45 protein-coding genes and 1 pseudogene (2 of these 46 only partly in view) are annotated in these 57671 nt (G+C 72.6%); 20 read left to right on the top strand and 26 right to left on the bottom strand.

The window, feature by feature from the left end; all coding sequences use genetic code 11:
* The 4 genes from dnaG to ABZX67_RS07330 form a co-directional block, all read right to left on the bottom strand.
* On the bottom strand, positions 1 to 1778 hold the 5' portion of the coding sequence (dnaG, locus tag ABZX67_RS07315) for a DNA primase (protein ID WP_355355794.1). 145 nt of this gene lie to the left of the window's left edge; the window shows 1778 of its 1923 coding nt (coding positions 1–1778); the start codon lies at positions 1776 to 1778; its stop codon lies off the left edge, out of view.
* A 17-nt stretch (positions 1779 to 1795) separates the two neighbouring features.
* Positions 1796 to 3064, bottom strand: coding sequence for an FAD-dependent oxidoreductase (locus tag ABZX67_RS07320; protein ID WP_355355796.1), 1269 nt, complete (start codon positions 3062 to 3064; stop codon positions 1796 to 1798).
* A gap of 104 nt (positions 3065 to 3168) precedes the next feature.
* Complete coding sequence (locus tag ABZX67_RS07325; RefSeq protein ID WP_355355798.1) at positions 3169 to 4518, bottom strand: deoxyguanosinetriphosphate triphosphohydrolase; 1350 nt, start codon at positions 4516 to 4518, stop codon at positions 3169 to 3171.
* A gap of 37 nt (positions 4519 to 4555) precedes the next feature.
* Positions 4556 to 5473, bottom strand: a complete 918-nt coding sequence (locus ABZX67_RS07330; RefSeq protein WP_355355800.1) for a sirohydrochlorin chelatase — start codon at positions 5471 to 5473, stop codon at positions 4556 to 4558.
* 149 nt (positions 5474 to 5622) lie between these two features.
* On the opposite strand from ABZX67_RS07330, the gene ABZX67_RS07335 reads away from it, so the two are divergent.
* From ABZX67_RS07335 to ABZX67_RS07350, 4 genes are read left to right on the top strand one after another with little or no spacing between them, the layout of a single operon-like run.
* Positions 5623 to 6537 (top strand): DUF4132 domain-containing protein, encoded by a 915-nt coding sequence (locus ABZX67_RS07335; protein ID WP_355355802.1) that lies wholly within the window; start codon positions 5623 to 5625, stop codon positions 6535 to 6537.
* Complete coding sequence (locus tag ABZX67_RS07340; RefSeq protein WP_355355804.1) at positions 6534 to 11873, top strand: hypothetical protein; 5340 nt, start codon at positions 6534 to 6536, stop codon at positions 11871 to 11873. Before ABZX67_RS07335 ends, ABZX67_RS07340 begins: the two co-directional genes overlap by 4 nt.
* Positions 11870 to 13063 (top strand): AAA family ATPase, encoded by a 1194-nt coding sequence (locus ABZX67_RS07345; protein WP_355355806.1) that lies wholly within the window; start codon positions 11870 to 11872, stop codon positions 13061 to 13063. Before ABZX67_RS07340 ends, ABZX67_RS07345 begins: the two co-directional genes overlap by 4 nt.
* Positions 13050 to 16694 carry a DUF5682 family protein gene (locus tag ABZX67_RS07350; protein ID WP_355355808.1) on the top strand — a complete coding sequence of 1215 codons (3645 nt, stop codon included), beginning with the start codon at positions 13050 to 13052 and terminating at the stop codon, positions 16692 to 16694. Before ABZX67_RS07345 ends, ABZX67_RS07350 begins: the two co-directional genes overlap by 14 nt.
* 1732 nt (positions 16695 to 18426) lie before the next feature.
* On the opposite strand, the gene ABZX67_RS07355 is transcribed toward ABZX67_RS07350, so the two are convergent.
* Positions 18427 to 19257 (bottom strand): hypothetical protein, encoded by an 831-nt coding sequence (locus ABZX67_RS07355; protein ID WP_355355810.1) that lies wholly within the window; start codon positions 19255 to 19257, stop codon positions 18427 to 18429.
* A 100-nt stretch (positions 19258 to 19357) separates the two neighbouring features.
* Here ABZX67_RS07355 and ABZX67_RS07360 point away from each other — a divergent pair, with 100 nt between their 5' ends.
* From ABZX67_RS07360 to ABZX67_RS07370, 3 genes are all read left to right on the top strand, one after another.
* Complete coding sequence (locus ABZX67_RS07360; protein WP_355355812.1) at positions 19358 to 20068, top strand: aquaporin; 711 nt, start codon at positions 19358 to 19360, stop codon at positions 20066 to 20068.
* Positions 20069 to 20208: 140 nt separating this feature from the next.
* On the top strand, positions 20209 to 20886 hold the full coding sequence (locus tag ABZX67_RS07365) for an ElyC/SanA/YdcF family protein (RefSeq protein ID WP_355355814.1): 678 nt from the start codon (positions 20209 to 20211) through the stop codon (positions 20884 to 20886).
* 174 nt (positions 20887 to 21060) lie between these two features.
* Complete coding sequence (locus ABZX67_RS07370; RefSeq protein WP_355355816.1) at positions 21061 to 23292, top strand: molybdopterin oxidoreductase family protein; 2232 nt, start codon at positions 21061 to 21063, stop codon at positions 23290 to 23292.
* Between the two features lie 10 nt (positions 23293 to 23302).
* Here the strand turns inward: ABZX67_RS07370 and ABZX67_RS07375 are convergent.
* The 5 genes and pseudogenes from ABZX67_RS07375 to ABZX67_RS07395 all read right to left on the bottom strand — a co-directional run.
* A pseudogene (locus ABZX67_RS07375) lies at positions 23303 to 23734 on the bottom strand (gamma-glutamylcyclotransferase family protein); the annotation flags it as partial.
* On the bottom strand, positions 23704 to 24027 hold the full coding sequence (gene cutA / locus ABZX67_RS07380; protein WP_355355818.1) for a divalent-cation tolerance protein CutA: 324 nt from the start codon (positions 24025 to 24027) through the stop codon (positions 23704 to 23706). The gene cutA and the pseudogene ABZX67_RS07375, both read right to left, overlap by 31 nt.
* 32 nt (positions 24028 to 24059) lie before the next feature.
* Positions 24060 to 25943: an ABC transporter ATP-binding protein gene (locus tag ABZX67_RS07385; protein ID WP_355356005.1), complete on the bottom strand. Its 1884-nt coding sequence runs from the start codon at positions 25941 to 25943 to the stop codon at positions 24060 to 24062.
* 161 nt (positions 25944 to 26104) lie between these two features.
* Positions 26105 to 27838 carry an ABC transporter ATP-binding protein gene (locus ABZX67_RS07390; protein WP_355356007.1) on the bottom strand — a complete coding sequence of 578 codons (1734 nt, stop codon included), beginning with the start codon at positions 27836 to 27838 and terminating at the stop codon, positions 26105 to 26107.
* A 16-nt stretch (positions 27839 to 27854) separates the two neighbouring features.
* The gene (locus tag ABZX67_RS07395; protein ID WP_355355820.1) at positions 27855 to 28481 is read right to left on the bottom strand and encodes an NAD(P)H-dependent oxidoreductase; all 627 of its coding nucleotides are present in this window, start codon (positions 28479 to 28481) and stop codon (positions 27855 to 27857) included.
* A gap of 249 nt (positions 28482 to 28730) precedes the next feature.
* Here ABZX67_RS07395 and ABZX67_RS07400 point away from each other — a divergent pair, with 249 nt between their 5' ends.
* The gene (locus tag ABZX67_RS07400) at positions 28731 to 29381 is read left to right on the top strand and encodes a hypothetical protein (protein ID WP_355355822.1); all 651 of its coding nucleotides are present in this window, start codon (positions 28731 to 28733) and stop codon (positions 29379 to 29381) included.
* Between the two features lie 88 nt (positions 29382 to 29469).
* The gene (locus tag ABZX67_RS07405) at positions 29470 to 30150 is read left to right on the top strand and encodes a class F sortase (RefSeq protein WP_355355824.1); all 681 of its coding nucleotides are present in this window, start codon (positions 29470 to 29472) and stop codon (positions 30148 to 30150) included.
* On the opposite strand, the gene ABZX67_RS07410 is transcribed toward ABZX67_RS07405, so the two are convergent.
* From ABZX67_RS07410 to ABZX67_RS07425, 4 genes are all read right to left on the bottom strand, one after another.
* The gene (locus ABZX67_RS07410) at positions 30134 to 30721 is read right to left on the bottom strand and encodes a dihydrofolate reductase family protein (protein ID WP_355355826.1); all 588 of its coding nucleotides are present in this window, start codon (positions 30719 to 30721) and stop codon (positions 30134 to 30136) included. The two genes, ABZX67_RS07405 and ABZX67_RS07410, sit on opposite strands and share 17 nt — an antisense overlap.
* 105 nt (positions 30722 to 30826) lie before the next feature.
* A complete protein-coding gene (locus tag ABZX67_RS07415) occupies positions 30827 to 31321 on the bottom strand; it encodes a DUF1772 domain-containing protein (protein ID WP_355355828.1) in 495 nt (164 codons plus the stop codon).
* On the bottom strand, positions 31318 to 31764 hold the full coding sequence (locus tag ABZX67_RS07420) for a VOC family protein (RefSeq protein WP_355355830.1): 447 nt from the start codon (positions 31762 to 31764) through the stop codon (positions 31318 to 31320). The genes ABZX67_RS07415 and ABZX67_RS07420 overlap by 4 nt, the downstream gene beginning before the upstream one ends.
* Before the next feature lie 163 nt (positions 31765 to 31927).
* Positions 31928 to 32710 (bottom strand): TSUP family transporter, encoded by a 783-nt coding sequence (locus ABZX67_RS07425; protein ID WP_355355832.1) that lies wholly within the window; start codon positions 32708 to 32710, stop codon positions 31928 to 31930.
* A gap of 259 nt (positions 32711 to 32969) precedes the next feature.
* Here ABZX67_RS07425 and ABZX67_RS07430 point away from each other — a divergent pair, with 259 nt between their 5' ends.
* The 5 genes from ABZX67_RS07430 (at position 32970) to ABZX67_RS07450 (ending at position 38526) form a co-directional block, all read left to right on the top strand.
* Positions 32970 to 34151, top strand: coding sequence for an FAD-dependent oxidoreductase (locus ABZX67_RS07430; RefSeq protein WP_355355834.1), 1182 nt, complete (start codon positions 32970 to 32972; stop codon positions 34149 to 34151).
* 19 nt (positions 34152 to 34170) lie between these two features.
* Positions 34171 to 36708, top strand: coding sequence for a nitrite reductase large subunit NirB (gene nirB / locus ABZX67_RS07435; RefSeq protein ID WP_355356009.1), 2538 nt, complete (start codon positions 34171 to 34173; stop codon positions 36706 to 36708).
* Entirely contained in the window at positions 36708 to 37046 is a 339-nt protein-coding gene (nirD, locus tag ABZX67_RS07440) for a nitrite reductase small subunit NirD (RefSeq protein WP_355356011.1), read from the top strand. Before nirB ends, nirD begins: the two co-directional genes overlap by 1 nt.
* A 33-nt stretch (positions 37047 to 37079) precedes the next feature.
* Positions 37080 to 37664 carry a helix-turn-helix domain-containing protein gene (locus tag ABZX67_RS07445; RefSeq protein WP_355355836.1) on the top strand — a complete coding sequence of 195 codons (585 nt, stop codon included), beginning with the start codon at positions 37080 to 37082 and terminating at the stop codon, positions 37662 to 37664.
* 97 nt (positions 37665 to 37761) lie between these two features.
* Positions 37762 to 38526: an SDR family oxidoreductase gene (locus ABZX67_RS07450; RefSeq protein ID WP_355355839.1), complete on the top strand. Its 765-nt coding sequence runs from the start codon at positions 37762 to 37764 to the stop codon at positions 38524 to 38526.
* Between the two features lie 20 nt (positions 38527 to 38546).
* On the opposite strand, the gene ABZX67_RS07455 is transcribed toward ABZX67_RS07450, so the two are convergent.
* On the bottom strand, positions 38547 to 38951 hold the full coding sequence (locus ABZX67_RS07455; protein WP_355355841.1) for a VOC family protein: 405 nt from the start codon (positions 38949 to 38951) through the stop codon (positions 38547 to 38549).
* A gap of 355 nt (positions 38952 to 39306) precedes the next feature.
* On the opposite strand from ABZX67_RS07455, the gene ABZX67_RS07460 reads away from it, so the two are divergent.
* Complete coding sequence (locus ABZX67_RS07460; RefSeq protein WP_355355843.1) at positions 39307 to 40467, top strand: alkaline phosphatase PhoX; 1161 nt, start codon at positions 39307 to 39309, stop codon at positions 40465 to 40467.
* Here the strand turns inward: ABZX67_RS07460 and ABZX67_RS07465 are convergent.
* The 6 genes from ABZX67_RS07465 to ABZX67_RS07490 all read right to left on the bottom strand — a co-directional run bounded on the left by ABZX67_RS07465 (position 40437) and on the right by ABZX67_RS07490 (position 50511).
* The gene (locus ABZX67_RS07465; RefSeq protein ID WP_355355845.1) at positions 40437 to 41498 is read right to left on the bottom strand and encodes a winged helix-turn-helix domain-containing protein; all 1062 of its coding nucleotides are present in this window, start codon (positions 41496 to 41498) and stop codon (positions 40437 to 40439) included. The genes ABZX67_RS07460 and ABZX67_RS07465 overlap by 31 nt on opposite strands.
* Positions 41499 to 42079: 581 nt before the next feature.
* On the bottom strand, positions 42080 to 44791 hold the full coding sequence (gene ppdK / locus ABZX67_RS07470; protein ID WP_355355847.1) for a pyruvate, phosphate dikinase: 2712 nt from the start codon (positions 44789 to 44791) through the stop codon (positions 42080 to 42082).
* Between the two features lie 407 nt (positions 44792 to 45198).
* Positions 45199 to 46338 (bottom strand): tRNA dihydrouridine synthase DusB, encoded by a 1140-nt coding sequence (gene dusB, locus ABZX67_RS07475; protein WP_355355849.1) that lies wholly within the window; start codon positions 46336 to 46338, stop codon positions 45199 to 45201.
* A gap of 184 nt (positions 46339 to 46522) precedes the next feature.
* Entirely contained in the window at positions 46523 to 46702 is a 180-nt protein-coding gene (locus tag ABZX67_RS07480; protein ID WP_355355851.1) for a DUF6243 family protein, read from the bottom strand.
* 114 nt (positions 46703 to 46816) lie between these two features.
* Complete coding sequence (gene mrdA / locus ABZX67_RS07485) at positions 46817 to 48961, bottom strand: penicillin-binding protein 2 (protein WP_355355853.1); 2145 nt, start codon at positions 48959 to 48961, stop codon at positions 46817 to 46819.
* A 167-nt stretch (positions 48962 to 49128) separates the two neighbouring features.
* On the bottom strand, positions 49129 to 50511 hold the full coding sequence (locus ABZX67_RS07490) for a glycine--tRNA ligase (RefSeq protein WP_355355856.1): 1383 nt from the start codon (positions 50509 to 50511) through the stop codon (positions 49129 to 49131).
* A gap of 143 nt (positions 50512 to 50654) precedes the next feature.
* On the opposite strand from ABZX67_RS07490, the gene ABZX67_RS07495 reads away from it, so the two are divergent.
* The 4 genes from ABZX67_RS07495 (at position 50655) to ABZX67_RS07510 (ending at position 53881) form a co-directional block, all read left to right on the top strand.
* Positions 50655 to 51650 (top strand): metal ABC transporter substrate-binding protein, encoded by a 996-nt coding sequence (locus ABZX67_RS07495; protein WP_355355858.1) that lies wholly within the window; start codon positions 50655 to 50657, stop codon positions 51648 to 51650.
* A 38-nt stretch (positions 51651 to 51688) separates the two neighbouring features.
* The gene (locus ABZX67_RS07500; RefSeq protein ID WP_355355860.1) at positions 51689 to 52465 is read left to right on the top strand and encodes a metal ABC transporter ATP-binding protein; all 777 of its coding nucleotides are present in this window, start codon (positions 51689 to 51691) and stop codon (positions 52463 to 52465) included.
* Positions 52462 to 53361 (top strand): metal ABC transporter permease, encoded by a 900-nt coding sequence (locus tag ABZX67_RS07505; protein WP_355356012.1) that lies wholly within the window; start codon positions 52462 to 52464, stop codon positions 53359 to 53361. The genes ABZX67_RS07500 and ABZX67_RS07505 overlap by 4 nt, the downstream gene beginning before the upstream one ends.
* 91 nt (positions 53362 to 53452) lie before the next feature.
* Entirely contained in the window at positions 53453 to 53881 is a 429-nt protein-coding gene (locus ABZX67_RS07510) for a transcriptional repressor (RefSeq protein ID WP_355355862.1), read from the top strand.
* 68 nt (positions 53882 to 53949) lie between these two features.
* Here the strand turns inward: ABZX67_RS07510 and ABZX67_RS07515 are convergent, their stop codons facing one another.
* The 4 genes from ABZX67_RS07515 to ABZX67_RS07530 all read right to left on the bottom strand — a co-directional run bounded on the left by ABZX67_RS07515 (position 53950) and on the right by ABZX67_RS07530 (position 56208).
* Positions 53950 to 54288: a hypothetical protein gene (locus tag ABZX67_RS07515; RefSeq protein WP_355355864.1), complete on the bottom strand. Its 339-nt coding sequence runs from the start codon at positions 54286 to 54288 to the stop codon at positions 53950 to 53952.
* Complete coding sequence (locus ABZX67_RS07520) at positions 54285 to 55145, bottom strand: isoprenyl transferase (protein ID WP_355355866.1); 861 nt, start codon at positions 55143 to 55145, stop codon at positions 54285 to 54287. Before ABZX67_RS07520 ends, ABZX67_RS07515 begins: the two co-directional genes overlap by 4 nt.
* A 26-nt stretch (positions 55146 to 55171) precedes the next feature.
* Entirely contained in the window at positions 55172 to 55918 is a 747-nt protein-coding gene (recO, locus tag ABZX67_RS07525; RefSeq protein ID WP_355355868.1) for a DNA repair protein RecO, read from the bottom strand.
* A 74-nt stretch (positions 55919 to 55992) separates the two neighbouring features.
* Entirely contained in the window at positions 55993 to 56208 is a 216-nt protein-coding gene (locus ABZX67_RS07530; RefSeq protein WP_355355870.1) for a hypothetical protein, read from the bottom strand.
* Positions 56209 to 56546: 338 nt separating this feature from the next.
* On the opposite strand from ABZX67_RS07530, the gene ABZX67_RS07535 reads away from it, so the two are divergent.
* The gene (locus ABZX67_RS07535) at positions 56547 to 57461 is read left to right on the top strand and encodes a DUF2199 domain-containing protein (RefSeq protein WP_355355872.1); all 915 of its coding nucleotides are present in this window, start codon (positions 56547 to 56549) and stop codon (positions 57459 to 57461) included.
* A gap of 59 nt (positions 57462 to 57520) precedes the next feature.
* On the opposite strand, the gene map is transcribed toward ABZX67_RS07535, so the two are convergent.
* Positions 57521 to 57671 carry the 3' portion of a type I methionyl aminopeptidase gene (gene map / locus ABZX67_RS07540; RefSeq protein ID WP_355355874.1) on the bottom strand. The gene runs 617 nt beyond the window's last position, so the window shows 151 of its 768 coding nt (coding positions 618–768); its start codon lies off the right edge, out of view; it ends in the stop codon at positions 57521 to 57523.

Below are 57671 nucleotides of genomic sequence, written 5' to 3' on the forward strand. Positions count from 1 at the left end.
TCCACGGCACGGAGGCGGACGGCGACGAGCTGCATGCCTGCGTACGTCTCGTCGACCACGCGCCCGTGGATCGCCTCCACGGCGAGCTCCGTGACCAGGGCGCGCACCGTGTCGTTGGGCGCGGCGTCCCGCACCCGGGTCAGGTAGTCGGTGGTCCCTTCGATGCCCTGCTCGGCGCCGCCCGCGTCGGCGATGGTCTGGCGCACGGCGGCGTACGGCGGGGCGGTGAACTCGTCGACGCCGTACGCGTCGAAGGCCGGCGAGACCAGAGCGGGGTACTGGAGGGCGAGCTTCAGCAGCTCGCGCTCGGTCTGGTGGACGGGGTTGCGCAGGTTGAGCGCGGGACCGGCAGGGCCGGAGGGGGCGTGGGCATGAGCCTGGGCATGGGCCTGGGGTGAGGTCCCGGGGCGGGGCGTCGCGGGCGCCGGACCTCGGCCGCCGCGGTCCCGGGCCCAGCGGGCGAGCTGGGCGACACGCCGGACGACGAATTGCGTGTCGAGGATGCCGAGCATGCCTGCGAGTTGCACGGCGACCTCGTGCTGCGAGGAGACGTTCTTGATGCGGGCGACGATCGGCGCGGCCTCGTCGAGCGCGGCGGCGCGGCCGGCCGGGGTCTCCAGGTCGTACCGGCCGACGATCTGGCGGAGCGCGAACTCGAAGAGCGGGGTGCGCGGCTCGACGAGCTCCTGGACGGCCTCGTCTCCCTTGGCGAGGCGCAGCTCGCAGGGGTCCATGCCGTCGGGGGCGATGGCGATGTACGTCTCGGCGGCGAACTTCTGGTCGTCCTCGAAGGCGCGCAGAGCGGCCTTCTGGCCGGCGGCGTCGCCGTCGAAGGTGAAGATGACGCGGGCCGAGCCGTTGTCCATGAGCAGCCGGCGCAAGATCTTGATGTGGTCGCCGCCGAAGGCGGTGCCACAAGTGGCGATGGCGGTGGTGACCCCGGCGAGATGGCATGCCATCACGTCGGTGTACCCCTCGACGACCACGGCGCGGCTGGACTTGGCGATGTCCTTCTTGGCCAGGTCGATGCCGTACAGCACCTGGGACTTCTTGTAGATCGGGGTCTCGGGGGTGTTGAGGTACTTGGGTCCGTTGTCGTCGTCGCGGAGCTTGCGCGCGCCGAAGCCGACGACGTCGCCGCCGACGTCCCGGATGGGCCACATCAGGCGGCCGCGGAAGCGGTCGATGGGCCCGCGGCGGCCGTCCTGCGAGAGGCCGGAGAGGATGAGCTCCTTGTCGGAGAAGCCCTTGCCGCGCAGATAGCGGGTGAGGTGGTCCCAGCCGGCGGGGCTGTAGCCGACGGAGAAGTGCTGGGCGGCGGCCTGGTCGAACCCGCGCTCGGCGAGGAACTTCCGCCCTATCTCGGCCTCGGCGCTGTCGAGCTGCTCGACGTAGAACTGGGCGGCGGCCTGGTGTGCCTCGATCAGGCGGATGCGCTCGCCGCGCTGGTGGCCCGGGGTGTAGCCGCCCTCTTCGTACCGCAGGGTGATGCCCGCCTTCGCGGCGAGGCGCTCGACCGTCTCCGAGAAGGAGAGGTGGTCGATCTTCATCACGAAGGCGATGGTGTCGCCGCCCTCCTGGCAGCCGAAGCAGTGGAAGAGACCCTTGCTGGGGCTGACCTGGAAGGAGGGGGACTTCTCGTCGTGGAAGGGGCACAGGCCCTTGAGGTTGCCACCGCCGGCGTTGCGCAGCTGGAGGTACTCGGACACGACGGCGTCGATCGGGACCGCGTCCCGTACCGCCTTCACGTCGTCATCGTTGATCCTGCCGCCTGCCACGCACGAATTCTACGGTTCTACGGGCCGGGCACGACGGTGGTGAGCGGCGTCGCGGGGTCGGCGAGCGCCTCGGGGTCCACGGGGGCGCCGGAACGTACGAGCTGCTGGACGGCATCTGTGACGTCCCACACATTGACGTTCATCCCGGCCAGCACGCGGCGCTCCTTCAGCCAGAAGGCGATGAACTGCCGCTTGCCCGCGTCGCCACGCAGCACCACCTGGTCGTACGAGCCGGGCGGCGCCCAGCCCGAGTACTCCATGCCCAGGTCGTACTGGTCGGAGTAGAAGTACGGGATCCGGTCGTAGGCGACGTCCTGGCCGAGCATGGCGCGGGCGGCCGCCGGGCCGCCGTTGAGGGCGTTGGCCCAGTGCTCGACGCGCAGCCGGAAGCCGAACAGGGGGTGGAGCGCACTCGCCACGTCGCCGACGGCGTGGATGTCGGGGTCGGAGGTGCGCAGGGTGGCGTCGACGGCGATGCCCCCGCCCTCGGCGCGGTCCGCCAGGTCGAGCCCGGCGGCCTCGGCGAGGGCGGTGTTCGGGGCGGCACCGATGGCGATGAGCACCGCGTGCGCCGGGTGCTCGTCGCCGTCGTCGGTGCGGGCGGCCAGCACCATGCCGTCCTGGCCGGTGATCTCGGTCAGGCGGGTGCCGAAGCGGAAGCGGACGCCCCGGTCGGCGTGCAGTTCCATGAAGAACTGGCCGAGCTCGGGGCCGATGACCCGGTGGAGCGGCGTCGGTTCCGGTTCGACGACGGTGACCTCGGCGCCGTACCCGCGGGCCGCTGCGGCGACCTCCAGGCCGATCCAGCCTGCCCCGGCGATCACGAGATGGCCGTTGTCCCGGCCGAGGGAGGCGAGGGTGGAGCGGAGCCGGTCGGCGTCGACGAGGCGGCGCAGCTGGTGCACGCCTCCCAGGCCCGTGCCGGGGATGTCGAGGCGGCGCGGTTCCGCACCGGTGGCGAGGAGCAGCTTGTCGTACCGGATGGTGGTGCCGTCGCTGAGGTGCACGGCCTTCTGGGCGCGGTCGATCGCGGTGACGGGCTGCCCGAGGTGGAGCTCGATGCCGGCGTCGGTGTACCAGCTCGGCTCGTGGACGAAGGCGCTGTCGCGCTCCTCCTTGCCGGTGAGGTAGCCCTTGGAGAGCGGCGGGCGTTCATAGGGGTGGTCGTGTTCGTCACCGACGAGGATGACGCGGCCGGTGAACCCCTCGGAGCGGAGGGTCTCCGCTGCCTTGGCGCCGGCCAGTCCCCCGCCGACGATGACGAAGGTGCGAGGTGCGTCGACCACTGGTTGCCTCCTTGCGGTTCAGGGCGTTCTCCACGCTACGCCGCGGCGGTGCTCCGCTCGGCTAGGGCCGGTCGGCCATGCCGGCTCCGCCTCGGCCCGGCCGTTCAGCGATGCGTCGCCAGGCGGGCGTGCAGGGTGCGGGCCGATGCGTCGGTGAGCGAGGCGATCTGGTCGACGATGACCCGCTTGCGGGCGCGGTCGTCCGGAGCCGCGTCGAACAGCGCGCGGAACTGCGGGTCCAGGCCCTCCGGCGCCCGTACGGTCAGCGCCTCGGCGAGCTCGGCGAGCACGATGCGCTGATCGGCCCGCAGCGCCTCCTGCTCGGCCCGCTGCATGACGTAACGGTCGGCGACGGCCTTGAGCACCGCGCACTCGTTGCGGGTCTCCCGGGGTACGACGAGTGCGGCGCCGTACCGCGTGAGGCGGCCCGAACCGTACGCCTGGCGCGTGGCGCCCTCGGCGGCCAGGCAGAAGCGGCCGATCAGCTGGCTGGTGGCGTCCTTGAGCCGGGCCTGGGCGACGGACGTCCCGTCGTAGCCGTGCGGCCACCACTCCTGCTCGATGAGCCGGTCGAGGGCGTCGGCGAGCTCCTGCGGATCGGTGTCGTCCGGTACGTACCTGCCGATGGCCACCCGCCAGATGTCGGCACGCTCGGGCTCGGCGAGCAGCATGTTGGGGTCGATGTGGCCGGCGTGCAGGCCGTCCTCGAAGTCGTGCACCGAGTACGCGACGTCGTCGGACCAGTCCATGACCTGGGCCTCGAAGCACTTGCGGTGGCGCGGCGCGCCCTGCCGTACCCATTCGAAGACGGGCAGGTCGTCCTCGTAGACCCCGAATTTGGGGGACCCCGGTTCGGTGGGGTGGGCGCCGCGCGGCCACGGGTACTTGGTGGCGGCGTCCAGGGTGGCGCGCGTGAGGTTGAGACCGACGCTGACGAGGTCCCCGGTCGCCTCGCTGGGCACGAACCGCTTGGGTTCGATGCGGGTGAGCAGGCGCAGCGACTGGGCGTTGCCCTCGAATCCGCCGCAGTCCTTGGCGAAGTCGTTGAGCGCCTGTTCGCCGTTGTGCCCGAAGGGTGGGTGCCCCATGTCGTGGGCAAGGCAGGCGGCCTCGACGAGGTCGGGATCGCAGCCGAGTGCGGCGCCCAGCTCTCGGCCGACCTGGGCACACTCCAGGGAGTGGGTCAGCCGGGTGCGGGGGCTGGCGTCCCAGACCGGGCTGCGGGTGCCGGGGGTGACGACCTGCGTCTTGCCGGCCAGGCGGCGTAGCGCCGCGGAGTGCAGCACACGGGCGCGGTCGCGTTGGAAGGCGGTGCGGCCGGGCCGTTTGTCGGGCTCGGTGGCCCAGCGCTCGGTCGCCGCGGGGTCGTAGTACCTCGCCGCGTTGTCGTCGTACGTCGTGTGGTGCGTCGTGGTGTACGCCGTCTCGTCAGCCGTCTCCTCAGGACCTTCCATGCACTGAAGGTAACCGCAGGCACTGACAGCGAACCCGTCAAGCGGAAGCGAGTTCCAGTGGGAGCGGGGTTCCGGTGGAACCGCAGATAATCTCGGCCTGCTCTACAGCCCGGTCGTAACGGTGCAGGACGAGGCGGGCCATGGCCGGATGCGGGCCGAGCGGGGCGGAGGCGATCCACGGCGCGGCGTCGGCGGCACGCGTCGCGAACAGGCCCGGAGCGGTGAAGCAGGACGCGACGGCTATGCGGTGGCGGCCGCGGGCGGCGAGCGCGCGGATCGCCTGCGGGACGGTCGGCGAGGCGGCGGAGGCGTACGCGGGGACGACGGGCACTCCGCCGAGGCGTTCGCTGAGCAGCCGAGCCGTGCGGCGGGTGTCGGCAGCCGATTCGCGGTCGCGCGAGCCCGCGGCGGCGAGCACCACGCCGGTGCTGCGGCTCGTGCCGTGGTCGGAGCGCCAGCCCGCCTCGGCGAGCCGGTCGTAGAGCGCCTCGACGAGCAGCGGGTGCGGGCCGAGCGGGGCGGCGACGCCTACGCGCAGGCCCGGTTCGGCGGCGGCTGCCGCGCCGGGCAGGTCGTGCTTGACGTGATAGCCCCGGCTGAGGAGCAGCGGTACGAGGACGGCGTCGCCGCCGCCCAGGTCGCGCAGGGTGTCGGTGAGGAGTGGCGCGTTCAGCTCGATGTGCCCGAGGCGGACGCGCAGGCCGGGCCGCAGCTCGCGCACCCGGTCGAGCAGCGCCGACACGGCCGGCAGGGCTCGCGGGTCGCGGCTGCCGTGCGCGACGGCGACGAGGGTGGGGCGGTCGGGTGTGGTCATGGGCCTGCGCGTTCCGTTGCGGTGGAGGTGGTGCCGCAGCCGGGGTTGGTTCAGCTGCGTACCCAGCTGCTCGGTGATGCGGCCGAGGAGTTGGGCGGTGGAGTCGAAGGTGCATTCGCGAGGATCTGCCGGCTCCGTCATGAACCGATGGTCACGGGCGGACGTTGCGGGGCCGTTGCGCGGGCGTGACGGAAGTTTTCCACAGGCTCACGGGCTCGCGGGGGCACTGTCAGACCCGTCACCTACTGTGATCGTCATCGGAACCGGAAGGTCGGGGAGGCGGTCGCGCCATGGGGTGGATCGATACGAAGAGTGGCGGGTACGCCGTCACGCTGGACGGCACGCGGGTGGTGTGCCGCAACGCCGCGGGGCGCACGCTGAAGCAGGTGCCGGCGAAGCTGCGGGACGACGCCGAGGTGGTGCGACTGCGGCAGCTGGCGGAGTGGCTGGAGCGGCACGAGCGGGAGTGCCGCGAGCAGGTGGATGGCTGGCTGGTGCGTTCGCTGCCGGTTCCGGTGCCGCTGCTGGCCCGGGTGTGGCAGGACGCGGCGTGGCAGGGGGTGCTGCGGGACCTGGTGGTGGCGCCGATGGGCGCGGACGGGTCGGCCGAGGTGGAGCGGGCCGGGTTCCTACGGGACGCGGATCCGGATCCGGTGCGTGGACTGGGCATCGTCGACCTGGACGGCGACTCGGTGCGGCTGGGCGCGGAGCAGGGTGTCGAGGCGGTGCTGATACCCCACCCGGTCCTGCTGGAGGACCTGGAGGAGTTGCGGGAGTTCGCGGTCGAGCTCGGGGTCGAGCAGGGTGCCGAGCAGCTGTTCCGCGAGGTGTGGCGGCGGCCGGATGAGATCGCGGATGAGGGCGCGGGCGCGGGCCCGAGGACGTCCTGGGACGCGTACGCGCGGGGGCGCTTCGCGGAGCTGCGGCACGCTACGGCGCGAGCAGCCTCCCTGGGGTATCGGGCGCGCGGTGGGTACGCGGTGTGCCCGCTGGTCGAGGCGGGCCGGCCGCTGGAGGCGGCGTACTGGCTCGGCGACGAGTACCCGGAAGCGGAGACGGAGACCGGCGCGCTGGAGTGGCGCGACCGGGCCGGGCGGCGGCTGCCGCTCGCGGAGGTCGGGCCGGTCGCCTGGTCGGAGGGCGAGCGGATGGCCGCGCTGGTGTACGCGGGGCGTGTGGTGGACGAGGAGGGGGAAGCGCGATGAGCGGGGTGCTGAACGGGGTGTCCGAGGAGGCGTCTGACGGCGTGTCGGCCGCGGCTCCTGACGGGGAGGTGCGGGAAGGGCTCTTGGCCGACCTGTCGGACGCGTTGCTGGACCGGCTGTTGGACGGCTTGCTGGACGCCGGCGCGGTGCTGCCGCTGGCCGGCGGCAGGGGCGGTGAGGGCGACGGCGTTGCCACCGGCGGTGGCGCGATCAGCGGTACTGCGGCCGGCGGTGCCGTCGGCGTTGGCGCGGCGCCGGGTACGGAGGCCGACCGGGGGCCGGCGGCCGCGGACGGGCCCAGCGCGGACGCGGAGCGGGCAGGCGTCGCGGCCCCGGAGGGCGCGGGCGCGGACCGTACGGGGACCGGCCAGGCAGGCGCAGGCGCAGGTGCGGGCCGAGTCGGCGCCGGGGCCGTGGACGTGGATGTGGACGTGCTGACCGCGCGGGCGTACGCGCACCCGGCCCTGGAAGGGCGCACGGTCGTACGGCTGGTACCGCAGGCGATCGGGCCTGCCGAGGATCTGTCGCTGGAGTACCTGGGGTTCACCGGTGAGCAGGACCCCGAGCCGGTGGGGCGCGTGCGGCGGAAGGCGCTCGGCTTCCCGGCCTGGGCGCTGGTGCACGACCCGGACAACGGCCATCACGCCCTGGCGGTCGTCAAGGAGATGGAGCGGCTGTCCCGGCTCGTCGCCACCAAGCCCGGCCTGGGCAAGGAGGGCTTCGAGGGCATCGGGGAACGGCTCGACCGGTCCGTACCGCACTTCCTTCCCACCTACTACGAGCAGGTGGCGCGGCTCTTCCTGGCCGCTGAGTCGCGGTCGTACGCGTCCCTCTTCTTCGGCAAGGCGCGGGCGGCGGAGCAGCGGCACGCGCTCGCCGTGGACGAGGAACGGCTGCGCGAGGTGTTCCTGGAGTTCGCGGGGGCGGGCGCGCTGAGCGGCAAGGCGCTGCGCGAGCACGCCAAGGGCCTCGCGGCCCGGCTGCCCGCGCCGACGGCGTACGAGCAGTTCAGGATGGTGTCGCTGGAGCGGTGCGCGGCGGGTCTCGCGCCGTACGCGGGCATGCTGGAGGACTTGAGGCGCCTGGCGAAGGCGGCGCGGCTCGACGTGGCCGCCGAGGAGCGGTCGCTGCTGGCGGAGATCATCCACACCGGGGCGGTGAGCCGGGCCGCGGCGGGCTTCTGGAAAACGGCGCTTCCCGCGCTGGCGGCGGTCGCGGCCGAGGACCGCGCGGTGCGGGAGCGGCTGCTGAACCTGATGCCGACGGTGAGCGGCGACCACCGGGCGGAGTTCGAGACGTCGTGGCTGGCGCTGCTGGACGACTGCGGCGCGACGGACCTGCTGCTGGACGGGACGGTACCGGCCGCCGGGTGGCTGTCGGCCTGGGCGGCGTACCGTCGGCGCGGGTACGGACGGGCGACGCGCCTGGCGGCCGAGCTTGCCCTGGTGGAACGGCTCGCGGACCGGCTCGTACAGGACGGTGTGCCGGTGCGGCTGATCGGGGGCGGCGGCTGGCGCATGGGCGCCGACCTGGATCTGCTGGACCTGTGCCTGACGCTGGGTGTTCCGGTGGAGCCGCCCGCGGAGAGCACCACCAGCCATCTGGACCTGGCGGGCTGGTTGCGCGACGAGGCGGAGGGGCGCCGGGATCTGGTGGCACTGGCCGCCGACGAACGGTTCACGGGGATGCTGCGGCGTTCCGTGGAGCAGCTGGCCGGTGACGGTGAGGCCCCGGCCCGGCTGCGCCGGGTGGTGGAGCACCCCGCGCTGCGCACCGTGCTGGCGGGCTGGATCGCGGACCGCGCCGACGACCTGTCGCAGGCGTTCGGGTTTCCGGAGCTGCGCGAGCAGTTGGCCCGTCTGTCGAAGTTCTCGACCCCGTCGGTACTGGCCGCGGCGCCCGCCGCGATGGAGCGGATCGCCGCCGTCACGCCGACCGCCGCGCTGGCGCGGACCTTGCGGGCGGGTGTGCTGGACGAGCTGGGCTGGCCCTCCCTGGAGGAGACGCTGCCGAAGCTCGGCAAGGTCCACCCGACGGCGGCGGGGCAGCGGCACGCGTTCCTCGCCGAGCAGTGGTACCGGCTGGCGGACGCCTGGCCCGCGCTGATCGTGCGCAACGGCAACGAGGCGGCCGTGGTGGGCCCGGACGAGGCTGTGGACGTCCGCACGCTGACGCTCCCCGCGGCGAAGACGCGCGGCTGGGACCAGCCCACCGTGCGGTACGTGGACGGCCAGTGGCTGGTGGCGAACGGCCACGGCCCCGACCGGCGCGCCGTGTGGTCCGGGCGGCCCGCCGACGTCTTCGTCCCGGCCGGCCGGCTGGACGACCACTGGCTGACGGCGCACATGGCGTCGCTGCCGCTGCCCGGCGGAGGTCGCTGCTACGGCGGGCGGCCGGTGCACGCCGGTGACACGTCGTTCGCCGAGGAGCGGCGGAAGGTGGCCTCCGACGGTGTCTCGGTGTGGGTGCTGCACGACGACGGCTGGTGGGAGTACGACCCGGCGACCGCGCGGCGCGGCCGTGCTGCGGGCCCCGCGTTCTTCGACGGGGCCCTGGCCGGTGCGGCCGGCGGGGAGCGGTTGCTGGAGGGGTACTGCCGCCTCATGCCCGTGCAGCCCGGCCTGGAGTCGTCGCCGTTCGGCAGCAAGGACGGGCTGCTGGGCTGGTGGGTGCTGTACGACCCGAAGACGCGGACGATGACGGCCTGTTCGGTGGACGGCAGTCGCAGCCCGGCGGTCCCGGCGCTGCCGGGGGCGTACGGGGAGCAAATCGCAGGTGGCGTTCCGCTGCCGCCGCTGCGCCTGCCGGGCGGGGCGGCACTGCATCCGCGCGAGACCCAGCGCTTCGACACCGTCGTCGACCTGTACGACGCGGAGGGCGTGCGGATCGCCCAGGTCCAGTTGTGCGACCGGGGCGGCAGGTACGCGGCCGGTACGCCGCTGGTGCCGCCTCTGGCGTACTGGCACGCGCTGCGGCCGCGCGACGAGCGCGGCTCGGCCCGCCTGCGTGCAGTGACGGACGCGGACGCCGCCGCGCTGCTGGAGGCCGTGGCCGGGGGCGCGGCTCCCGCCGAGGCGGTGGCGCGGGTCCTGCCCGAGCTGACGCACCCGGGGCTGGTCGCCGGTGTCGCGGGGCTCGTGGAGGAGGCGGCCCGGTGCGGCAAGCGGCTGACGGAGCTCGCGGAGAAGGCGGAGCGGGGGCTGCGGACGCCTGTGGAGGCGGAGCCGTCGGTGCGGTTCGCGCAGGACGAGGCGCTGGCCGGGGCGATGGTCGGTCTGGGTCCCGGGGCGAACGCGTATGGCTACTGGGGCCGCGGCCCCGGTACGCACACGGCCGTCGACCAGCTGCGTCAGGTGGCGGCCGTTCTCGGCGCGCCGGCGGACGGAGTGCCGGAGAAGGTGAAGCTGCCCGCGTCGGGGGTGCCGTGGCTGTCGTTCGCGGGGCACGGTCTCGCGGCGCTCGCGGTGCGGGCCGCGTCGCCGGTGACCGAGGAGGCGCACCGGGCCGCGCTGCTGGAGTTCCTGGAGCTGGCGGGTGCCGTGATGGTGGACGGCGAGCCGGTGCTGGTGGACCCGCGTGGGCGACTGCGTCTCGTGAAGCTGAAGGTCGCCCGGCCGGGCGGCACGCAGCGGTTGGGCGAGGTGCACCGGTCGGAGGCGCGGCGCATGGTGCTGTTCGCCATGGTGCGTCAGGACGAACAGCACTGCTTCTACACCGGAGTCGAGTACGACCCGTCGGGCGCGTTCGGGGCGTGGGACGGCTTCGCCCTGGTCGACTCCACGGTGCTCGGAAAGCGGGACGACGCACCGCTGGCCGCATCTGTGCGGCGGACGGTGGAGCTGGTGCGGGAGCGGGGCCCGCTGCCGTACCGGCCGGAGCAGGCGCTCCACTTCGCGGACCGGGTCGGAGTCAGCGCTCCCACAGCGGCGCTGGTGCTGCTCGGGATGCCCGGCGTGGACGACTGGGACCGGCAGAGCCTGCTGCCGGCCGACGTGCTGGCTCCGCTGGGGGCCAAGACCGCGCAGGCGGAGGCGGCCAGGACGGCCCTCAGGACGCTGCCGAACACGGAACGGCAGCGCTATACCGCCCTGTTGCTGCCCGGTGACGCCGATGCCGTCGCCGGACTGTGGGAGTCCGGCGTCGATCTGGAGCCGTTGACCGACGCCTGGGTACGGGCGCGGGGCAGGCGGCGCGTGCTACCGCCCGATCTGGTCGCCCGCGCCGTCACCGAGACCCGGCAGAACGGCATGCTCGACGCCGTACTCAACCCCGAGGCACAGCCGGAGCTGACGGGCCGTACCGAACAGCGCGTCGACCCGGAGCACGGCCGCCTCACCGCCGCCGAGCCGGAGAAACTGCTCACCGGGCACCGCATCACGGCCTACGTGGCGATGCTGCGCTGGCTGGCGTACCGGCTGCCGTTCGGCGACCCGCTGCGCGCGGTGCTGCCCGTCACGCTGCGGATGCTGCGCGAGCGGCTGGCGGATCCGGGGCTGCTGCTGGACCTGGGCGTCGGCTGGGACGCGCAGGGCAACTGCAGCGCGCCGCGGATCCGCGAGGCGTACGGGCTGCCCGCCCAGGGCGGGACTGACCGGCAGGGCCTCGTCGAGCTGGGGGGCGCCCTGGTGCTCACGCCGATGCAGTACAGGCCCGAGTGGGAGGACGTGTGGCTGCGGCCGGCGGCGGTACTGCCGGGCGCGGGTGAACACGGAGGCCCCGACCATCCGGCGCTGACACTGCTGACTGCCGTGTCCAGGCCGTCGGGGCTGTTGGAGGCACTGCGCACACTGCTGAGCGACGGGTTCGAGGCGCTGGTGACGGTCGACTGTCCGGCGGGTGGCGCGGCGGGCGCGCCGCAGCACCCGGTGTACAGCGTGCCCGAACTGGTGGAGCAGGCGGCGGAGCGGTTCGAGCTGTCTCAGGACGCGGCCGCGCTGTACCTCATGCTGCTCGCGCTTCCGGACCCGACGGACCGCAAGCAGGCGGAGTGGACGGGCTGGAAGCCGGCCCGGCTGAAGAAGGCGCGGGCCGAACTGGCCGCCACCGACCTGGCGGTGGAGGCCAAGCGCCCCCGCGCGGGGAGGTCGTTGTTCCTGCCCGGCGGCTGGCTGGAGCGGTCGGCGCCGCAACTCCCGCTGGAGAGCTGGAAGGCGGAGCTGTTCCCGAGGGAGGCGTACGCCTTTTTGGTGCCGGACCGCCCGGTGGCCGAGGTGTACGCGGCGGCGTGGCGCCGGGTGGTCGACGGTGACGCGCCCGGATACGAGGAGTTCGAGAGCCGGGCCCGGGGGCGCGGCACGGGCCGTGGCACGGGCGACGGCCGGGGAGGAAAGCGATGAGCGTGAGCGTGCGGGCCGAGGTGGCCGACGAGGCCCAGGGGGACCAGGGTGTTCGGCGGCAAGTGGAGCTGCCGGAGGACCGGTACGCCGACGAGCTGGCGTTCCTGGCGGCGTACGACGACGGACCTCGGCCGCCCGGGTGGCGGCTCACACCGCGCGCGGTGGTGGTCTTCGTGTGCGGTTCCGGCGGTGAGGAGCTGGAGGCGGGTGACGGCCGACGGCTGGTGGTGTCGCGGAAGTTCGTGGGCGACCGGGCGCTGGTCGAGCGGTGCGTGGTGACACTGGCCGGCGAGCGCGGGCTGCTGCTCGTGGGTGAGCCGGGCACCGCCAAGTCGATGCTGTCGGAGCTGCTGGCCGCCGCCGTGTGCGGCACCAGCACCCTCACCGTGCAGGGCACCGCAGGGACCACGGAGGACCAGCTGCGGTACGGCTGGAACTACGCGATGCTGCTCGCGAAGGGGCCCAGCCGGGAGGCCCTGGTGCCGTCGCCGGTGCTGACGGCGATGGTGCGGGGCGCGGTCGCCCGGGTCGAGGAGGTCACCCGCTGCCTGCCCGAGGTGCAGGACTCGCTGGTGTCGCTTCTGTCGGAGCGGCGCATGTCCGTGCCGGAGCTGGCGGGGACGGGCGAGGCAGGCCGTGAGGGCGAGGACGGGACGGTGCACGCGGCGCCCGGCTTCACCCTGATCGCCACGGCCAATCTGCGCGACCGGGGCGTCTCGGAGATGTCCGCCGCGCTCAAGCGGCGCTTCAACTTCGAGACCGTCGGGCCCATCGACGACCTGGCGGCCGAGACGGAGCTGGTGCGGGCGCAGGCCACGGCGGCGCTGGCGCGCGGCGGGGCTCCGTTCGCGCTGGACGAGGCGGTGTTGGAGGCTCTGGTCACGGCGTTCCGGGACCTGCGCACCGGGCGCAGCGCGGAGGGCTGGGAGGTGGAGCGGCCGTCCACGGTGATGTCGACGGCGGAGGCCGTGCAGGTCGCCACGTCCATGGGGCTCGGCGCGGCGTATCTCGGCAACGGCCGCGATGTGGTGCGTACTCTGCCGGGCCATCTCCTAGGCACGGTCCGCAAGGACGACCCGGCCGACCACGGGCGGCTGCTGGGGTACTGGGACGGGCCGGTGCGGCGCCGCGCGGAGGGCGGGGCCCCGCTGTGGCGAACGCTGTGGGAGCTGCGCGATGAGCTCACCTGACCGGCCCGCGGAGGCGGTGGAGGAGCTGGCGGGGTGCCGTGACCCGTTTCTGATCGGGGTCCGGCACCACTCCCCCGCGCTGGCGGCGGCCGTGCCGGCGATGCTGGCCGATGCGGCACCGGAGGTGCTGTTGGTGGAGCTGCCGGAGGAGTTCGCGCCGTGGCTGGTGTGGCTGTCGGATCCGGCAACGGTGCCGCCGGTGGCGCTGGCCGGTGGAGGTGGTGAGGGTGGGCTGGTGTTCCTGCCGTTCGCGGAGTTCTCGCCGGAGCTGGCCGCGATCCGCTGGGCGCGGGAGGCGGGCGTCGAGGTGGTGCCGTTCGATCTGCCGTTGGGGGCACGGGGCCGGGGCCGCCAGGCTTCGTCACCGGAGTCGGTGCCGGAGTCGGTGACGGAGTGCGTTCCGGGGACGGCGCCGGTACCGGCTCCGGCTTCCGCTTCCTGCGAGCGGGGGGTCGCCGCTGCCCTGCGAGCACGGGTCGGGGGCCGGGCCGGGGACGACCTGTGGGACCGGCTCGTGGAGGCCGCCGCTCCTGGTGCGACGCCCGAGGCGCTGCGGCGTGCGGCGCTGCTGGTGGGCTGGGCGCTGCGGGTCGACCGGGAAGCGGTCGACCCGTACGACCTGCTGAGGGAGGCGCACATGCGGCGCCGGCTGGCCGCGTACGCGGACCGGCGCGCGGCGGCCGTCGTCGGCGCCTTCCACGCGCCCGCGCTGCTGCCGGCGGTGGTGCGGGACGGCGCCGTCGAGGAGACCCGCTCCGGTGAGGTGGCACCAGGCGAGAAGGCTCCCGGTGAGGTGGTCACGTCGCTCGTGCCGTACGCGTACGGGCTCCTGGACGAGCGCTCCGGCTACCCGGCCGGGATCCGTGACCCGGAGTGGCAGCACGGCGTTCATGCCGCCGCGGGCGACCCCGCGCTGCTGGACGAGCTGCTGCTGTCGACAGCGGTACGAATATGTGCCGCCGTACGGGACGCGGGCCACCCGTGCGGCCCCGCCGACGCGCGCGAAGTGGTGCGGCTCGCCAGGGATCTGGCCACGCTGCGGGGGCTGCCGGCCGCCGGGCGCGGCGAGCTCGCGGAGGCCGCGCAGTCCGTGCTGACGCAGGGCCGGCTGTTCGGGCGCGGCCGGGTGGTGGCCGCGGCGATGGAGAAGGTCCTGGTCGGCGACCGGCGCGGGCGGCTCGCGCCCGGTACCCCGCGCTCCGGCCTGGGACCTGCGGTCGAGGCGCTGCTGGGCCGCTTGTCGCTGCCGGTGCCGGACGAGCCCGCCGCGCGGGAGCTGCGGCTGGACGCGTTGCGCGGGGATCTGGACCGGGAGCGGGAGATCTGCCTGCGGCGGCTCGCCGTGTGCGGCGTGCCGTACGGGCAGGAGGCCGAGGTGGCGGGCGTGGGCGGCGCCGACGCGCTCACCACACGGTGGACGGTCGCCTGGTCTCCGTCCACCGCGGCGATGCTCGACGTGGCGGGTGTGCACGGCGTGACCCTGGAGCAGGCTGCCGCCGGGGTGTTGCGGCAGCGGCACGCGGCGCAGGCGCGCGAAGGCGGGCCCACGGCGATCGAGGTCCTGGAGGGTCTGCGGGAGGCGGCGCGCTGCGCGCTCTCCGACCTGGCGGCCGAGCGGCTCGCGGAGGCGGCCGTCGCACTGTCCGCCTCCGGCACGCTGCCGGAACTGCTCGACGGGCTTGCCCTGTTGGACCGCATCCGGTCCGGTCATGTGCCGGGGCTGCCCCAGGGGTGGCAACGGGATGCGGTGGACGCGGCGTACGAGGAGCTCGCCGCGGCCGGGGTCCGCGCACTGGACGGGCTGGCCGGCTCCACGGATCCGGAGGACGCCCGCGCGCTCGTCGCCCTCGCCGCCCAGGCCGACACCGCCTCGGGCGGCGGCCTGCGGCTGGCCGACGCGCTCGCCCGGCTCGACGCCGGAGCGACGCCCCTGATCCAGGGGGCGGCCGGCGCGGCGCGGGTGCTGCTGGGGCAGCGGGACGCCGGGGAGTTCGGGGTGCGGCTGTCCTCGCGGGCGGACAGCGCGACCACGCCCGAGATGCGGGCCGAACTGGCCGGTCTCCTGCGCGGCTCCCTGTTGGCGGCGGGCCCGCTCCTGGAGGCGGGCCGCGCCCTCGACCCGTTGCTCGAGCGGGTGGGGACCTGGCCGGACCGCGACTTCCTGGACCGCCTGCCCGCGCTGCGGGCGGGGTTCGACACGCTGTCGCCCGCGGCCCGTTCACGGCTGCTGGCCGTGGTCGAGGACCGCACCGGTTGCACCTCGCCCGACGCCCTGCCGCGGGAGGTGAGCGACGCAGCCGCGCTCGCACTCCTCGCCCGGGCGGACCTGGCGGGCCGCGAGGCGCTGGCGGCACGGGGCTTCGGCGCGGCCTCCGACGGCACGGCCTCCGACGGCGAGGTCGCTGCCGCCGATGTCGCCTCGGCCGGTGTGGGAGTCTCCGGTGTGGGACCCGTCGGTGTGGGACCGGTGGCGCCCGAGGGTGGGCGCGCGGGTGTGCCCGTGCCGGGTGCGCTCACCCCGGGAGAGCGGTGGCGGCTGCTGCTCGGGCGGGCGCGGGAGTTGACCGGGCCCGCCGGGCGGGTGGCGCGGGCGCTCGACGAACTGTACGGGCGGGGGCGCGGAGAAGGCTCGCGGGGCGAAGAGGCCGCCGGCTACGGGGCCGGGGCCGGCGACGGTGCGCCGTTCCCGGACGTACGTTCCTGGTCGGAGGAGCTGGCCGCACTGTTCGGGCCGGGCGTACGCGAGGAGGTCCTGGCCGCTGCCGCCGACGCCGGGCGGCTGGACGCCGCGCTGGAGCTCGACCCGGCGGCGGCCCGCCCCTCGGTGGAGCTGTTGCGTACGGTCCTGTCGTACGCGGGTGGCCTGTCGGAGCAGCGGCTCGCCCGGTTGCGGCCGCTGGTCGCCCGCCTCGTACGGGAGTTGACGCAGGCGCTCGCCAACCGGCTGCGCCCCGCGCTGGCCGGGCTCGCGCATCCGCGGCCCACGCGCCGCCCCGGCGGCCCGCTCGATCTGCCGCGGACCCTGCGCGCGAACCTCGCGTCAGCACGTCGCGACCCGGTGACGGGCGCGGTGACCGTTCTGCCCGAGCGGCCCGTGTTCCGTACCCGGGCGCGCAGGCAGGCGGACTGGCGGCTGGTGCTCGTCGTGGACGTGTCCGGGTCGATGGAGGCGTCCACCATCTGGTCGGCGCTGACCGCGTCCGTCCTCGCCGGGGTGCCCGCGCTCAGTACGCACTTCGTCGCCTTCTCCACCGAGGTGCTGGATCTGACCGGCCATGTCGACGACCCGCTGAGCCTCCTCCTGGAGGTCAGGGTCGGCGGCGGCACGCGCATCGCGCGGGGCCTGCGGCACGCCCGCGAACTGGTCACGGTGCCGTCGCGCACGCTCGTCGTGCTGGTCAGCGACTTCGAGGAGGGCGGCCCGGTCGGCCCTCTCCTGTCGGAGGTGCGGGCGCTGGTGGACGCGGGCTGCCATGTCCTCGGTTGCGCCTCGCTCGACGACCAGGGGCGTCCGCGGTATTCGGCGGGTGTGGCGGGGCTGCTGGTGGCGGCCGGCATGCCGGTCGCCGCGCTCAGCCCACTGGAACTGGCCCGCTGGGTCGGCGAACGCGTAGGAGGTACGCAGCGGTGACGGCTTTCCCCTCAGGTCTGCCTCCGGTGGCCGCGGAAGTGGTGGCGACCGCGCTCGACCTGCTGCCCGCGCGGCTGCGCAAACGCGTGGACGGCGCGGTGGCGAAGGCCGCCGACTGGCCGGTGGAGGAGACGGCCGACGGTGTGCTGGTCCGCGCCGGTGACGACACGGTGGTGACGCTGACGACGGCGGACGGCGGTGTCGTGGCGTCGGCGGACGGGGCGGTGTGCAGCTGCCTGCTGGCCCCGGCCTGCCTGCACCGCGCGGCGGTCCTGTCCCGCGCGCCGGTCGCGGAGGAGGGGCCCGCCGCGGCGGCGGCCGCGCCGGAAAAGCAGACCGCCCCTGGGCCGGATACGAGCGAGGGCGCGAGCAGGGAGCCAGTTGCGGCGCGTGAGGGCGACGGCGGGCTCACCGCCGTGCAGACAGCGGCCCTGCACGCACTCGGGGACGCCGCGGTGGAGGTGCTCGTCGCGGGCGTGGCCGGGGCGGGTGCCGTGGTGCGGGCCAAGTTGCTGCGGGCGGCGCACTCCGCGCGGCTCGCCGGGCTGCACCGGCCCGCCGCCGTCGCCGTACGTGTCGCACGGCGTCTCGGAGAGGCCCGGTCGGAGGACCCGGCCTTCCGGCTGCCCGAGTTGTCCGCCGACCTGGCCGCGCTCCTCGACTCCGTACAACGGACGGACGCGGCGGCACTGGCCGGCCCTGTCCGGCGCGCGTACCGGTCGGCCCAGCCGCTGCGGCTGTACGGGCTGTTCACCGAGCCGGTCGTGACGGCGTCGGGGTACGCGGGCGCGACGGTGTACGCGGTGACGCCGGACGGTTCCGTCCACACCGTCTCCGACGTGGCGCCCGGTGGCCCGGAACGGGCGGTGCAGGCGTCCGCCACGGCCGTGGTGCCGGGTGGCTCCGCGCTGGCGCTGCGGGAGCTCGGCGACGGCGGCGGGGTCATCCTCACGTCGCCGACCGTCTCGGCGGACGGCCGGATCGGCGGTGGCGGGTCGGTGCGTTCCGTACGGGCGGCGGGGTGCGCCTGGCACGAACCGCCGCTCGACGCGCTCTGGCAGCGTCCGCCGTCCGCCCAACTGGATGCCGCCCTGGATTGGTTGACGCAGCCCGCCGACGAACGCCCGGCAGGCGGCGACCTGCTGTTCCTCACGGGTACGGTCACCGGCGACGGCGGCCGCGCCTGGTTCGCGGTCGACGGCGGGCCGACCGTCACGCTGTACGCGCCGGACGAACGGCCCGAGTTGCCGTACGCCGAGAACCTGCGGCTGCTCGCCGCCTTCCCGGGGCTGCGGCTGCGGCTGATCGCCCGGGCCGCCCCCGAGCCGGCCGGCGGGGTGCGGGCGCTCGCCGCGGCCTGGGCCGGTCACGACGGTGAGCCGCTCCGCGCGGACCTGGGCCTGCGCAGGCTGAACCGCACGGACGTACCCGCCACGCGGGCGGTCGCTGCCGCCGGGCCGCCGGTGCCGGAGGCGTTGCCCGAGACCTTGCCGCTGGAGCTTGGCCTCCTGCGCCGCGCGGTGGACCGTGCGGTGGCGGGTGGCCGCCCCGTCGCGGCGGCCGCGGCCGACGGCGACCTGCCGCGTCGGCTGCACGCGGTGGGTCTCACGACCGGTGCGCGCTGCGCCCGGGACCTCGAGGACGCGGCGGCGGCACGGACCCTGGACGCGCTGGGGCGCCTGCTGCCAGGGGACTCGGGCGCGTACGCGCGGGCGTGGCTGGCCGCGTCCGTCTACGCGTCGGCGGCGTCCCGCTCGCTGCTGTCGGCGGCATGGTTGGGCGCGGTGCCGGGGCCGGGACCGGGGACGACGTCAGGGCCGGGGCCGGCTGATGAAGAGAGCCAGACCCGGAGAAGGCCGGTGGCCGTGAAGCCGTGACGCAGGGCGGCTGCGAGGTCGTCGCCGTGCTCGTACCCGACGACCGGCATGCCCGGCCAGCGGTCGGCGATCGCGGTGAGGCAGCCGGGCCAGGCGTCGGGGCCGAACAGGTTCGAGACGCCGACCACGCCCGTGGCACCGGCGTACGCGGTGGCGGTGGCGGTGCGGCTGACGACGGCGCCCGCGACGATACGGCCGTCCGGCGCGCGGCCGGCGAGGACCGTGGTCGCCGGGTGGGCGAGCAGCGCGGGGCGGAAGAGGCCGATGCCTGCGCCGCCGTTCCAGGCCGTCTCCCAGGCGGCGAGCTCGGCGGCGGTCTCGACCGGTTCCCAGGCGCTGGTGACCGGTCCCGGGAGAGGGAGGGCCGCGGGGCGATGGATCCACTGGGCTTCGAAGAGCACCTCGAAGCCGTGTGGCGTCAGGTCCAGCTCCGCGAAGCTGTCCTTGACCGAGCAGCCGGGTGTGCTGCGGTCGACGGCGTCCAGCATGTCGCGTATCTCGGCATCCGAGGCGCCGGGGGCGAGGGTGACGGCGTCCGGGTAGTACGGCGGAGTGCGCCGCGGATGTGTCCAGGCGCGGCCGCCGAACGTCCCGCCTGCGAGGCCGTGGGCCTGGCACATCGCATCGCACCACTCGGCGTTGTTCCGGGCGGCTGCTTCTCGGCCCAGGTCCACGTCCAGATCCATGTGGCGATAGTGACAGGTGTGGTCCCGCTACCCTGCCCCCTGTCGAACTTTCCGAAACACGGAATATATTTTCCGTTGAATCGGGACTTGGGGGGTACTCATGGCTACGGACCGGGCTCTGCCCCGCCGCGCAGTCGCCGAGCTCGTCGGCAGCGCGGCACTGGTCGCCGTCATCATCGGCTCCGGCCTACAGGCCAGCGCACTCAGCGACGACGTCGGAGTGCGGCTGCTGGCCAACTCGCTGGCGTCGGCGATCGGACTCGGCCTGCTCATCGCGCTGTTCGCACCGGTCTCCGGGGCGCACCTCAACCCCGTCGTCACCCTCTGCGTCTGGTGGACGCGGCGGCGCGACGGGGACGGAATGCTCGGCCGCGAGGTGGCGCTGTACATCGGCGCGCAGCTGGCCGGCGCGGTCGCCGGCGCGCTGCTCGCCGAGGCGATGTTCGGGCGGGCGCCCGGCAGCTGGTCCACCCAGATGCGGTCGGATGGGCACCTGCTGCTCGGCGAGACGGTCGCCACGGCCGGGCTGGTCCTGCTGATCCAGGGCCTGGACCGGATCGGGCGTGCGGGGCTGGCGCCGGTGGCGGTCGCGGCGTACATCGCGGCGGCGATCTGGTTCACGTCGTCCGGGTCGTTCGCCAACCCGGCGGCGACGGTCGGCCGGTCCCTGACCGACTCCTTCACCGGGATCGCCCCGGCCTCGCTCCCGGGCTTCATCGCGGCACAGCTCGTCGGCGGCCTGCTCGGGGCGGGGCTGGCGAGCCTGCTGTACGGGAGGCGACCACCGGGGGCCGGGCCGGCCGCGGGCTGAGCCGGGCGGCGGAGGCCGTCGGGGACCGGACGGGGGCCGGACGGGAAGCCGGTTGTCGGCTGAACCGTCGTCGAGTGAACCGCGTGCGGTCCTTTCGCGTCGGAGAGGGCAGGGCGGGAACACCAAGGGGAGGTTCGTACATGCGTCGCACGCGGCTGTCGCTGCTGCCACGGAGCCGGCGGGGACAGCGGCGGGTGGTACAGGCCGTCATGCTCGGTTGCGTGCTGGCGCTCGCGCCCATGACGTGGATGCACGCCGTCGCCGACAGCCGGCTGCGCACCGCCGACGACGTCCCCTCCCACGACGTCGCCGTCGTCTTCGGCGCGGGCCTGTGGAACGGCCGGCCCACCCCGTACCTGGCCCACCGCCTCGACATGGCCGCGCAGCTCTACCGGGACGGCAAGGTGAAGGTGCTCCTGGTCACCGGGGACAACAGCCGCGTCGAGTACGACGAGCCCGACGCGATGCGCGCGTACCTGAAGGAGCGGGGGGTGCCGGACGGGCGGATCGTCAGCGACTACGCCGGGTTCGACACGTGGGACTCGTGCGTCCGCGCGAAGAAGGTGTTCGGCGTCGACCGGGCCGTCCTGGTGACGCAGGGTTTCCACATCCAGCGGGCCGTGACGCTGTGCCGGGCGGCGGGCGTCGACTCGTACGGGGTCGGCGTCGCCGAGCCGCACGACTCTGTCTGGTACTACGGCGAGGTGAGGGAGCTGGCGGCGGCGGGGAAGGCGGCGGTGGACGCGGTGTTCAGGCCGGATCCGAGGTTCTTGGGGCGGGAGGAGAGCGGCGTGGCGGAGGCGCTGGCGTCTCGTTGACGGTGGCTCTCCCCCACCCCGTCCCCGCCCCCACCCCGTCCCCGTCCTCTCCCCGAACCGGGGCTCCGCCCCACCGCCGCTCACCGGTCGGTTCCCGCCGGATGGAGAGGGACGTACCGGGGGCGTAATGCGGCGGGTGCGCAGGCGTAACACAGGCGTCGCATGCTCAGGGGCATGCTCACCGTCACCACCCCCACGCACTGTCCGTACTGCTCCCTGCAGTGCGGGATGAACCTGCGGCCCACCGGTCAAGGCACCGGAGAGGGCGCCGGACAGAGCGTCGCCGGGCAGAGCACCGGCCAGGGCGTTGAGGTGGTGGAGCGCGCGGACTTCCCCGTGAACCGGGGAGCCCTGTGCGGTAAGGGACGCACCGCGCCCGCGGTGCTCTCCTCCCAGGCCAGGCTGGCCGGGCCACTGGTCCGACGCCCCGCCACAGGCAGGCTCGAGCCGGCCACCTGGGAGGAGGCTCTGCGTACCGTCGCCGACGGGTTGCGCGGCACCAGGGAGAGCCACGGGGCCGACGCCGTCGGGGTCTTCGGGGGCGGCGGGCTCACCAACGAGAAGGCGTACGCGCTCGGCAAGTTCGCCCGCCTCGTCCTCGGGACCTCGCAGATCGACTACAACGGCCGCTTCTGCATGTCGTCCGCCGCCGCGGCGCACCAGCGGGCCTTCGGCCTGGACCGGGGCCTCCCCTTCCCGCTGGAGGACATCCCGCGCACCGGCTGCGTGATCCTCGTCGGGTCGAACCTCGCCGAGACGATGCCGCCCGCCCTGCGCTACCTGACCGAGCTGAAGGAGAACGGCGGCCGCCTCATCGTCGTCGACCCGCGCCGCACCCGTACCGCCGAGCAGGCCGACCTGCACCTGGCGCCGCGCCCCGGCACCGATCTCGCGCTCGCGCTCGGGCTGCTGCACCTGGTCGTGGCCGAGGGCCGCACGGACGAGGACTTCATCCGGGAGCGTACGACCGGCTGGGCCGACGCCCGCGCCGCCGCCATGTCCCACTGGCCGGCGCTCGTGGAGCGCATCACCGGCGTGCCGGTGCCGCAGCTGCGCGAGGCGGTACGGCTGTTCTGCGACCCCGACAACGCGATGGTGCTCACCGCCCGCGGGCCCGAGCAGCAGTCGAAGGGGACCGACACCGTCGGCGCCTGGATCAACCTGTGCCTGGCCACCGGCCGCGCCGGCCGGCCCCTGTCCGGTTACGGCTGCCTGACCGGTCAGGGCAACGGGCAGGGCGGGCGCGAGCACGGCCAGAAGGCCGATCAGCTGCCCGGCTACCGCAAGCTCGACGACCCGGCCGCCCGCGCCCACGTCGCCGGCGTCTGGGGCGTGGACCCCGACAGCCTCCCCGGGCCCGGCCGCAGCGCCTACGAACTCCTCGACGCGCTCGGCACCGACATCAAGGCCCTCCTCCTCATGGGCTCCAACCCCGTCGTGTCCGCGCCACGCGCCGCGCACATCCAGGAGCGGCTCGAGTCCCTCGACTTCCTCGCCGTGGCCGATGTGGTGCTGTCGGAGACCGCCGCGCTCGCCGACGTCGTCCTGCCCGTCACCCAGTGGGCCGAGGAGACCGGCACCCTCACCAACCTCGAAGGCCGTGTCATCCTCCGCCGCCGCGCCATCGACCCCCCGGAGGGCGTACGCAGCGACCTGGAGGTCATGAACGCCCTCGCCGAGCTGCTCGGCTGGGAGAAGGGCTTCCCCACCGACCCCGAAGAGGTCTTCGACGAGCTGCGCCGTGCCTCGGCCGGCGGCCCCGCCGACTACGCGGGCATCAGCTACCGCCGCATCGCCGAGGAGGACGGGGTCTTCTGGCCCTGCCCGGAGCCCGCGCACCCCGGCACGCCGCGCCTCTTCCTGGAGCGGTTCGCCACCCCGGACGGGCGGGCCCGCTTCGTACCGGTCACGCACCGCCCGGCGGGCGAGGAGACGGACGACGAGTATCCGGTGGTGCTGACGACCGGGCGTGTCGTCTCGCAGTACCAGTCCGGCGCCCAGACCCGGCGTGTCGCCGAGCTGAACGCCGCCGCGCCCGGCCCGTTCGTGGAGCTGCACCCCCGGCTGGCGGAGCGGCTCGGCGTCGCCGAGGGCGAGCCGGTGGCGGTCGTGTCGCGGCGCGGGCGAGCCGTGGCCCCTGCCCGCATCACCACCGGCATCCGGCCGGACACGGTCTTCATGCCGTTCCACTGGGCGGGCGAGGGCCGGGCCAACACCCTCACCAACCCCGCCCTCGACCCGACCTCCCGCATGCCGGAGTTCAAGGTGTGCGCGGTACGTCTCGAAGCCGCGGTTCCTCGCGCAGCCGCGGTTCCCCGCGCAGCCGCGGTTCCTCGCGCAGCCGCGGTTCCCCTCCAAGCCGCTCTCGAAGCCGCGGACGGCCCGGTTCCAGCGACCGACGGCTGAGCCAGTCGCCCCCCGCTATCGGCCGGCCGAGCCGCGCCGCCGGCGCCGCGACGTACACCCAGGCCCTGACCATCCGCCCGTCCCGCGTCCGCCGTACGTCGCAGACCTCGCGCTCGTACAGGTTCAGCGGGTGGCCGGGGCCCAGGTACTCCTCCAGCGCGTCCAGTACGGAGAGGAGGGCGGCGTACTCGCCGGGGGCCGCGCTGACCAGCTCCCCCGCCACCTCCTCCAGCTCCCCCGTCACCTCACCGGGCCCCGCGTCCCGCACCAGGTAGGGGTAGCCGGGGCCGTCGTACAGGAGCGCGCCGGGCAGGCGGGCCGGCTCCTCCGCCGCCGTACGGCCGCGGAGGAACAGGTCGTGGTTGTGCTCGCCCGGGCGCAGCGTCCCGTACACGAAGAACGGCAGCTCGGTCACTTCGCCGACGTCTCCTGCCGCAGCCACGCCAGGTAGCCCGTGCTGCCCTGGACCACCGGCATGGCGATGATCTCCGGCGTGTCGTAGTCGTGCGCCGCGACAAGGTGCGCCTCCAGCGCGTCGTAACACGCCTCCGTCGTCTTGAAGAGCACCTGCCACTCCTGGCTGGTCTCGATGGCGTTCTTCCAGTGGTAGACGGAGGTGACCGGGCCGGAGATCTGCGCGCAGGCGGCGAGCCGCGCCTCCACCGCGCCGCGGGCGAGCTCCTCGGCCTTCTCGGCGCTGTCGGTCGTGGTGAGGACGGTCAGGGCCAGGGTCACGTTCGTCTCTCCTCCGCGCGTTGTGCTCCCGCTCACACCGCGGCGGCGAACTGCGCCGCGTACAGCCGAGCGTACGCACCCCCGGCCGCCAGCAGTTCGTCGTGCGTGCCCTGCTCCACGATGCGGCCCGCCTCCATCACCAGGATCACGTCCGCGTCCCGGATGGTGGAGAGCCGGTGCGCGATCACGAACGACGTCCGGCCCGCCCGCAGCGACGCCATCGCGCGCTGGATGAGGAGCTCGGTACGCGTGTCGACGGAGCTGGTGGCCTCGTCGAGGACGAGGATGGACGGCTCGATGAGGAACGCCCGGGCGATGGTGAGGAGCTGCTTCTCGCCGGCGCTGAGGTTCGCGCCCTCCTCGTCGATGACGGTGTCGTAGCCGTCGGGGAGGGTGCGGATGAAGCGGTCCGCGTGGGTGGCCATGGCCGCCTCCACGATCCGCTCGCGCGGCACCTCACCCGGCACGCCGTACGCGATGTTGTCGGCGATCGTGCCGCCGAAGAGCCAGGTGTCCTGGAGCACCATGCCGATGCCGGAGCGCAGTGCGCGGCGGGACATCGTCGACACGTCGACACCGTCGAGGAGGATGCGGCCCGCGGTCGTCTCGTAGAAGCGCATCAGCAGGTTGACGAGCGTGGTCTTGCCGGCGCCGGTGGGGCCGACGATCGCGACGGTCTGGCCGGGCTCGACGGTCAGCGACAGGTCCTCGATGAGGGGCTTGCCCGGCTCGTACCGGAAGGCGACCTTCTCGAAGGCGACCTGCCCGGCCTGCCCGGCCTGCCCGGCCTGCCTGACCTGCCCGGCCTCCCCGGCCTCCCCGGCCTCCCCGGCCTGCCCGTGCTTGAGGGTGGGCGTCGTCAGGGCCGGGGTCCGCGCCCCCGCCTCCTTGTCCTCCTCCTCGTCCTCCTCCTCCGCGTCCAGCAGGTCGAAGACCCGCTCGGCCGACGCCACCCCGGACTGGAGGAGGTTGGCCATGGCCGCGACCTGCGTGATCGGGCCGTTGAACTCGTACGAGTACTGGACGAAGGCCTGTACGTCGCCGATCGACAGCGTCCCGGACGCCACGCGCAGCCCGCCGACGACCGCGATGAGCACGTAGTTGAGGTTGCCGACGAAGGCGGTGGCGGGCTGGATGAGCCCCGACATGAACTGGGCGCGGAAGCTGGACGCGTACAGCTGCTCGCCGAGCTCGTCGAAGGCCTCGACGGCCTGCCGCTTGCGGCCGAAGAGCAGCACCTCCGCGTGGCCGGTGTACATCTCCTCGACGTGGGCGTTGAGCTTGCCGGTGACGGCCCACTGGCGGACGAACTGCGGTTGCGCGCGCTTGCCGATGAGGGTGGCGGCCACCACGGACAGGGGGACGGTCGCGAGCGCGATGAGCGCCAGCAGGGGCGAGATCCAGAACATCATCGCCAGCACGCCGGTGAGGGTGAGCAGGGCGCGGACCATCTGGCTGAAGGCCTGCTGCATGGTCTGGGTGATGTTGTCGATGTCGTTGGTGGCGCGGCTGAGGATCTCCCCGCGCGGCTGCTTGTCGAAGTACGCCAGCGGCAGCCGCGCCAGCTTCTCCTGGGCCAGCTCGCGCAGCCGGTGACCGGTCCGCTGGACGGCCGTCATGGCGAGCCGCATCTGCACCCAGGTGAGGGCGGAGGAGGCGGCGATGACGCCGACGGCGAGGGCGAGGACCTCGCCGACGGCCCGGAAGTCGACACCGGCGGGGGTCGCCGCGCCGCCCACGACCAGGTCGGTGGCGTGGCCCAGGATCTTGGGCGCGGTGACGGCGAGCGCGACGGCGGCGGTGCCGGCGGCGAGGACCCCGAGGACGAGGCGGCGCTCGGGGGCGAACGTGCGCAGCAACCGGAGCCCGGAGCGGCGGAAGTCCAGCGAGCGTTCGAGGGACGGGGTGGCCACCATGCCGGGCCCCCGCTGCACGGCGGGCCCCCGCCGCTCGGGCGCGGCGCGCTGCACGGCAGGCCCCCGCCGCTCGGGCGCCGCACGCTGCACGGGCACTCTCTCGGACCCTGCACCGCGCTCGCGGCCACGGCCGGTGCCTCCGTCCCGCTCCTCCTCCGCGTTCACGCGGCTTCCTCCTCGCTCAGCTGGGAGAGCACGATCTCCCGGTACGTGTGGTTGTCCCGCAGCAGCGCGTCATGCGTGCCGGTGCCGACGACCCGGCCCTCGTCGAGGACGACGATCCGGTCGGCGTCGCGGATCGTCGACACCCGCTGCGCGACGATCACGACCGTCGCGTCCGCCGTCTCCGCCGCCAGCGCGGCCCGCAGGCGCGCGTCCGTGGCGTAGTCCAGCGCCGAGAACGAGTCGTCGAAGAGGTAGACGGCCGGCCGGGCCACCAGCACGCGGGCGATGGCGAGGCGCTGGCGCTGTCCGCCGGAGAGGTTGGTGCCGCCCTGGGAGACCGGGGCGTCCAGCCCCTCCGCCAGTTCCCGTACGAAGTCGGCGGCCTGCGCGACCTCCAGCGCGTGCCACAGCTCCGCGTCCGTCGCGTCCGGATTCCCGTACCGCAGGTTCGTCGCCACGGTCCCCGAGAAGAGGTACGGCTTCTGCGGTACGAGCCCGACCGTGCGCGCCAGCGCCTCGGGCTCCAGGTCGCGGACGTCGACGCCGCCGACGCGGACCTCGCCGCCGGTCGCGTCGAAGAGCCGGGGCACCAGGTTGAGCAGGGTGCTCTTCCCGCTGCCGGTCGAGCCGATGACGGCGGTGGTGCGGCCGGGGCGGGCGACGAGGTCCACGCCGCGCAGCACCGGTTCCTCGGCGCCCGGGTAGCTGAAGTCGGCCGCGCGGATGTCGATGCGAGCGGGGTGGCGCAGCGCGTGGACGGGCGCGGGGGGCGGGGCGACGGACGGGACGGTGGTGAGCACCTCCTGGATGCGTTCGGCGCTGACCTCGGCGCGCGGCAGCTGCATCATCAGGAACAGCGTCATCATCACGGCCATCAGGATCTGCATCAGGTAGCCGAGGAAGGCGATCAGCGAACCGGCCTGCAGCGAGCCGGAGTCGAGCCGCAGCCCGCCGAACCAGATGACGGCGACGGTGGCGGCCTCCCAGACCAGCAGCACCGTCGGGAACATCAGCGCCATGAGCCGCCCGGCGCGCAGTGCGACGTTCATCAGCTCCGCGTTGGCGCCGGCGAAACGGTACTGCTCGTGCCGGTCGCGGACGAAGGCGCGGATGACGCGGATGCCGGTGATCTGCTCGCGCAGCACCCGGTTGACCGTGTCCAGCCGCCCTTGCAGGCTCCGGAACAGCGGCGGCAGGCGGCGGACGATGAGCCCGACGGACCCGCCGAGCAGCGGTACGAAGACGAGCAGGAGCAGCGCGAGCGGTACGTCCTGGCCGACGGCCATCGCGATGCCGCCGAGGCACATCAGCGGCGCGGCGACGAGCAGGGTGAGGGCGAGGACGGTGAACGTCTGCACCTGCGTGACGTCGTTGGTGGTGCGAGTGATCAGGGACGAGGCGCCGAAGCGCCCCATCTCCCGTACGGAGAAGTCCTGTACGCGGCGGAAGACGGCGGACCGCAGGTCGCGGCCGACGCCCATGGCGACGCGGGCGGCGCAGTACACGGCGGCGGCCGCGGCCACGACCTGGAGCAGGGTGACGGCGAGCATGACGCCGCCGGTGGACAGGATGTGGTCGGTCTCGCCGCGCAGGACGCCGTTGTTGACGATGTCGGCGTTGAGGGTGGGCAGGTAGAGGGTGGCGAGGGACTGGATCAGCTGGAGGAGGACGAGCAGCGCGATCGTCCGCCGGTACGGGCGCAGGCGGGCGCCCAGCAGTCGGGTCAGCACCATGGGAGCGCGCGCCTCAGCCCGCGTACGGGCGGACGGACTTGGCGTCGCGCAGGGCGTGCGCCCACCAGGCGAGCTGGTCGAGCATCGTCTTGGCGGCGGCGTCCGGGCCGGTGGGGTCCTTGTGCCGGCCGGTCTCGTCGAAGTGGCCGCGGGCGTTGTGGAAGGAGACGGTGTCGCGGACGGTGACGGCGTGCATCTCGGCGAAGACCTGGCGCAGTTGCTCCACCGCCCGCAGGCCGCCGGACATCCCGCCGTAGGAGACGAAGCCGACCGGCTTGGCCTGCCACTCGCTGAAGTGCCAGTCGATGAGGCTCTTGAGGGCGGCGGGGAAGGAGTGGTTGTACTCGGGGGTGAGGACGACGAACGCGTCGGCGTCGGCGAGCTTCGGGCTGACCTCGGCGAGTGCGGCGCGGGCGGCGGGGCCGGGGGTGGAGGAGAGGGCGGTGGGCAGGTCGATGACGGCGAGGTCGACGACGTCGACGGCGAAGTCGTCGCGCTCGGCGGTCCGGGAGAGGAACCAGTCGGCGATGACGGGGCCGAAGCGGCCCTCGCGGTTGCTGGCGACGATGAGGGCGAGCTTCAGCGGCGTGGCGTGGTTCGGCGTGGCGTGAATCTGCGGCGTGGCGTTGTTGATGTCCATGCCGAGGAGCCTCGTACCTCAACCAAACTTGAGGTCAAGCCCCTCTTTCGCCGGGCGGGGGTCACCCGTTCGGTGCGTCCGGCACGGAGCAGGGCACCTGAACCCCACGCCCCGCCGTGACCTGCGGAAACACTCGTACGCGGGTGGCGTGGCGACACGCATGTGACGGTGCATCGGCATGCGGGCGCGGAGGGCGCGGCCTACCCATGGGACAAGGACACACCGCCCCTCGCGCCCGGAGGACCCCTCATGCGCACCACCACCCGCCTGCTGTCCGGTACCGCGTTGGCGGTCGCCTCGCTCGGCGGCATCGCCGTGGCCTCGCCGACCGCGTACGCCGGGGACCTCGGACAGCTGGAGGTCTACCCGTCGACCGCCGCCCCCGGCCAGACCGTCACGGTCAACACCACCGCCTGCGGCAAGAACGGCAAGGGCGTCGGTGACGCGGGCACCCTGGGCGCCGGCGAGTTCAAACTGGCGCCCGGCACCCACAAAGAGGTGGTGATCGGGCAGTTCAAGGTGCCCGCACACGCCAAGCCGGGGACGTACACCATCAGCGTGGCCTGCGAGAACGGCAAGACGGCCACCGGCGATCTGGGCGTCACGCACGCCGGCGGAGGCAGCGGCACGGGCGGCACCGACACCGGCGGGACCGGAACCGGCACCGGCACCGGAACCGGCACCGACACCGGCGGGACCGGGACCGGAACCGGCACCGACACCGGCGGCAAGGAGACCGGTGCCGGCCACGTTCCGAGCGGACACGTCAAGACCGGTGTCGGGGGCAGCGTCGGCCCCGACACCGTCCAGATCGCGGCGGGTGCGGCCGTCCTGGCCGCGACCGCCGTCGGCGGGATCTGGCTCCTGCGCCGCCGGGCGAGCGGCGCGCAGGGCCACTGACCCGCCGCTCCGCTCCCCGCCCCCGCCGCGCGCGCCCCGAGGCCGTGGCGCGGGCGGGGAGCACCACCGGTACCCCAGGGAAGCCACGATGAGCACAGGCGCCAGCAGCGACTGGAGCGGCAGCGGCAACGCCGGCAGCACCCACAGCGAGAGCCGCAGCGGAAAGGGATGGGGCCTGGCGGTCGCCGCCTTCATCGGCGTGTGGCTCATTCAGAACGGCTCCGCCGACATCACGCCGCCCGCGCCCTCGGCCGCCGAGGCTTTCGCCGTCGGCCCGCACTTCCAGCGGACCGAGGCCGTCGCCGACCCCCTGCCACCCTCCGCGCCGGTCCGCGTCCGCATCCCCGAGATCGACGTCGACGCGCCCGTCATGCGCCTCGGCCTCGCCCCCGACCGCAGCCTGGAGGTCCCACCCGTCGGCGACCCGAACATCGCCGGCTGGTTCCAGCACGGCACGCCGCCCGGCGCCAAGGGCACCGCGATCATCGCCGGTCATGTCGACAACGCCGACGGCCCCGCCGTCTTCTACGCCCTCGGCGCGCTCAGAAAGGGCCACAGCGTCGAGGTCACCCGCCTCGACGGCCGCACCGCCGTCTTCACGATCGACGCGGTCGAGGTGTACGACAACGACGACTTCCCCGACCACAAGGTCTACGGCGCCGCCGACCGCGCCGAACTCCGCCTGATCACCTGCGGAGGCGGGTTCGACGCGAAGACCGGTTACCAGGGCAACGTGGTCGCGTACGCGCACCTCACCGGTCGTAGGTGAGGAAGAAGGCGCCGTTCTCCAGTGCGGTGTGGTCGGTGAGCCGCCAGCCGCGCGGGTCGAAGGCGGCGTCACGGGAGAAGAGGGGGATGCCGTTGCCGATGGTGAGGGGACTGAGCTTGACGATCAGCCGGTCGATCTCGGAGGAGAGGGCACCCGCCAACTGCGCTCCGCCGACGAGCCAGATGTCCTTGCCGTCCTCCCGCTTCAGCTCGCGGACCTTCGCCGCCGGATCGCCGGCGACGAGTTCCACGGCCGGGGCGGGCACCTCGGTGAGGGTGGTGGAGAAGACGAGGTGACGCAGGTGCGGGTAGGCGTCCGGAACGCCGGCCGCCAGGCCGATCTCGTAACTCTTGCGGCCCTCGAGGACGGTGTCGAAGTGCGTGCCCTCGGCCGTGACGCCCAGCGCCTCCCGGGCCCCGGCGGGCAGGGTCTCGGGGTAGGTGGCGACCATGTGCTGGATGTAGTCCGGCGTGATCGGCCAGAAGCCGTCGGGGCCCGTGGGGTCCGCGCCGTCCGGGCCGGCGATGAAGCCGTCGAGGGTGGAGGCGATGGAGTAGACGAGCTTGCGCATGAAGACCTTTCGTCAAGCGGTGATGGGGATGCGGGAGGGGTACGGGTCGGTTCGGTCAGCCGTGCAGGTGCACGGCCCGGTCCGGCGTGCAGGTGCAGGGCCCGGTCAGCCGTGCAGGTGCAGGGCCCAGGCCGTGCAACCAAAGGCCATGGCGTGCAGCAGCGCCCGTACGGTGTTCCACCTGACCCACGCCTCCTCGAACGCGGCGCGGGCGGCGGCGAGTCCGTCGCGGTCGGAGGCGAGGGCGGCCACCTTGTCGAGCGCTTCGTTGAGCGGGACGTTCTGCGTCCCGGTGACGAGGAAGGCCGCGACGTACAGCACGAGTGCCGCGATGACCCAGAAGCGGACGGCTCCGGCGTTCGGCCCGTCCCCGGCCAGGAAGGCCGCGAGAAGCAGCAGGGGCAGGGGCAGCAGGAACGGGAGCAGGAACCAGCCGTTGATGATGGCGCGGTTGATGTTCTGCATGACCTGGACGAAGGCGTGGTCGCCGGAGCGCGCGAGGCCGGGCATCACGGCGTAGGCGAAGGCCGCGAACAGCCCTGCCATCAGCCCGGCCGCGAGCGTGGACGTCGTCAGGGCCACGGTCTGGAGCACTCTCATACGCCGCCCCCAGCGGCCCCGGCGGCGCCCTCGGTCCCGGCGGCGTCCGCGCCCCCGGCGGCCCCGGTGGCCCACTCCACGAACTGAAGGACGACACCGTTGGGGTCGGTGATCTGGAAGAGCCGCTCGCCCCACGGCTCTTCGCGCAGCGGCATGGTGATCTCGACGCCCTCGGCCCGGAGCCTGGCCTCCTCTTCCGCGATGCCACCCTCCAGGGTGAACGCGAGGATCAGCCCGTCGGCGTGCCGGTCGCGCTGGTCGGCCGGCAGCACTTCGGTGCCGCGGCGCAGCAGGACAATGTCGGCCGCGGCGTCGGAACGGCCGAGCGAGGCGAAACCGTCGGCGGCCATCCGCTCCTCGTAGCCGAGGTGTGCGGTGAGGAAGGCGGAGGACGCGGTGACGTCGTCGACGGTGAGCGAGACGGTGGAGGCCGTGATCTGCACGCGAGGTCCTTTGCTCGAAGCCGACGGAGGAACGGACCGCGCCCCCGCCGCCACAAAACTGCGACAGAGGTAAATTTAGACCAGTGGCACGTAGGCCGTCAATATAAATTTGCTACGGATGTAAATTTACGCGTGCCGTGGCCCGCGTCGGCAGGCCCCCGGCTCAGTACCACTGATCGAACGCCAGCTTCGCCACCAGCGAGAAGACGACCACCAGCAGCACCCCGCGCACGAACTCCGCCCCCTTGCTGAGCGCCATCCGCGCCCCCAGCAGCCCGCCCGCCAGGTTGAACACCGCCATGACGGCGGCCAGCTGCCACAGCACGTTCCCCTGGTACGCGAACGTCGCGAGCGCGCCGACGTTCGTGCACACGTTCACGATCTTCGCGGTGGCGGACGCCGTCACCAGGTCCAGATGGAGTACGGCGGTGAGGGCCAGGACCAGGAACGTCCCCGTCCCCGGGCCGAACAGCCCGTCGTAGAAGCCGATCCCGCCGCCCACGAGCACGATGGCCGTGACGACCCGGGCCCGCGTCACGGCACCCTTGACCTCTCCGGTCCCGAAGGACGGCCGCAGCATCACGAAGGCCGCCACACCCAGCAGCACCACCATGATCACCGGACGCAGGACCTCATTGCTGATGCCCCCCGCGAAGAACGCCCCGCCCATGGAGCCGGCCAGCGCCGCCAGTCCCACCCGTACCGCCGTCTTCACCGGGATCCGCACCGAGGCCCGGCGTACGTACGTCACGGCGGCGCCCGTCGTGCCGACGATGGCCACCGCCTTGTTCGTGCCGAGGACCTGCGGGGCCGGGACGTGCGGAACGCCGAGGAGCAGCGCGGGGAGGAGCAGCAGCCCCCCACCGCCGACGACGGCATCGATCCAGCCGGCCAGGAGCGCGGCGGCGCAGAGGAAGAGGACGGTGGTCAGCGATATGTCGTGCATGATCCGACCCTATGGACGGGGGCGGGGCGACGTCCGCGAAACCGCGGAGACTTGAGCTGTCCATGAGGTTCGACGACTCGACGAGGTTCAGCGACTCCATGAGGTTCGGCGACTCGATGAGGTCCCACGACTGGGTGCGACGGCCGTGCCGCCGCCCCAGACGCCTCACCGCTCCCGCTCCCACCCGCTGAGGTCAGCTTTCCGTGCCCGAAACAAACGGGATGCTGCCGGGAAACACCGCCAACGCACGCTGCTGAGCATGAGTTCACGGATCGTGGTGGTCGGCGGAGGCACGGCGGGCGCACGCCTCGCCGAGCGGCTGCCCGTCACCCTGCTCGGCGAGGAGCCGCACACCCCGTACAACAGGGTGCTGCTCGCGGACGTCCTCGCCGGGCGGTACGGGCCCGAGGTCATCGCCCTGCCCTCGCCGCGCGACGGGGGGTCGCGGCACGAGGTGCGGGTGACCGCCGTCGACCGCGCCGCCCGGGTGGTGCACTGCGCGGGAGGCGAGGCGTTCGCGTACGACCGCCTGGTGCTGGCCACCGGCTCGAACCCGGTGCTGCCGCCCCTGCGCGGGCTCGGCGGCGACCGGCTGCCGTCCGGGGTGCACGCCTTCCGCACGCTCGACGACTGCCTGGCGCTGGACGCGCTGGTCGGCCCCGGGGTGCGGGCGGTGGTGATCGGCGGCGGCCTGCTCGGCGTGTCGGCGAGCCGCGCGCTGGCGGCCCGGGGCGCCGAGGTGGTGCTGGCGCAGCAGGGCGAGCACCTGATGGAACGCCAGCTGGACGCGGAGGCGGCGCACATGCTGCGCCGCCATCTGGAGGCGGACCTGGGCGTGGAGGTGCACACCGAGTGCCGCGTCCGCGGCCTGCGGTGCGTGGACGACACGGTCGAAGCGGTGGAACTCGCCGACGGCTTCGTGCTCGACGCGGACGTCGTCGTCATCGCCTGCGGCGTACGGCCGCGCGTCGGCCTCGCCCTTCAGGCGGGTCTCGACGTGCGGCGCGGGATCGTCGTGGACGACCAGCTGCGCACCTCCGACCCGTACATCCACGCCGTCGGCGACTGCGCCGAGCACGACGGCCGGCTCTACGGCCTGGCCGGCGCCGCCCTGGAGCAGGCAGATGTCCTCGCGGACGTCCTTCTGCACGGCACCGGCGCCTACCGCGGCACCCGCGCGCTGACCCGGCTCAGCATGGACGCCCTCGAACTGGCGGCGTTCGGCGAGGCGACGCCGCTGCCCGGTGACGACACCGTGCGGCTGGCCGACGCGACGAGCGGCGCGTACCGGAAGGTCGTCGTCCGCGGCGACCGGCTCGTCGGCGGGGTCCTGCTCGGCGATCTCGGCGCGGTCGGGGCGCTCGCCCGGGCCTGGGAGGGCGACGAGGCCCTGCCGGAAGCGCCCCTGCTCCACCTGCTCACCCATGACGGAGGCTCCTGACATGGCCCACACGCCCAACATGCCGACCACGCCGAACAGGCAGCACACGCCCACCATCGTCCTCATCGGCCACGGCATGGTCGGTCAGCGCTTCCTGGAGGCCCTCGCCGACCGGGGCGTCACCGAGCGGGCCCGGATCGTCGTCTTCTGCGAGGAGCCTCGCCCCGCGTACGACCGGGTCCGGCTCACCTCGTACTTCGACGGCAAGACGCCCGACGACCTGTCCATGGTCGAGGACGGCTTCCTGGCGCGGCACGGCATCGAGCTGCACCTGGACGACCCGGCCGAGACCATCGACCGCGAGGCGCGCACGGTCACTTCCCGCGCCGGCCGCGTGATCGCGTACGACACGCTCGTCCTGGCGACCGGTTCGTTCCCCTTCGTCCCGCCCGTGCCGGGCAAGGACGCGACCGGCTGCTTCGTCTACCGCACGATCGAGGACCTCCTCGCCATCGAGGAGTACGCGAAGACGGCGAGGACCGGCGCGGTGGTCGGCGGCGGGCTGCTCGGCCTGGAGGCGGCGGGCGCGCTCAAGGGGCTGGGCCTGGAGACGCACATCGTGGAGTTCGCGCCGCGCCTGATGCCGGTGCAGGTGGACGAGGGCGGCGGCGCGGCCCTGCTGCGCACCATCGAGAACATGGGCCTCATCGTCCACACCGGCACCGGCACGCAGGAGGTCCTCACCGAGAACGGCGCCGTGACGGGCATGGCCCTGTCCGACGGTTCGACGGTCGCGACCGACATGGTCGTCTTCTCGGCGGGCGTACGTCCCCGGGACCAGCTGGCGCGCGACTGCGGCCTGACGGTCGGCGAGCGCGGCGGCATCGCGGTCGACGAGCGGTGCCGTACGTCGGACCCGGCGGTGTACGCGATCGGTGAGTGCGCCCTCGCGGCCGACGGCCGGGTGTACGGGCTGGTGGCGCCCGGGTACGAGATGGCGCTGACGGCGGCCGCCGCGATCGCCGACGAGCAGGGCCAGACGTTCACCGGCGCCGACACCTCCACCAAGCTGAAGCTGCTCGGCGTGGACGTGGCCTCCTTCGGTGACGCGCACGGCACGGCCGAGGGCTGCCTCGACGTCGTGTACTCCGACTCGCGGGCCGGCGTCTACAAGAAGCTCGTCGTGGACGCGGACGGCGTGCTCCTCGGCGGTGTGCTCGTGGGCGACGCCGAGTCGTACGGCATGCTGCGGCCGATGACCGGCACCAAGCCGCCCGTCGCGCCCGAGCAGCTGGTGCTGCCGGCGGGCGCGGGGGCGCCGGTGACGCTCGGCCCGTCCGCCCTCCCCGACGACGCGATCATCTGCTCCTGCCACAACGTCACCAAGGGCGCCATCTGCGCCTGCTCGTCGCTGCCCGAGGTGAAGAAGTGCACCAAGGCGGGCACGGGCTGCGGCAGCTGCGTGAAGGTGATCCAGCAGCTGCTGCCGAAGCCCGCCGACACCGGCATGTGCGGCTGCTTCTCGTACACGCGCAGCGAGCTGTTCGAGATCGTCCGCACCATGCGCTTCACGTCGTACGGGCAGCTGCTCGACTCGCACGGGCGGGAGGAGGCGCGCGGCGGCGAGGGGTGCGAGATCTGCAAGCCGGCCGTGGCGTCGATCCTGGCGAGCCTGCACAACGAGTACATCCTCGACGGCGAGCGCGCCGCGCTCCAGGACACCAACGACCACTTCCTGGCGAACATGCAGCGCAACGGCTCGTACTCGATCGTGCCGCGCATCCCGGGCGGTGAGATCACCCCGGAGAAGCTGATCGTGATCGGCGAGGTGGCCCGCGACTTCGGCCTCTACACCAAGATCACGGGCGGGCAGCGGATCGACCTCTTCGGTGCCCGGGTCGACCAGCTGCCGGCGATCTGGGCGCGACTGGTCGACGCGGGCTTCGAGTCGGGGCACGCGTACGGCAAGTCGCTGCGCACGGTGAAGTCGTGCGTGGGCCAGACCTGGTGCCGCTACGGCGTGCAGGACTCGGTGAAGATGGCGATCGACCTGGAGCTGCGCTACCGGGGCCTGCGCGCCCCGCACAAGCTCAAGTCGGCCGTCTCCGGCTGCGCGCGCGAGTGCGCCGAGGCCCAGTCGAAGGACTTCGGCGTGATCGCCACGGCCAACGGCTGGAACTTGTACGTCGGCGGCAACGGGGGTGCCACGCCCCGCCACGCGGACCTGCTCGCGCAGGACCTGTCGGACGCGGAGCTGATCCGGCTGATCGACCGGTTCCTGATGTTCTACATCCGCACCGCCGACCGCCTCGAGCGCACGGCGACCTGGCTGGAGCGGCTGGAGGGCGGCCTGGACCACCTCCGCGACGTGATCGTGCACGACAAGCTCGGCCTCTGCGACGAGCTGGAGGCGCAGATGGCCGCGCACGTCGCGAGCTACCACGACGAGTGGGCCGAGACCCTGAACGACCCCGAGCGCCTGCGCCGGTTCGTCTCCTTCGTCAACGCTCCGGACGCCCCGGACCCGTCGGTGAAGTTCGTGCCGGAGCGCGGCCAGATCAAGCCGGACCTGACCGTCCTGACGCTGGAACCCCTGGAAGGAGCTTCCGCCCGATGATGCTCGAACTCTCCTACGACGACGCCTGGCTGCCGATCTGCGAGGCCGCGGCGCTGACGCCGGGGCGCGGCATGGCGGCGCTGCTGCCCGACGGACGCCAGGTGGCGCTGTTCCAGGACCGGGCGGGCCGGTGGTACGCGGTCGACAACCGGGACCCCTTCACGGGTGCCCAGGTGCTGGCGCGGGGGCTCCTCGGCTCGGCGGCCGGCCGGCCGTTCGTGGCGTCGCCGCTGCTGAAGCAGCGCTTCGACCTGGAGACGGGGCGGTGCCTGGACGACGAGGAGGTCGCGGTGGCGGTCTTCCCGGTGCGGACGCGGGAACTGGCCGCAGTTTCTTGACCATTCGTTCCAGATCGACTTAGAGTTCCGTCCGTGGCCAGGACCAAGGAATTCGATCCGGACGCCGCACTCCAGGCAGCCCTCGAGCTGTTCTGGGAGCGCGGTTACGAAGCGACGTCGATGGCGGACCTCGTGGACCGCCTCGGCATCGGCCGCGCCAGCATCTACGCCACCTTCGGCAACAAGCACGAGCTGTACCTGAAGGCCATGGACCGGTATGCCGAGACCCGCGAGCCCTCCCTGCTGGCGCAACTGTCGCAGCCGGGTCCGGCGCTGCCGGCGGTCCGGGCGCTGGTGCGGGCGTTCGCGGCCGAGGCGTCCTCGGACGAGAAGCGGCTGACCGGCTGCTTCTTCACCAACACGGCCGCCGAGCTGGCGCCGCGCGACCGGGCCGCGACGCACCGGGTGGAGCTCAGCTGGGAGCACGTCGAGACCGCGCTGCACTCGGCGCTGCTGCGCGCCCGCGCCCAGGGCGAGCTTGCGGCCGGCCGCGAGCCCCGCGCCCTGGCGCGGATGCTGCTGGTCCTGCTCCAGGGCATCCGGGTGGTCGGGAAGGTGTCCTCCGACCCGGCCCGGGTCCGCGAGGCGGCGGAAGCGGCGCTGGCCCAGCTGGACTGACGGACCGAAGAGCCGGCCACATGGAGAGCAAGCCCCTGCGGGGGCTTGTTTTTCGCCCCAATAATGGAACGTACGGTCAAAAAAGGAGTCGCCCAGCATGTCCCCCTCGACCCGTTTCCGCGGCAGCACCGTCCTCGTCACCGGCGCGGGCTCCGGCCTCGGCCGGGCCATCGCGCTCGCCTTCGCCGCCGAGGGCGCCTCGGTGGCCGTGGCCGGGCGCACCGCGGCGCCCCTGGACGAGACGGTCGCCCTGATCGAGAAGGAGGGCGGCACGGCGGCCGCCTTCACCGCCGATGTGAGCCGCGCCGACGACGTAAGCGCCCTGGTGCGGCGTACCGTCGAGCGCTTCGGCGGCTTGGACGTGGCGGTCAACAACGCCGCCGTGCTGCGCGGCGCGGGCAGCCCGGTCGGCGACCTCGACCCGGCGGACTGGCAGGCCATGCTCGACATCAACGTCAGCGGAGTGCTGTACGCGCTCCAGGCCGAGATCGCCCACATGCGGGCGCACGGCGGCGGCGCGATCGTCAACGTCAGCTCCAATTTGGGGGCGCACGTCCGCGTGCCGGGCACCGGCGGCTACGCGGTCGGCAAGGCCGCCGTCTCCGTGCTGACCCGCATCGCCGCCCTCGACCACATCGGGGACGGCGTCCGGATCAACACGGTCAGCCCCGGCGCCTCCGAGGCCCCGATGTCCCTGCTGCCCGGCGAGACCCACGAGGAGCGGGCGGCCCGGCTGACCACGCCTCTCGGCCGGCTGACCTCCGCGCGGGAGGTCGCCGACGCCGTGCTGTACCTGGCGTCCCCGGCCGCGGGCTCGGTGGTCGGAACCGATCTGGTGGTGGACGGCGGCGCCGCGGCGTAACGCACCGGCCGACGCGGGTCTCAGCCCTGGACGGCCGACGGGTCCATCCACATGACCTCCCACAGGTGGTGGTCCGGGTCCTGGAAGGAGCGGCCGTACATCATGCCGTAGTCCTGGGGGTCGTTGGCCGGGGAGCCACCGGCCGCCAGGGCGGCGTCGGCCAGCTCGTCCACCTTCTCTCGGGAGTCGGCGCTCAGCGCGATGATCGCCTCGGTCGACGTCCGCGCGTCGGCGATCTCCTTCTTCGTGAAGTCCTTGAAGCGCTCCTCGGTGAGGAGCATCGCGAAGATGGTGTCGCTGAAGACGAGGCAGGCGGCGTGCTCGTCGGTGAACTGCTCGTTGAAGGAGTAGCCGAGCTTGCCCCAGAAGGCCTTGGAGACCTCCAGGTCCTTGACGGGCAGGTTCACGAAGATCATCTGAGGCATGTCATCCATCCGTTCGGTGTGGTTCCCGTGTGCTTTCGAGGGGTAGACCGGGCCCTCCGTGAAAACTCATCGCTCCCTCGAAGCCCTCTCGGAAAAAATCTCCCTCACGTTGCGGGGCCTCGCACCCCGGCCTAGGTGGCGTCATGAGCCCCGGGAGAGGTCACGAACGATCGGACCCGACCGGAAAAGGCCGGAAGTCGACCACCCGCCCGGGTGCCCGCCGCTTCCCCTTCACCGGTTGTTGATGCACCGTCAATGCAGGACCCACGCGGGAGTTCTAGGTTCCTCCAAGCGCGCGCGACCCCGCCGGCCGTCCGGCGGCGGGGCAGGCTCACACCCCCTCCTGGAGTGACAAGTGGAACGTCGCAGTTTCCTGCGCGGAGCGGTCATCGGCGGTACGTCCGCCGCCTTCGGCTTCACCCTGATGCGCGGCGCGGCCTACGCGGCGCCCGCCCAGCCGGGCCCGGGCCCGTACGGGGCGCTCGGCGCGGCGGACGCCAACGGCATCCGGCTGCCCAGCGGCTTCACCAGCCGGGTGATAGCCCGGTCCGGCCAGAAGGTCGGCTCCACCTCGTACACCTGGCACAACGCGCCGGACGGCGGCGCCTGTTTCGCGGACGGCACCGGCTGGATCTACGTCTCCAACTCCGAGATCTCCTCCACGGGCGGCGCGAGCGCGATCAAGTTCTCCGCGACCGGCGCCATCACCGGCGCGTACCGCATCCTCTCCAACACCAACCGCAACTGCGCGGGCGGCGCGACGCCGTGGAACACCTGGCTGTCCTGCGAGGAGGTGGACACGGGCTACGTCTACGAGACCGACCCCTGGGGCGTGAAGGCCGCCGTGCGCCACCCCGCCATGGGCCGCTTCAACCACGAGGCCGCGGCCGCCGACCCGGTCCGCAAGGTGATCTACCTGACCGAGGACAAGTCGGACGGCTGCTTCTACCGCTTCGTCCCCGCCACGTGGGGCGACCTGTCCTCCGGCACGCTCCAGGTCCTCAAGGCGGGCACCGCCACGTCGGGCACCTTCACCTGGGCCAACGTGCCCGACCCCGACGGCTCCCCCACCGCCACCCGCAGCCAGGTGTCCGGCGCGAAGAAGTTCAACGGCGGCGAGGGCTGCTACTACGCCAACGACACCGTCTGGTTCACCACCAAGGGCGACAACCGCCTCTGGCGGCTCAACCTCACCGCCAACACCTACGAGCTGGCCTACGACGACTCGCTCGTCACCAGCGGCACCGCCCCGCTGACCGGCGTGGACAACGTCACCGGCGCGTCCTCCGGCGACCTGTACATCGCGGAGGACGGCGGCTCCATGGACATCTGCGTCGTCACCCCGGACGACGTCGTGGCGCCGTTCCTGCGCATCGAGGGCCAGTCCGGTTCGGAGATCTGCGGGCCGGCCTTCTCGCCGGACGGCAAGCGGCTGTACTTCTCCAGCCAGCGGGGTACGACGGGCAGCTCGTCGGGCGGCATCACCTACGAGGTGACGGGCCCGTTCCGGGCGTAACTCCGCCGCCGCTGCTGCTGCTGCTGGGGGATCCGGCCGTACTGGGCGCCGCCGTGCAGGAGGGCGGCGCCCAGCGGCGTCAGCGTGTGCAGGACGGAGCTGCCCTGGCGCAGCGTGACCACCAGGCCCGCTTCGCGCAGCACGCCCGCGTGCTGGCTGGCGGAGGCGAGCGACACCCCGGCCCGGCGGGCCAGTTCGCTGGTCGTGCCGCCGTGGCCGATGGCCTTCAGGACGGCGGAGCGGGTGTGCCCGACGAGCCGGCCCAGTGACGACGACGCTGCGCCGCCGCCGGCCGGCTCCCCGGCCGCCGGGGCGTCGGAGTGCGTCACCGGGTACACCAGCACCGGCGGCAGCCCCGGGTCGCGGTAGACGACCGGGGTGCCCCGGCAGAAGAACGACGGCTGGAGCAGCAGCCCCCGCCCGTCGAGGTACAGGTCCCGGTCGACCGGATAGTCCGCCTCCAGCACGGGCGAGCGCCAGCGCAGCGTCGGCGGCAGGGAGGCGAGCAGCTCGTCGGCGCCGCCGTCGAGCAGCGCCCTGCCGCGCACGGCACGATCGGCCTCCACGCGGGACTGGATGTACGTCCAGTACGGCTCGATGGCGGCGCGGTGGTAGCCGCGCAGCGCCCCCAGCAGCCGGCTGAACGGCTCGGGGCGGCCCTCCACGAGCCCGGCGACCCAACCGGGCAGCGGCGCCGCGCCGGGCCGCGAGGCGGCCAGCAGGGCCAGCTCGGTGCCGATCCGGGCGGGCGGGGTCTCCCGTACGGCCTCCAGGGCCGTGTCGAGGCCGCCGAGCCCCTCGGGGGGCGTCAGGAAGTCCGGGAAATAGCCCCGCTGCGGGACGAGTGCCCCCAGCAACCGTGTTTCACCGTTCAACCGCGTGCGGGTTTCCGAGCGCCATTCTCCGTAGACGAGGGCACCACGCCGGTCCCGCAATCGGTGAAAGCTGAGGACTGTTTCCCACAACACATCCGGCCGGGCCGCCATCCGAACCCCGGCAAGGTCGGCCCCGGTGAAATGTATACGCAGCACTGAACCCCCACCTGTTGCATCCGCAATCACCCCCCACCACTGAGTATGCACGCCATCACAGCACGTCACCACGGCATTTCAGCCACAGTTGAAACGCATCGCGCAGGCAGGGTGTAAACCGAAAAGCTGTACGCCGTCGGACGGGAAACCTTCCGGACCGAGGTGACGTGGTGAAGACCGTGGGGGGCTTCGCGCGTCCGGCGGCGGTCCTGACAGGTTGCGGCTCTCCTGTCCGGCAGGGGTAATGGGGCGCGGTCGGCGGGTGGGGATCCGGTGGCCGCGCTCCGCCCTTTGTTTGCGGCACGAATGGCGCAATTCGAGCGGACACCTGAAGTCCGTCCTTCAACAGCCCGGAATTCAACCGGTTGTAACGCCGCAGGAATACTCGACAGCACCCGGACGAAATACGACGGGGCGGACACCTCCGCACAAGGTGTCCGCCCCGTCTCTCTTGCGACCCGGAGCCGCCGCCGATCGGTGAGGGTCGGGGACCAACGGCGGCTCCGGTGACTCGGGGCCCTGCCGTCCGGCCGGGGAGGCCGGGACGGTCGGGCCTGGCGCGGCCTCAACGGCCGCCGGCCTCAGCGGCTGTCGCTGCCCGACGACTGCGCCGCGGCCCGGCCCGCCTCCAGGCGCGCCACCGGGATCCGGAACGGCGAGCAGGAGACGTAGTCGAGGCCCACCTCGTGGAAGAAGTGCACCGACTCGGGGTCGCCGCCGTGCTCACCGCACACACCGAGCTTGATGTCGGGGCGGGTGGCGCGGCCGGCCTCGACCGCGTGGCGCACGAGCGCGCCGACGCCGTCCTTGTCGATCGTCTCGAACGGGCTGACGCCGAAGATGCCCTTCTCCAGGTACGCGGTGAAGAAGCTCGCCTCCACGTCGTCCCGGGAGAAGCCCCACACCGTCTGGGTGAGGTCGTTGGTGCCGAAGGAGAAGAACTCGGCGCACTCGGCGATCTGTCCGGCGGTCACGGCGGCGCGCGGCAGCTCGATCATCGTGCCGAGCGCGAGCTTCAGCTCCACACCGGTCTGGGCCTGCACCTCGGCGATGACCTGCTCGGCCTCGTCGCGGACGAGCTCCAGCTCCTGCACGGTCCCGACGAGCGGGATCATGATCTCCGCGCGCGGGTCGCCCTTCGCCTCGATGCGCTGGGCCGCGGCCTCCGCGATGGCCCGCACCTGCATGGTGAACAGGCCGGGGATGACCAGGCCGAGGCGGACGCCGCGCAGACCCAGCATCGGGTTCTGCTCGTGCAGCCGGTGCACGGCCTGGAGCAGGCGCAGCTCGTTCTCGTGCGGCTCCTTGCGGGCCTCGGCGAGGGCGACGCGCACCGACAGCTCGGTGATGTCGGGCAGGAACTCGTGCAGCGGCGGGTCGAGGAGGCGGACCGTGACCGGCAGGCCGTCCATCGCCTCGAACAGCTCGACGAAGTCCTGCTTCTGGAGCGGCAGCAGGGCCTTGAGGGCGTCCTCGCGCTCCGCGTCCGTGTCGGCGAGGATCAGGCGCTCGACGTACTCGCGGCGCTCGCCGAGGAACATGTGCTCGGTGCGGCACAGGCCGATGCCCTGCGCGCCGAAGCGGCGGGCGCGCAGCGCGTCCTCGGCGTTGTCGGCGTTGGCGCGTACGCGCAGCCGGCGTACTCGGTCCGCGTACGCCATGATCCGGTGCACGGCCTGGACCAGCTCGTCGGCGTCGTCGGCGCCCGCGTGCATGCGGCCCTCGAAGTACTCGACGACCGGCGACGGCACGACCGGGACCTCGCCGAGGTACACCTTGCCGGTGGAGCCGTCGATGGAGACGACGTCGCCCTCCTCCACGACGTGCCCGCCGGGCACGGTCATGCGGCGGCGCTTGGTGTCGACCTCGAGCTCCTCGGCGCCGCAGACACAGGTCTTGCCCATGCCGCGCGCGACGACGGCCGCGTGGGAGGTCTTGCCGCCCCGCGAGGTGAGGATGCCCTCGGCGGCGATCATGCCGTCCAGGTCGTCCGGGTTGGTCTCGCGGCGGATCAGGATGACCTTCTCGCCGGACCGGGACCACTTGACGGCGGTGTACGAGTCGAAGACGGCCTTGCCGACGGCCGCGCCCGGGGAGGCGGCGATGCCGCGGCCGACCTGCTGGACCTCGGCCTTCTCGTCGAAGCGCGGGAACATCAGCTGCGCGAGCTGGGCGCCGTTGACGCGCTGGAGCGCCTCCGCCTCGTCGATGAGGCCCTGGTCGACGAGCTGCGTCGCGATCCGGAAGGCCGCACCGGCGGTGCGCTTGCCGACGCGGGTCTGGAGCATCCACAGCTGGCCGCGCTCGATGGTGAACTCGATGTCGCAGAGATCCTTGTAGTGGTTCTCCAGCGTCTCCATGATCTGCATCAGCTGGTCGTACGACTTCTTGTCGATCGACTCGAGGTCGGCCAGCGGCACGGTGTTGCGGATACCGGCGACGACGTCCTCGCCCTGGGCGTTCTGGAGGTAGTCGCCGTAGACGCCCTGGTGGCCGGAGGCGGGGTCGCGGGTGAAGGCGACACCGGTGCCCGAGTCGGGGCCGAGGTTGCCGAAGACCATGGAGCAGACGTTGACCGCCGTGCCGAGGTCGTGCGGGATGCGCTCCTGGCGGCGGTACAGCTTCGCGCGGTCGCCGTTCCAGGAGTCGAAGACGGCCTTGATGGCGAGGTCCATCTGCTCGCGCGGGTCCTGTGGGAAGTCGCGTCCGGCCTCGGCCTTGACGATCTTCTTGAACTGCTTGACCAGCTTCTTGAGGTCGCCCGCGTCGAGGTCGGTGTCGACGGTGACCTTCTTGGCGGCCTTGGCCTCCTCGAGGGCCTCCTCGAAGAGCTCGCCGTCCACCCCGAGGACGGTCTTGCCGAACATCTGGATCAGGCGGCGGTACGAGTCCCAGGCGAAGCGCTCGTCGCCGGCCTGCTGGGCGAGGCCCTCGACGGACTTGTCGGAGAGCCCGATGTTGAGGACGGTGTCCATCATGCCGGGCATCGAGAACTTCGCGCCGGAGCGGACGGAGACGAGGAGGGGGTTGTCGGCCTGGCCGAGCTTCTTGCCCATCTTCTTCTCGAGCGCGTCGAGGTGCGCGGTGACCTCGTCCCTCAGCTCGACCGGCTCGTCGCCGCTCTCGAGGTAGACCTTGCAGGCCTCGGTGGTGATGGTGAAGCCCGGAGGGACGGGGAGACCCAGGTTGGTCATCTCGGCGAGGTTGGCACCTTTTCCGCCGAGCAGGTCCTTGAGGTCCTTGTTGCCCTCGGTGAAGTCGTACACGAACTTCTGATCTTTGATTTCCGACACGGGTCTCGACTCCTCGAGGACTCGGTGGCTGCCCTGACGGCGAGGAACATACCCAGATCGAAGGCTTCTGGGTACGTCCACTTACCCGTCATACGGCCTTAACCACCCGTCCGCCAGCAGATCGCAGGTAACCCGCCAGTAACATGCAAGGGGTTCAATCCTTCACTCTCTGAACACCACTTGACCGAAAGCTGGCCCTGAGCGCTCATGTGAGCACCCACTCAGGCAGGTGAGTTCAACTCTTGAACGCAAGAAGGGTGGCACTGAGTGCCACCCTTTGAAAAGTGCAGTCGCTTCGCATGCGCTCATCTGAGCGCAACCCCTATCAGGGGTGGCGAGAATCACGCGCGCCGATCACCGGAAATTCCAGCATCCGGACCGCCGGTCGGACCCGCGACAGCAGCCCCTCAGCCCCCCGACGTGTCCAGCTCCGCCTCCGCGCCCACCACCGCGGAGCAGTCGTACGGGTCCTTGAGCCAGCCGTCCGGCAGGACGACCCGGTTGTTGCCGGACGTCCGCCCGCGCGGCCCGTCCGCGCCCAGCGGCCACCCCTGCTCCAGGTCCAGCTCGCTCAGCTGAGCGCGCAGCTCGTCCAGCGACGACGTCACCGCCAGCCGCTTGCGCATCTCCGAGCCCACCGCGAAGCCCTTCAGGTACCAGGCCACGTGCTTGCGGAAGTCGATGACGCCCCGCGTCTCGTCCCCGATCCACTCCCCCAGCAGCTGCGCGTGCCGCACCATCACGTCCGCGACCTCGCGCAGCGTGGGCGCCGCCGACTCCCCCGTACCCTCGAACGCGCTGACCAGGTCGCCGAAGAGCCACGGCCGGCCCAGGCAGCCGCGCCCGACCACGACACCGTCGCAGCCGGTCTCGCGCATCATCCGCTTGGCGTCCTCGGCGCACCAGATGTCGCCGTTGCCCAGCACGGGGATCTCGGGCACGTGCTCCTTCAGCCGGGCGATGGCGTCCCAGTCCGCCGTGCCGCCGTAGTGCTGGGCGGCCGTGCGGCCGTGCAGGGCGATGGCGGTCACGCCCTCCTCGACGGCTATGCGCCCCGCGTCGAGGTACGTGATGTGGTCGTCGTCGATGCCCTTGCGCATCTTCATGGTGACCGGCAGGTCACCAGCGCCTGTGACGGCCTCGTTCAGGATCGCCCGCAGCAGCGGGCGCTTGTACGGCAGGGCGGATCCGCCGCCCTTGCGGGTGACCTTCGGCACGGGGCAACCGAAGTTCAGGTCGATGTGGTCGGCCAGGTTCTCGTCGACGATCATCCGGACCGCCTTGCCGACCGTCACCGGGTCGACCCCGTACAGCTGGATCGACCGAGGCGTCTCGCTCTCGTCGAAGTGGATCAGCTGCATGGTCTTCTCGTTGCGCTCGACCAGCGCCCGCGTGGTGATCATCTCGCTCACGAACAGCCCCTTCCCGCCGCTGAACTCGCGGCACAGGGTGCGGAACGGAGCATTCGTGATGCCGGCCATCGGCGCGAGCACCACCGGCGGCTGCACGACGTGCGGCCCGATGGAGAGAGGACTGAACGCGGTCATGCCCCCCATTGTCACCCACCCGCACGCACACCCCGCCTGACGCCCGGCACCCCCGTGACGCGCGGCACATCCTGGAGGCGGTACACCGTGGAGGCGGTACACCGTGGAGGCGGTACACCGAAGGGCCCGGGCGATCCGCCCGAGCCCTTCCGTCCCCCGTACGCGCAGTCCCGTACGCGCGGCGTCAGCTCTCCTGCTGCTTGCCTTCCGCCCGCTCGCGCATCTTGCGCAGCAGCTCCTGCTTCTGGTCGGCGGCCGCCCTGCGGTCGGCGGCGCGCGCCGGCGCGGAGCCCTGCTGGTCGGCGCGGGACAGCTTCTTGCGCTGTCCGCCGACCCCGAGAAGGTTGTTACGGCTCTTGGCCACGGTGTCTCCCAATGGGGTGAGAAGTGATCGGAACGTCGTACCTGGGGGGATCTCACTCGTAGATCTGGAAGAGCCACATGCCGTCGACGTTAACCGCCGCCGCCCCGCCTCGCATCAGCTTTTCGGCTTGGCCACCGCCCCCCACGGGCGTCCCGGCTTGTACGGCTGGACGGGCGGCGCGTCGATCGTGCCGTCCGGCTGGATCTTCGGCAGCGCCGTCTGCGGCCGGGGCAGCAGCGCGCGCTTGAGGTCCTGGTTGCCTTGCTTGTCCAGGCCGTACAGCGCGTCGTAGATGTTGCGCACGGCCGGACCCGAGGCCCCGGAGCCCGTACCACCCTGCGCGATCGTCATGACGATCGCGTAGTCCTTGGTGTACGTGGCGAACCACGACGTCGTCTGCTTGCCGTAGACCTCGGCCGTACCGGTCTTGGCGTGCATCGGGATCTTGTCCTGCGGCCAGCCGCCGAACCGCCAGGCGGCGGTGCCGCGCGTGGCGACCCCGGCGAGGGCGTCGCCCATCTGCTCCAGCAGCTTCCTGTCGACCGGGAGCTTGCCGTGCGCCTTCGGCTTGATCTCGTCGATCCGCTTGCCGTCCGGGCTGACGATCGCCTTGCCGACGCTCGGGGTGTAGAGCGTGCCGCCGTTGGAGAGCGCGGCGTAGATGGCGGCCATCTGGATCGGCGTGACGAGCGTGTCGCCCTGCCCGATGGAGTAGTTCACGGAGTCACCGGCGCGCAGGTCCTTGAAGGAGACGCAGTTCTCGTACGCGATCCGCTCCGTGTACGAGCCGTTCTTCTTGCCCTGCTCGCACCAGGCGTCCTTGTTGGCCTCCCAGTAGTCCTGCTTCCACCGGCGGTCGGGGACCCGGCCCTTGACCTCGTTGGGAAGGTCGATGCCGGTCTCCTTGCCGAGCCCGAACTGGCGGGCGGTGGTGTAGAAGACGTCCTTGGCGTTCTTCTTCGGCTTGGTGCCGCCGTCCTTGCGCCACTCCTCGTGCGCCAGCCGGTAGTACACGGTGTCGCAGGAGACCTCGAGGGCGCGGCCGAGGTCGATCATGCCGTAGCCCTTCGACTCGAAGTTCGAGAAGGACCGGTCGCCGATGGAGTACGAGCTGGAGCAGTCGTAGCGGCCGTTGAACCGGTATCCGGCGTTGACGGCCGCCGTGGTCGGGATGACCTTGAAGATCGATCCGGGGGCCGACTGGCCCTGGATGGCCCGGTTGAGCAGCGGGAAGTTGGACTTCTCGCCGGTGAGCTTGGCGTAGTCCTTGGCGGATATGCCGCCGACCCAGGCGTTGGGGTCGTAGTCCGGCAGCGAGGCCATGGCCACGATGCGGCCGGTCTTGGCCTCCATGACCACGACGGCGCCGGAGTCGGCCTCGTACTTCCGCTTCGTGTTGCGGTCGAACTCCTTGCGGGCGGCCTTCATCGCCTCGTTGAGCTCGTACTCGGCGACGGCCTGCACCCGCGCGTCGATGGAGGTGACGACGTTGGAGCCGGGCCGGGCCGGGTCGCGCCGGGCCTCGCCGAGGACGCGGCCGAGGTGGTCGACCTCGTACCGCGTGATGCCGGCCTTGCCGCGCAGCTCCTTGTCGTACGTGCGCTCCAGGCCGGAGCGGCCGACCTGGTCGGAGCGGAGGAACGGCGAGTCGCTGTGCTTCGCCTTCTCGATCTCCTGGTCCGTGACGGGCGAGAGGTAGCCGAGGACCTGCGCGGTGCGAGCGCCGCCGGGCGCGGTGTAGCGGCGCACTGCGGTGGGTTCGGCGGTGATGCCCGGGAAGTCCTCGGCGCGCTCGCGGATCTGGAGGGCCTGCTTGGGCGTTGCCTCGTCGGTGACGGGGATCGGCTGGTACGGCGAGCCGTTCCAGCAGGGCTGCGGGGTGTCGGCGTCGCAGAGGCGGACCTTGTCCATGACCTCCTTCGGCTCCATGTCGAGCACGCCCGCGAGCCGGGTCAGGACGCCCTTGCCGTCGTCCTTCATCTTCATCAGCTCGGTACGGGAGGCCGACACGACCAGCCGCGTCTCGTTGTCGGCGAGCGGTACACCGCGCGCGTCGAGTATCGAGCCGCGCACGGCGGGCTGGACGACCTGCTGCACGCGGTTGCGGGACGCCTCCTCGGCGTACTCCTGGCCGTTGCGGATCTGCATGTACCAGAGGCGGCCGCCGAGGGTCAGCAGCAGGGAGAACACCAGCACCTGGAGGACGACGAGTCGTATCCGCACGCGCGGAGTGCGCCCGGTCTCCGGAATGTTGGTCACGTGTACCGCTCCCCCCTGCCCAGCCCTGCCTGTGTCCCGAGCTTAGGTGACGCCAAGATCCACCCACGGCCCGGCCCCCGCCCTCCTCAACCGGCCGACGGGCGCGTACGAAACGGGCGCCCGCCCCCTGAGGGAGCGGGCGCCCGCGGCGCGGTGCGACGAGTGCGTCAGCAGCCGATGAGGCGGCTCGCGAGGTAGCCCTGGATCTGGTCCAGGGAGACGCGCTCCTGCTTCATGGTGTCGCGCTCGCGCACGGTCACCGCGTTGTCGTCGAGGGTGTCGAAGTCGACGGTGACGCAGAACGGCGTGCCGATCTCGTCCTGGCGGCGGTAGCGGCGGCCGATGGCGCCCGCGTCGTCGAACTCGATGTTCCAGTTCTGGCGCAGGTCGGTGGCGAGGCCCTTGGCCTTCGGCGACAGCTGCGGGTTGCGGGAGAGCGGCAGCACCGCGACCTTGACCGGCGCGATGCGCGGGTCGAGGCGCATGACGGTGCGCTTCTCCATGACGCCCTTGGCGTTCGGGGCCTCGTCCTCGTTGTACGCGTCGAGGAGGAACGCCAGCATCGTGCGGCCGACACCGGCGGCGGGCTCGATGACGTACGGCGTCCAGCGCTCGCCGGCCTCCTGGTCGAAGTACGACAGGTCCTGGCCGGACGCCTTGGAGTGGGCGCTCAGGTCGTAGTCGGTGCGGTTGGCGACGCCCTCGAGCTCGCCCCACTCGTTGCCGCCGAACTGGAAGCGGTACTCGATGTCGGCGGTGCGCTTGGAGTAGTGGGAGAGCTTCTCCTTGGGGTGCTCGTACCAGCGCATGTTCTCCTCACGGAGACCCAGGCCCGTGTACCAGTTCCAGCGCTGCTCCATCCAGTATTCCTGCCACTGCTCGTCCTCGCCCGGCTTGACGAAGAACTCCATCTCCATCTGCTCGAACTCGCGGGTGCGGAAGATGAAGTTGCCCGGAGTGATCTCGTTCCGGAAGGACTTGCCCATCTGCGCGATGCCGAACGGCGGCTTCTTGCGCGAGGTCTGCTGCACCTGCGCGAAGTTGGTGAAGATGCCCTGGGCGGTCTCGGGGCGCAGGTAGGCGACGGAGCCGGAGTCCTGGGTCGGGCCGAGGTGCGTGGAGAGCAGGCCGGAGAACTGCTTGGGCTCGGTGAAGGTGCCCTTGTTGCCGCAGTTGGGGCAGTTGAGGTCGGCGAGGCCGTTCTCGGGGAGGCGGCCGTGCTTCGCCTCGTACGCCTCCTCCAGGTGGTCGGCGCGGAAGCGCTTGTGGCAGGAGGTGCACTCGGTGAGCGGGTCGGTGAAGGTGGCGACGTGGCCGGAGGCCTCCCAGACCTCGGGGGCGAGGATCACCGACGAGTCGAGACCGACGACGTCCTCACGCGAGGTGACCATGTAACGCCACCACTGGCGCTTGATGTTCTCCTTCAGCTCGACACCCAGCGGCCCGTAGTCCCAGGCGGCGCGCTGTCCGCCGTAGATCTCGCTGCAGGGGTAGACGAAGCCACGGCGCTTGCTCAGGCTGACGATGGTGTCGATCTTGTCGGCGGCCACGGTGCTCTCTTCAGTACGACGATGAGGAAGGGCGAATGCTTCAGATTAGCGGCGCGCGGGGGCTCTGGATCAAATCGGGGGTGGGCTGGGCCACATACCACGTTTGTTGACAATCGTTTCCACTTTTGATGAAAATGAATCCCATGAACGTACGACGCCGCCTCATACCCACCACCGCCGTCACCGGAGCCGTGATCCTCGGCCTGGTCACGCTCTCCGCCTGCTCGGACGCGTCCGGCGCCGGCGGCAAGGGGAACGGCGGCAAGCTGGACGTGGTGGCGTCCTTCTACCCCATGCAGTTCCTGGCCGAGCAGATAGGCGGCGACCACGTCACCGTCAACACGCTCACCAAGCCGGGTGTCGAGCCGCACGACCTGGAGCTCAAGGCGAGCCAGGTCCGCGAGCTGGGGCAGGCGGACTACGTCCTCTACCTCAAGGGCATCCAGCCCGCCGTCGACGAGGCGATCCAGCAGGCGGGCGTCAAGAACACGGTGGACGCCGCGACCCTCACCAAGCTGGAGGCGCACGGCACCGAGACCGGCGGCCACGACCACGGCCACGAAGAGGGCCACGCGGAAGAAGGCCACGCGGAAGAGGGCCACGGCGAAGAGGAAGCGGGCGCCGACCCGCACATCTGGCTGGACCCGGTGAAATACGCCGAGGTCGCCAAGGGCGTCGGCGCCTCCCTGGAGAAGGCCGACCCGGCCCACGCCGCCGACTACAAGAAGAACACCGCGGAGCTGGTGAAGAAGCTCGACGCCCTCCACGTGACGTTCGACCAGGGCCTGAAGAACACCTCCACCCGCACCTTCATCACCACCCACTCCGCCTTCGGCTACCTCGCCGAGCGCTACAAGCTGGACCAGGAGGGCATCTCCGGCATGGACCCCGAGTCCGAGCCGAGCCCCGCCCGGATCAAGGAGCTGCGCGACACCGCGAAGGCGGAGAAGGTCACGACCGTCTTCTTCGAGACGCTCGCCAGCGACAAGACCGCGAAGACCCTCGCGAAGGACGCCGGCCTGAAGACGGACGTCCTGGACCCGCTGGAGGGAATCACGGACAAGTCCAAGGGCGCTGACTACATCGAGGTGATGGAGTCCAACCTCGCGGCGCTGAAGAAGGCCCTCGGCGCCAAGTGACATCCCCCGCACGTCAAGCACGCAACGGAGGCAGCGACGTGAGCATCGACGTGAGCAGCGAGCCCGTCATATCCGTCCGCGAGGCCACCGCCACCCTGGGCGCCCGCCCCGTGCTGCGCGGCATCGACCTCACCGTGCACCGCGGTGAGGTCGTCGCCCTGCTCGGCGCGAACGGCTCGGGCAAGTCGACCGCCGTCCGCTCGGTGATCGGCCAGGTCCCGCTCACCGGCGGGTCCGTCGCCCTCTTCGGTACGGAGCTGAGGCGCTTCCGCGACTGGGCGCGCGTCGGCTACGTACCGCAGCGCACGACCGCCGCGAGCGGGGTGCCGGCGACCGTCCGCGAGGTGGTCTCCTCCGGGCGCCTGTCGCGTACGAGGCTGAGGTGGCCGTCCAGGGCCGACAAGGCGGCCGTGGAGCGGGCCATCGCGCTCGTGGGGCTCGCCGACCGCGCCAAGGACTCCGTCGGCGCCCTGTCCGGGGGCCAGCACCAGCGGGTGCTGATCGCCCGGGCGCTCGCCTCCGAGCCCGACCTGCTGATCATGGACGAGCCCATGGCGGGCGTCGACCTGGCCAGCCAGGAGGTGCTCGCCTCGACGCTGCGCGAGCAGGTCGCGGGCGGCACGACCGTCCTGCTCGTGCTGCACGAGCTGGGCCCGCTGGAGCCGCTGATCGACCGCGCGGTCGTGCTGCGCGACGGCTGCGTGGTCCACGACGGGCCGCCGCCCGAGGCCGTCGGCCAGCACGCGCTGCCCGGCCACGACCACGTACATCCGCACGCGGCCCACGAGCCGCTCCGCACGGGACTGCTGACCTGATCATGGACCTCCTGCACGACACCTTCATGCAACGGGCGCTCCTCGCGGCCGTCCTGGTCGGCATCACCGCTCCCGCCGTCGGCATCCACTTGGTGCAGCGCCGCCAGGCCCTGATGGGCGACGGCATCGGCCACGTCGCCATGACGGGCGTCGGCCTCGGCTTCCTGATGTCCGCCAACCCGGTGTGGATGGCCACGCTGGTGGCGGTCGCCGGCGCCGTGACGATGGAGCTGATCCGGACGTACGGGCGCACGCGCGGCGACATCGCGCTGGCGCTGCTCTTCTACGGCGGCATGGCCGGCGGCGTCATGCTGATCAACCTCTCCCCGACCGGCTCGAACGCCAACCTCGTCTCGTACCTCTTCGGCTCCCTGTCGACGGTCTCGGACGAGGACGTCGTCGCGATGTGCGTGCTGGCGTCCTTCGTGCTGCTGGTCACCCTGGGGCTGCGGCGCCAGCTCTTCGCGATCAGCCAGGACGAGGAGTTCGCGCGCGTGACCGGCCTGCCGGTGCGCACGCTCAATCTGCTGGTCGCGATCACCGCCGCGGTCACCGTGACGGTGGCCATGCGGGTGGTCGGTCTGCTGCTGATCAGCGCGCTGATGGTGGTCCCGGTCGCGGCCGCGCAGCAGCTGTCGCGCAGCTTCCGTACGACGTTCGCGGGGGCGGTGCTCATCGGTACGGGCGTGACGCTGGCCGGCACGGTCACCACGTACTACAACGACGTGCCGCCGGGTGCGACGATCGTGCTGATGGCCATCGCGGTGTTCGTCGTCCTGACCGCCCTGGCCACCCCGCTGGCCCGGCGCCGCGCCCGGGCGGCGGAGCGGCCCGCGCCGCAGGGCTGCGACCTCGACGTCGCCCCCGCGGACGACGTCAAGGCGGCGAAGGGCTGAGTACGGTCTGCCGGGCCCCGCGGGACGGCCTGGCAGAATGGCCCGACGGACTGGACGACTTTCCGAGCGGGCCGAGGCTAAGGAGGCACCTGTGGCGACGGCTGGACCTACCGGCGTACGCGGCCGGTCGACCCGACAGCGAGCCGCCGTTTCGGCGGCGCTGAACGAGGTGGACGAGTTCCGCAGCGCGCAGGAGCTGCACGACATGCTCAAGCACCGCGGCGACTCCGTGGGCCTGACGACGGTCTACCGCACCCTGCAGTCGCTCGCCGACGCGGGGGAGGTGGACGTGCTGCGCACCAGCGACGGCGAGGCCGTCTACCGCCGCTGCTCCTCGGGCGAGCACCACCACCACCTGGTGTGCCGCGTCTGCGGCAAGGCGGTCGAGGTCGAGGGCCCGGCGGTCGAGCAGTGGGCGGAGACGATCGCGGCGGAGCACGGCTTTGTGAACGTGGCGCACACGGTGGAGATCTTCGGCACGTGCACGGAGTGCGCGGCGTCGCTGAAGGACGACGCCTGACCGGACCCCGCGCACATGAGTGAAGCCCTTGGCCATGGCCAGGGGCTTCACTCATGCCGCCTCGACGTTCAGAGGTCGTAGCAGCGGTACGTACCGTCGTCGTCGCGCCCCACGCTGTTGTGGTCCCAGCAGTGCAGCACCGGCCCCAGCGTGTACACCCGCCACGCCAGCAGCAGGACCACGCAGGCGGTCGCGGCCTGGGCGAGGCGGGAGCGGACCCCCGCCAGCACCAGTCCGGCGGCCGCCACCACGACCGCGAAGACGCCGACGGCGATCACGGGGATCGTGAGGTTCTGCCGCAGTCCGGGGAAGGACTCCATCTCGATGGTCCCCCCGAAGCTGAAGGCCATCACCAGCAGGGCGAACAGGAACAGCGCGATCGCGACGAGCCTGTGCACCCAGATCACGCCTGCGGGCTCCGCTCGCCGCCCTCGTCCTGGCGGCCCTGCATCGCCAGCAGCTCCTCGTTGGGGATGGCCCCGCCGAAGCGGCGGTCGCGCTGGGCGTACTCCAGGCAGGCCCGCCACAGGTCGCGGCGGTCGAAGTCGGGCCACAGCACGTCCTGGAAGACCATCTCGGCGTACGCGCTCTGCCAGATCAGGTAGTTGGAGGTGCGCTGCTCGCCGCTGGGCCGCAGGAACAGGTCCACGTCCGGCATGTCCGGGTAGTACAGGTACTTCTGGATCGTCTTCTCGCTGACCTTCGACGGGTCGAGCCTGCCCGCCTTCACGTCCTCGGCGATCCGCTGCGCCGCGTCCGCGATCTCCGCGCGACCGCCGTAGTTCATGCAGAAGTACAGCGTGAGGCGGTCGTTGCCCTTGGTCTGCTCCTGGGCGATCTGGAGCTCCTGGGCCACCGACTTCCACAGCTTGGGCATCCGGCCCACCCAGCGGACCCGGATGCCGAGCTCGTCGAGCTGGTCGCGGGTCTTGCGGATGAAGTCCCGGTTGAAGTTCATCAGGAAGCGCACCTCGTCCGGGGAGCGCTTCCAGTTCTCGGTGGAGAAGGCGTACAGCGAGATGGCGCCGACGCCCATCTCGATGGCCCCCTGGAGCACGTCCAGCACGCGCTCGGCACCGACCTTGTGGCCCTCGGTACGCGGCAGGCCGCGGTCCTTCGCCCAGCGGCCGTTGCCGTCCATGACGATCGCCACGTGCTTGGGCACCAGCTCGCCGGGGAACTTCGGCGGGCGCGCGCCCGACGGGTGCGGCTCGGGGTCCTTGTAGTCGCGGCGGGACCGGCCCAGGAATCCGCGTCGTGCCATGCGCTCCATCTCCTACTTCCTCTTGTTCACTTCTCCACGTACCGGAGGGAGCGCAGCCCCCGCTCCAGGTGCCAGTGCAGATACGCGGACACCAGTCCGCTCCCCTCCCTGACGTGGCGCGGCTCGCACGCGTCCGCCGTCTCCCAGTCGCCGGTCAGCAGCGCGCTGAGCAGGCCCACGGCCTCCGCAGAGGGTACGACGCTGCCGGGGACCCGGCAGTCGCCGCAGATGACCCCGCCCGCAGCGACCGAGAAGAATCGGTTCGGCCCGGGGAGCCCGCACCGGGCGCAGTCCTCGAACGACGGCGCGTAGCCGTTGACGGCGAGGGAGCGGAGCAGGAAGGCGTCGAGGATCAGATTCGGCGCGTGCTCGCCGCGCGCGAGGGTCCGCAGCCCGCCGATGAGCAGCAGGTACTGCTGCACGGCGGGCTCGCCCTCATGGTCCGTGAACCGCTCGGCGGTCTCCAGCATGGCCGTCCCGGCGGTGTAGCGGGCGTAGTCGGTGACGATGCCGCTGCCGTACGGGGCGATCGTCTCGCTCTGCGTACACAGCGGCAGCCCGCGCCCGACGAGCTCGCTGCCCCGCGCGAAGAACTGCACGTCGACGTGGCTGAAGGGCTCCAGCCGCGCCCCGAACTTGGACTTCGTCCGCCGTACGCCGCGTGCGACGGCCCGCACGCGCCCGTGCCCGCGCGTGAGGATCGTGATGATGCGGTCCGCCTCGCCCAGCTTCTGGGTGCGCAGCACGATGCCGTCGTCGCGGAACAGGGTCATGGGGCCATTGTCCCGTACGCGGCGGGCCACCGGGGCCGGGGCCGGGTCTCATGGGCCCGGCCACGTGGCCGGGGTCACGGCACTTCGCCCCGGCTGCGGGCGTTCGCGTACGCCGTCGCCGCGCTGAGCCGCTCCGCGTCCGTCGCGGGCCGCACCCCCTCCGCAGGACACTCCCACTCGCGTCCGCCGCCGTACGGTCTCAGCTGGAGGTGCGGACCCTCGTGGCCCGTCACGCGGCCCACACGCCCCGTACTGATCTCCACGACGTACGACCCCACGAGCACGTTCATTCCCGGATCCCTTCCCCCGACATCACGGCGGCCCACCGGCGCGCCGTCCGGTGCCGCGCGCAATTCGGTCACCGCCTCCATGGCCTGGGCGGGTTCGGTTCCCGCCATCGCCGGCCGCTTCGCTTCTTCCATCGCCAACCCCGTCCTTTCCCCGTCTATTTCCCGCTTTCTGCCCTCGCGGTGACGGCCCATCCGTAACATCGGCAGATGTTGGCTCGAGGCAAAGGCCCACCACTCCGGGGGAGTTAATCCATGGCCAATGCCAGGCCCGATGCCGGGCCATCAGGGCGAACACGGCGCCGGACCGGGCCACAGCGGCCTCGTCTAGGCTGCGCGGCGTGAACGAACCACTGGTCTCCTGCTCCTGTTGCGGAGAAGCGCTCCCGGACGAGCGGCGCATCGACGTCCGGTTCAACCTGCCGGACGCTGCTCTGACGGCTCCGCGGGAGGCGCTGCACTGCCCCGGGCCCGATGCCCTGCTCCGTGTGGACGGTGCCGGGTCCTTCGTACGCTGCCTGCTGCCGGTCCGGCTCAGCCACGAGACCGAGCTGGTTCTCGGGGCCTGGCTGGCGGTCGACGACGCCGTCTTCCAGCACCTCCACGCCGTCTGGGACGACCCCGCCTACGCGGAGGTGGAGCTGCGGGGGACCATCGCCAACGCGATCAAGCCGTGGGGCGAGGAGTTGCGGGGTGCGCGGGTCACCGCCCGCGTGGCCGACCCGGAAGAGCTTCCGTACCTCGTCGCCGGTCACGACCCGACGGCCGCGCGCGTCCTGGAGGAGACCTGGGACCGCGATCTGGTGCTCAGCCGCTTCCCGCATCAGCTGCCCGTCGCCGTGCGCACCGACCTCGGCGCGCACTGGTCCGTGGAGCGCACGGCGGGGCTGACCGCCAGGTACGCGGACGGCGCGGACCAGTTCGCCGGGCCGGGGCGCAGCGTGGCCGTCACGGTGTTCGAGGACGACGCGCCGGGACGCACCCCTGAGGACTTCCTGGCCGCGCTGCTCGACGGCGCCCCGGACACGCTGCCCGGGCAGCGGCTCACGGAGCGCCTGCCGGGCGGGGTGCGCTACGCGTTCTGGCGCACCCCGGCGGACCATGGCGGGGAGCGGCACGAGTTCTACGGATTCATGGCACCGACCGGCTCCACGGCCGCCGGGGTGTTCTGCACCCACGAGTCGGCGGACGACCTCGCCTGGGCACAGGGGGTGTGGCGCTCCCTGCGCTGGGACGGCGGTACGGACACCCCCTAGGCCGTGTCCGCAAAGTCCCGTCTGCCCGGCGGGCGGACGACGCTATTTTGCGGACACCCCTAGGGGAGGGTCAGGACGCGCGGCCCCGCGTCCGTGATGGCGACCGTGTGCTCGATGTGCGCGGCGCGGCTGCCGTCCGTCGTGTGGAGGGTCCAGCCGTCCTCGCCGGTGCGGTAGTCGTCGCCGCCTCCGGCCATGAGCATCGGCTCG

The organism is Streptomyces sp. NPDC003036, from assembly GCF_040611175.1.
Classification (GTDB): domain Bacteria; phylum Actinomycetota; class Actinomycetes; order Streptomycetales; family Streptomycetaceae; genus Streptomyces.

Bases quoted from the DNA above. Each gene is read 5' to 3' on its own strand.
- ABZX67_RS07325 (WP_355355798.1), bottom strand. From the start codon at position 4,518: ATGGAAGGTCCTGAGGAGACGGCTGACGAGACGGCGTACACCACGACG.
- ABZX67_RS07350 (WP_355355808.1), top strand. From the start codon at position 13,050: ATGAGCTCACCTGACCGGCCCGCGGAGGCGGTGGAGGAGCTGGCGGGG.
- ABZX67_RS07330 (WP_355355800.1), bottom strand. From the start codon at position 5,473: ATGACGGAGCCGGCAGATCCTCGCGAATGCACCTTCGACTCCACCGCC.
- ABZX67_RS07520 (WP_355355866.1), bottom strand. From the start codon at position 55,145: ATGGCACGACGCGGATTCCTGGGCCGGTCCCGCCGCGACTACAAGGAC.
- nirB (WP_355356009.1), top strand. From the start codon at position 34,171: ATGCCGACCACGCCGAACAGGCAGCACACGCCCACCATCGTCCTCATC.
- ABZX67_RS07395 (WP_355355820.1), bottom strand. From the start codon at position 28,481: ATGGACATCAACAACGCCACGCCGCAGATTCACGCCACGCCGAACCAC.
- ABZX67_RS07355 (WP_355355810.1), bottom strand. From the start codon at position 19,257: ATGGATCTGGACGTGGACCTGGGCCGAGAAGCAGCCGCCCGGAACAAC.
- ABZX67_RS07425 (WP_355355832.1), bottom strand. From the start codon at position 32,710: ATGCACGACATATCGCTGACCACCGTCCTCTTCCTCTGCGCCGCCGCG.
- ABZX67_RS07530 (WP_355355870.1), bottom strand. From the start codon at position 56,208: ATGAACGTGCTCGTGGGGTCGTACGTCGTGGAGATCAGTACGGGGCGT.
- ABZX67_RS07370 (WP_355355816.1), top strand. From the start codon at position 21,061: ATGCTCACCGTCACCACCCCCACGCACTGTCCGTACTGCTCCCTGCAG.
- nirD (WP_355356011.1), top strand. From the start codon at position 36,708: ATGCTCGAACTCTCCTACGACGACGCCTGGCTGCCGATCTGCGAGGCC.
- recO (WP_355355868.1), bottom strand. From the start codon at position 55,918: ATGACCCTGTTCCGCGACGACGGCATCGTGCTGCGCACCCAGAAGCTG.
- ABZX67_RS07455 (WP_355355841.1), bottom strand. From the start codon at position 38,951: ATGCCTCAGATGATCTTCGTGAACCTGCCCGTCAAGGACCTGGAGGTC.
- ABZX67_RS07450 (WP_355355839.1), top strand. From the start codon at position 37,762: ATGTCCCCCTCGACCCGTTTCCGCGGCAGCACCGTCCTCGTCACCGGC.
- ABZX67_RS07385 (WP_355356005.1), bottom strand. From the start codon at position 25,943: ATGGTGGCCACCCCGTCCCTCGAACGCTCGCTGGACTTCCGCCGCTCC.
- dusB (WP_355355849.1), bottom strand. From the start codon at position 46,338: ATGACCGCGTTCAGTCCTCTCTCCATCGGGCCGCACGTCGTGCAGCCG.
- ABZX67_RS07360 (WP_355355812.1), top strand. From the start codon at position 19,358: ATGGCTACGGACCGGGCTCTGCCCCGCCGCGCAGTCGCCGAGCTCGTC.
- ABZX67_RS07365 (WP_355355814.1), top strand. From the start codon at position 20,209: ATGCGTCGCACGCGGCTGTCGCTGCTGCCACGGAGCCGGCGGGGACAG.
- ABZX67_RS07340 (WP_355355804.1), top strand. From the start codon at position 6,534: ATGAGCGGGGTGCTGAACGGGGTGTCCGAGGAGGCGTCTGACGGCGTG.
- ABZX67_RS07335 (WP_355355802.1), top strand. From the start codon at position 5,623: ATGGGGTGGATCGATACGAAGAGTGGCGGGTACGCCGTCACGCTGGAC.
- ABZX67_RS07345 (WP_355355806.1), top strand. From the start codon at position 11,870: ATGAGCGTGAGCGTGCGGGCCGAGGTGGCCGACGAGGCCCAGGGGGAC.
- ABZX67_RS07430 (WP_355355834.1), top strand. From the start codon at position 32,970: ATGAGTTCACGGATCGTGGTGGTCGGCGGAGGCACGGCGGGCGCACGC.
- ABZX67_RS07410 (WP_355355826.1), bottom strand. From the start codon at position 30,721: ATGCGCAAGCTCGTCTACTCCATCGCCTCCACCCTCGACGGCTTCATC.
- ABZX67_RS07400 (WP_355355822.1), top strand. From the start codon at position 28,731: ATGCGCACCACCACCCGCCTGCTGTCCGGTACCGCGTTGGCGGTCGCC.
- ABZX67_RS07495 (WP_355355858.1), top strand. From the start codon at position 50,655: ATGAACGTACGACGCCGCCTCATACCCACCACCGCCGTCACCGGAGCC.
- ABZX67_RS07405 (WP_355355824.1), top strand. From the start codon at position 29,470: ATGAGCACAGGCGCCAGCAGCGACTGGAGCGGCAGCGGCAACGCCGGC.
- ABZX67_RS07415 (WP_355355828.1), bottom strand. From the start codon at position 31,321: ATGAGAGTGCTCCAGACCGTGGCCCTGACGACGTCCACGCTCGCGGCC.